This window comes from Halosolutus sp. DAT137 (assembly GCF_059736405.1).
On the sequence record NZ_JCAQID010000004.1, the window covers coordinates 1 to 54273 of the forward strand.

The window sequence follows — 54273 nt, forward strand, 5'->3', positions numbered from 1 at the left end:
GGTTCCTCGTCAACGGGTTCCTCGTCAACGGGTTCCTCGTCAACGGGTTCCTCGTCAACGGGTTCCTCGTCAACGGGTTCCTCGTCAACGGGTTCCTCGTCAACGGGTTCCTCGTCAACGGGTTCCTCGTCAACGGCCTCTTCCTCGATCGTTAGCGTTGCGGTCTGTTCTGCGTCCTCGGTGAAGACGCCGTGCGTGTAGTCGCCGGGTTCGAGGGGGGTCGTGTCGATGTCCTCGAAAGTGACGGTTTCGCTCTCGTTTGCGCCGAGAGTAACCTCTTCGCTCGCCAGCGCCTCACCGTCGACGCGGAACTCGACGGTCTGGTTCGCTTCCTCCTCGCCGGTGTTCGTGACCGTCGCGGAGACGTCGATAATCTCGCCCTGCGGGACGCTCACGTCCATCGGCTCGAGGTCGCTTACGTTGAAGGCTGCCGCTTCGGGTTCCTCTTCGACGGGTTCCTCATCGATCGGCTCTTCGTCAATGGGTTCCTCTTCGACTGGTTCCTCATCGACGGGTTCGTCCTCGATTTCGTCACCGATCACGAGGACAATGACCGTTGCCTCCTCGATGGTGATGTCTAGTGCTTGCTCTTCGTCGACGGGTTCTTCATCGACTGGTTCTTCTTCAACGGGTTCTTCTTCAACGGGTTCTTCGTCGACGGCCTCTTCCTCGATCGTCAGCGTTGCAGTCTGTTCTGCGTCTTCGGTGAACACGCCGTGGGTGTAGTCACCGGGTTCGAGGGGTGACGTGTCGATGTCCTCGAAGGTGACGGTCTCGCTCTCGTTTGCGCCGAGAGTAACCTCTTCGCTCGCCAGCGCCTCACCGTCGACGCGGAACTCGACGGTCTGGTTCGCTTCCTCCTCGCCGGTGTTCGTGACCGTCGCGGAGACGTCGATAATCTCGCCCTGCGGGACGCTCACGTCCGTCGGCTCGAGGTCACTCACGTTGAAGGCTGCCGCTTCGGGTTCCTCATCGATCGGCTCTTCCTCAACGGGTTCTTCTTCGATCGGCTCTTCCTCAACGGGTTCTTCTTCGACCGCTCCGTCGACGGTGACGACGGCATCACCGGTCACCGGTTCGTTGTCGGGCGTGAGGTATGGGGTGTCTTCTTCGCCTTCGGTTTCGACGAAGTCGTACTCCTGGTTATCGTTCGTATCGAGATGTGGCATCGCGATGAGCGTCTCGTCTTCTTCGAGTGTCTCATCGAAGGTCACCTCGACGTTCTCGTGTGTTCCCGCTTCGAGATACTCGGAGACGCCGATGACGCTTCCGATCACGTTGCCGACGAGCAGGCTGCTGTCGTGAATCGTTACGAAGCCGCCCTCTTCCATCGTGACCGATTCGACTACGACGGATTCTCCGTCGGTCGCCTGATCTTCGAAGGTTACGTCGGCTTCTGGAACGTCGGAGTCCGTTTCGTCCGACGCTGTCTCGTTTGTCTCACCTCCTTCGTCGTCTGTCTCTAGTTCGTCCTCACCAACACCGTCGTCCTCCTGAATGGTTGCTGCAGGGGCCGCTCCTGCAACCATTGCCCCGCTCGAGGACAACATCATCAGTGCGGTGAGCAGTACAAGTAGCTGGTTGCGTGCGTTCATGTTGTGCCCTGAAGGCATCCACGAATCGGGGAGTGCGACGTATAAACCGGCACTACCATTTCGCGGAGAAACTGGATAATACGGCCTAGAAAGGTCGTTTACTGGCTCTCTGGGATCACTGGAAACACACGATTGCAGACAAATTTGCGCCCCCTCACTCACCGATTGCCGATCGTCGCTTGCCAGTTGCCTACCGCTTTTCGTACTGCGCTCGTTCCGGCGATTTCGACGCCGTCGGTTCGTGTCCCGACAGGCAGACCAGATTCTCGCGCCCGAGACGGAGTTTCGTCACCTGCCCGTCATCCTCGAGATCCGCAAGGAGACGACTGACTTTTGCCTTCGACCAGTCGACGGCGTCGACGATCTCCGACTGTTTCATTCGACCGCCGTTTTCCCTGATAATCCGTTGGACGCGTTCCTGATCGGTCAGAAACTCGTCGCCGCTTGCTCCGTCGTCGACCGCGCTCAGCGAATTCGACTCTTCGAGTCGATTTCGGATGGCCAATGCACCGCCGAGAACCGCGAGTGCAACGATCCCTGCGAGCGCTGCGAGGTGTGGTCCCCACTGAATCTGGGAAGGAACGAGCGATAGTCCGTTCCCGCTGCTGTCGGTGACGAACCATAGTACAACCGTGACGGCGGCCGTCGGTGTTCTGTCGTGGATTGTCATAGGGGCAACTGGTGGGATGTGTTCTGGCTCACGGCTTTCTTGTCCTGTACCGTCGTGACCGGTCTACAAAATATTTCTTATAAGACATGTTTTCTTACTGGGTTATCTGTATCTCACATCGAGTGGAACCACTGATACGTCGATCAAGTCGATTCTCACTCCGTTCAGAGATTAGCGACACGCTACTGATGTCGCCGACGCCTCGTTCGTGTCAGGGAACCACACTCGTCTCATGGGTGCTGAAACGCAGTTGTCCAAGCGTCCGAATAAACTCGCTCGGACGTTTGCACGCCTTCGCGTCAGTTATTGCTGGATTCAGGGCGTAAGTTATGGTTTCAGTTATTGTTCGTAGTCTCTGAACGACCGGTTGCCATCTCCTCCCAGCATTCTTATTATCGAAAAGAGCCGAGAGTACACTAACGTACCTCGATCGAACCGTACAGAACGGTCCCGATCGATCGGTACCCGATAGCCGACAACGGGTACGAACAATACAGATGACGCCGTTTACAGACACACTCCGGGCCTGGTCCCGCGCCTCGGATCACGTCGCTGCGAGTCTTCGCGAGGCAACCCGTGCGACGATGGCCGCGTTTGGAGCACCGGGAACGGTCCGAACCGGGCGGAAAACCGGGACGACTTCGGCGGCTGCGACGCTGTCCGTCGCCGAGGATGCGCCGTCGGCGGAGTCGGCGATCCCGTCGATCGTCCACGAACAGTGGGAGATGAATCGAACCGTCGACGAACCGTCCGCGATCACCGTCGGTGATACGGTCACGTTCGCGAAATCAATTCACGAAGCAGACGTCGTCGCCTTCGCCCAGGCGACCGGTGACACGAACCGACTCCATCTCGACGATTCGTTCGCTGACAACACGCGGTTTGGCGGTCGGATCGCTCACGGGACGCTCGTTTCGGGGCTGATCAGCGCGGCGCTAGCTCGGATCCCTGGTCTTACCGTCTACCTCTCTCAGGATCTCGAATTCGTCGCCCCGGTTTCGATCGGTGACGAGTTGACGGCTACCGTCGAAGTGCTCGAGGACCTCGGCGGCGATCGGTATCGCCTCGAAACGATCGTGAATGCGAGTGACGGACCCGTCGTCACTGGCGAGGCGGTCGTTCTCATCGATCCACTTCCGGAATCAGCGACCAACTGACGCCGCTCAGACGCCCGGAACGCCGATCGCGTCGAATCCAGTGACGCCGATGATCGCGAGTACGTACAGCACGATCAACACGGAAAGCCAGGCGACGATCGTAATTGCGGCAGCGTCGACCCAGCCGCCGGGATACCGGGCGTTAATTACTGTGAGATACGCGATGAAGACCAGCAACGGTCCGAGCAGCGGTATCCATCCGAAAAAAAATCCGACGACTGCCCACACGATGGCGCCGATGAGGGCGGTAACCACTGCGTACGTGTAGTCTTCCGAATCGACGATCACCTTCGCCCCGAAATAGATGCCCAGCGCGCCGATTAGCAGGCTGACGACGAAGACGATGATGCTTCCCGCCATCTCGGGGACGATCGCTTGACCAATCATATCGGGGATGGTCGCTTGCGATACCGTTAGTTATCGCTCTCCTACACGAACACGTCCGCTCGTAATGCTCTATGAGCGGATCGACCGTCGCTTCAAGCACCGATAACGGGACCGAAATCAACTGCTGTTGATATTTATGATCCACCGATCCTCCGACGGATCGTCGTCCGTGTCGAATCTGTCTCAATCCGAGCGCCGTTTTTTTCGGGCCGTCTTCGACCGATACGGTTTGTTGTGATTCTTTACCGGTGATCGACACACCGGTCGGGCAATCACCGGTAAAACGTCACGGCGATCCGGATGGATCGCTCACACTCGACCGTGGTCGGTGGTTGGCCATCCCGATTGATCACCGCTCAACTGTACGTTTCGTGGTCCGCTTCGGACTCCTTCGGTGTATTCTGATCGACGACTGGATCGATCGTCGTTTCGGACGCAAGCGACGCGAGACCGGTCTCGAGACTTACGCGGGGCTCGAAGCCGAGCTGGCGAGATGCACTGGTAATATCCGCACCGCTGTGTCTGATATCGCCGGCTCGCTGTTCGCGGTGAACGATCGGTGACGAGGACCCCGTTACCGCTCGAATCGTCTCTGCCAGGTCCAGAATTGACGTTCTGGTCCCGGTGCCGACGTTGTATGCGGTCCCGACGTCGTCCGTCGTTGCCGCCCGAAGGTTCGCGCGGACGACATCACTGACGTGGACGAAATCCCGCGTCTGTTTGCCGTCGCCCGCGATCGTTATCGGCTCGTCCGCTCGCGCCTGCTCGAAGAACGTCGAGATAACGCCGCTGTACGGGCCTTGCTGGCGCTGCCCGTAGACGTTGAAATACCGCAAGGCGACGGTCGGGAGATCGTACAGCTCTTGGTAGAGGCGTGCGTACTGGTCGATCGCCAGTTTCTGGACGCCGTAGGGGGAGGTCGGTTCTTTCGGTGCGGTTTCCGGAATCGGCAGTTCAGAAGGGTGGCCGTAGACGGCCGCACTCGAAGCCAGGACCACCCGTGCGTCTTCTTGCCGTGCTTGTTCTAACACGAGGACGGTCCCGTCGAGGTTGGTTTCGTTCGTCTGCCGCGGGTCGTCGACGGTTCGTGAGACGCTGACGACTGCGGCCTGGTGAAAGATCACGTCGACGTCGCGTGCGGCCCGCTGGAGCGCGATCGGATCGGACACGTCGCCTTCGATGACGTCCACGTCATCAGGGAGATACTCCCGGCGTCCCGTCGAAAAATCGTCGAGCACGCGGACCTCATCGGCGGGGTCGAGTGCCTCGACGAGGTGGCTCCCAATAAAGCCCGCCCCACCGGTGACCAGTACCGTGCTGTCACGAAGCAATCGCGCCGTCTCAGGCTCCCGTTCCATTAGGTCGGCAGAGTAGATTCACACTGTTTAGTATCTCATCGCTACTGAGGAATAGGTATCTCCTACCGTCCGGGTAGCAGGTGATTACGGTCGATTTTCAGGGTAACGTACTCGGAACTAATCTATCGACCTCCTCACGCGCCTGAAGACGTGGGAATCACCCCGATCCTTCCAGCTACTGGCCAGCCGTCGCTCTCGCATTCCCATCGCAGATTGCCGGCCAGCCGTCGCCTCCGTCGCGATCGGTTCTCGGTCACTGTCACCCCGGAGTCGCTGTCATCGCCCTGTCGGCCAACAGAAGCTATTTGCGGCCCCCTCCGAAACCCCCCGCCAATGAGCGTCGACCTCGTCGTGCGAAACTGTACCGTCGTCACCCCCACCGGACGGAGTCCGGACACGGGTGTCGCTGTTGCAGACGGCTCGATCGTCGGCGTCGGCCGGAGCAATCGACTCCCCGAGGCCGATCGGGTCATCGACGGCGACGGAGCGGTCCTGGTTCCGGGGATCGTCGACTGTCACATCCACAATCGCGAACCCGGTCTCGAGTACAAAGAAGACTGGAAGTCTGCGACCCGGGCAGCCACAGCGGGCGGCGTGACGACCGTCGTCGGCATGCCCAACACTGACCCCGTGATCGATCGACCGGATCACCTCGAATTGAAATACGAGCGCGGGGAGGAATCCGCACACGTCGATTTCCAGAGCTACGCCGTCATCACGAGCGAGAACCTCGATCAGATCCCCGCTCTCGACGAGGCCGGCGTCCTCGGCTACAAGATTTTTCTCGGGTCGACAGTGGGGGACGTGCCGGCACCGAACGACGGTGAAATTCTCGAGGCGATGGAGCAAATCCGTGAAACGGGCAAACGACTCGGCTTCCACGAAGAAAACGGCGAGATCATCGACCACTACACGGAACAGTTCACAGCCGCGGGAAAGAACGATCCGATCGATCACTCTCACTCCCGACCAGTCATCGCGGAACGGGAAGCCGTCGAGCGGATGATCACCTTCGCCGCGAAAACCGACGCGTCGATCCACATGTTCCACGTCTCGTCTGGATCGGCGGCCGAGGCCGTCGCGGATGGCAAAGCCCGTGGCGTCGATGTGACCGCCGAGACGACCCCTCACTACCTCTGGTTTACCGAGGAGGTTATGCGCGAGAAAGGCAATCCGGCCCGGATTCAGCCGCCGATTCGCAACGCCGCCGAACGCGAGACGCTGTGGGAAGTCGGCATCGACGGCGGTGCGATCGACTGTTTTGCGACCGACCACGCACCCCACACGCCGGCGGAAAAGAACGTCGACGACCCGTTCGGCAACACCTGGGATGCGGTTTCGGGTTTCGTCGGCCTCGAAACGGAGGTGCCGGCGATGCTCACCTTCGTCGATCAGGGCCGGTTCACACTCGAGGAGTGGGTCAGACGCCACTCGATGCGGCCCGCCCAGGTCTGGGGGATGTATCCACAGAAAGGCTCGCTACTGGTCGGGACTGACGCCGACTTCACGATCGTCGACCCCGATCTGGAGTGGACGCTCGAGGATGCAACGACACTCCATTCGAAGAACTGCGTGACGCCGTTCGAGGGCGAGTCGTTCGTCGGGAAACCGATCGCGACCGTGGTCCGCGGCGAGGTCGTTTTCGAGGACGGCGCGGTCGTCGGTGAGTCGGGCTACGGCACGCGCGTCGACGTCGACTGAGCGAGGTACCACCAGGCACCCGCCGCGTTTCCAGCGCGTGAAATTCGTCTGCCAGTTATATCTCAGTGGTGCTCGTGAGCCAGCATCACGGCCACCGATGACAACCAACGATATTTCGTCGGACGAGACGGAACGACTCAAAGCTGTATATCTCTCTGTTACCGGCGATACGGATCCAGTGGTCGAGTCACAGATCGAAGACTCGAACACGCGAGAAATTCGCGACCAACCGGCGAGCAACGCCGTCGGTCCGGCCGAACATCACGGTCTCGACGATGCGATCGACGATCCGGGTCCGGGCTGATTGAGTTTCAGTTTCGCTCAGATCCGGACAGAACTGACGCCGAACTGGCTCCTTTTCGCTTCGAGGACCGAACACCGGGCTGCCCAGCGATTTAGTCCGAGATGTCCGCGCCGACCGCCTCCTCGTTTGAGGCGCCTCCGTCCTGTTCGAGCAGGTCGACCAGCCCGCGATTGATTCGCCTCGCGCTCGAGGGTCCTCCGTAGACGACGGGATTCGTCTACGGAGTGTGCAATTGGACGAGCGACGCGTCAACGCGGATTTTCCGGTCGGCGCTCACCGGCGAGTCGCCGCTGTTGGGGTTCGGAAACACGGTGTCGGACAGGGCGACCTCGAACGACTGGTGAGTGTACTGGTTGGCTCCGACGAAATATTTACGACGGATTGACAGTTACCGACGGAACGTACGTCTCGTAGAACGCGTCGTCGAAGCTGACCAGCGCATCCCCGTCTACGGCCGCGTGCCCGCCGATTATAAAGTCCGCAGCGATGTGTTGATGGGGTGTGAGATCCTCACTGCACGCGTCACAACTGACGGTTCGTTTCGTCCCACACGACGGGCACTGAAGCCCGTTCGGTCGCCGGGCGGTATACTGTTGGAACTGCTCGCCTGCCAGAAACAGTGCCTCCTGCGAGGGTTCGACAAGTTGGATACTGAGGTCCTGGAGGAAACGATCGAGTTCCGCTGCGGTCTCGAAGTGACCGTCCGCCGCGAGTTCGCCGTACACGATCGGCGTAGTGACGACGCGCCCCTCTCGGTAGACCCGCCGAAGTTCAGTTTCGCTCGTGTCCGTGTGTTCGTCGTCGTACAACAGCGCGAGAAGCGCGTTCGTATCGATCGCCGTGATCACGCCTCTGTCCCAGACTCGTCGAGTTTTTTTATCGTCGACGACACGAGGGAACTCGCCGCGGAGCCGACGCATACGATCTGGCATCCCCTCGTCGCTCTCGGCGCTGCCGCGATATTTCTCGAAGGGGTCTTCTCCGCCAGCCGTGGTGGGCGCTTTTTTCCGAAGCTCGTAGCCGGACTCGATCGGTTCGAAAGCGATCTCATCACCGGGTTCGATACCGAGTTCGTCCCGGATGTGTTTCGGGATAATGACCTGCCCCTTGGTGGTAACACGCGGCATAGCAGTACAGAGCGGGTAATACCTATTAGTATTACGCTGGCGCGTTTGCTAGCGTTTTGGAGCGCACCGCCAGAGTACTGACCGACCGTTCTCCTCAGACTTCCTCGAACACCGCTACGATCGCTCCACCTCCGCCAATGCTCATGCCGACCATTCCACGCTGGATGTCCGGATCGTCCCGAAGCTGAGAGGCGAGACTGGCCGCGAGCATCCCACCCGAGGCACCGATCGGATGGCCGAAGGCGATCGCCCCGCCACAGGGGTTCATTTTTTCACGGGGAATACCGACGCGTTCCATGACGGATACCGACTGGGCGGCGAAGGCCTCGTTGATCCAGTAGGCGTCGACGTCCGCCACGTCGAGACCGTTCCGATCGAGCAGTCCCGACACCACGTCGCTGACGGCCTCGTTGAACTCGTCCGGGTCCCGGTAGACGACGTTGTAGTCGACGACCCTGGCCATCGGTTCGAGGTCGCGATCGGCCGCCGTATCGGCGTCTGCCAGCAACACTGCCCCCGCGCCGTCGCTGAGCTTCGAGGCATTGGCTGGCGTGATCGTGCCGTCGTCGCGAAAGGAGGCCGGCAGGTCGGCCAGAGCCGACAGCGACGAGTCCGGGCGCGCCCCCTCGTCTTCCGCAATGGTCTTGCCTCCCGTTTCGACGGGGACGATTTCTTCATCGAACTCGCCGGACTCGATCGCGTTCGCGGCGCGCTGGTGACTCTCGAGGGCGTACTCGTCCTGAGCCTCCCGGGAGATGTCTTCGCGATCGACGAGCCGTTCGGTGATCTCGCCCATGTGCACGTCGAGATTTCGGTCCCACAGCGAGTCGAGGAGCATCGAGTCTTTAATCTCGATATCGCCGTACCGACGGCCTTTGCGGTAGTCCGGCAGAATCCACGGGGCGTTCGTCATCGATTCGAACCCACCCGCGATCGCGAAATCGGCGCGGCCGGCCGCGATCCGATCGACCGCGAGTGCGATCGCGCGCATCCCCGAGCCGGACGCCTCGTTGACCGTGGTTGCCTGGGTCGCATTCGGTAGGGAGGACTCGACGACGACCTGCCGACCCGGAACCTGTCCGATGCCGGCCTGAATCGCGTTGCCGAGACAGACCCAGTCGATGGCTTCGCCGGCGACCGAGACGCGATCGAGCAGGCCGTCGACGGCGACCCGCCCCAGTTCGACCGCCCGTACGTCTGCGAGCGATCCGAGTAGGGTTCCGTGTGGCGTTCGTGCGCCGTCGATCAGCACGATTTCAGCGTCGGACACTGAGGGATCATCGGACCTGGGCATGGGCAACCGGTCCACGCGGAGCCGTATGAACGTTGACGCCGACTGCGGGGCCAGTTTGCGACCCGAAACCGATCGTGGGGGCAGTTTGCGGTCCGACACCGGCGATTTAACCGTTCAATCGAAGTGAAACGTTTCGACGGATCGAACGGCGTATCCCGCCGACAGTATCCCGAGAGGGACCGCAAGGAGTGCCGTTAGCGCCGTTCCGGCGAATCCGACGGTCTCGTTCGACGTTCCAAGCAGTGACGACAACGCATCTCCGCCGATCGAACTGTGTCCGAGCAGTACCGGCAGGGCGACGACACAGATCACGACGGAGTAGACGGTGAACGCGAGTAAACTCGGGACGATCGCCTTTCGGCTCCGGGAGACGCTGACCGCCTCGAACCGGGGAAAGGCAGCACCGATCCCGGTCGCGATCGGTCCGGCGCTGAGGACCAACAGCAGTCCGCCCAGTGTAAGCGACGCGACCGACCCACCGCCCAGTGGGCTTGCCAGTCCGACGACGACGGTTGTCACGACAGCCACCGGCCCGGCGAGGAGGGACGCAGCGACGACGTGGCCGATGACGAGCGTTCGACCCGGCGCTGTACTCAAGAGCGTCGCAGGGAGGACGGCACCCTCGTTCCCGACGACGTTGAGCGTAAACAGCGAACCGGCGATCCACGCGCTACAGAGGACGATCCACAGCGGGAAGGAACTGCCGACGGTCCCGGTCTGGACGACCGTCGCGATCGGATTCACCAGCACGATGAGCGGATAGAGGACGAACGAGAGGGCGATCGGTGCTCTGCGGGCCCGTTTCCAGTCCGTCAGGACGACACCGACGACTGGCTGTGGGAAGATTGTCGAGAGGCGGGTCTCGCTTACACCCGTCGACTGTGCTGGTGTCGTCTCCTGTTCGACGTGGACGCCGTCGGCGTACCAGAGCCACTCGGCCAGCCGTGGGAGGAGTCTTGCGCATACGAGGATAACGACACCACTCGAGACCAGCGCGCCGATACTTCGAGCGATCGATGCCTCGGAAACGGTTCCCAGGAGCACGAGATCGGCGTACCAGCCGATCGGTGTCGGTTCGAGGGTCCAGAACACCGGTTCGAGCACGCTGGCAAAGTTTTGCGTGACGATCAGCCAGAAGTAGGCCGCGCCGAGAACGACGAACGTGACGGTCCGAAGTCGCGTCAGCAGTTTGGATCGGACGCCGGTGTTTCGGACGAGCAGCGCGCCCAGAACGCCGATCGCCAGCGCCGTCGTCATCGTCACGCAGAGAGCGACGAACGCGAGTGGCGCGAGGGGTATCGATCGTGCGCCCGCAGCGAACGCGATTGCTCCGGCACCGCCTGCCAGTCCTGCGAGCGTACCCCAGAGTGTACCCTCGGCAAAGAGGAGTCCGCCGAGAAACTCGCGATGGGAGACGGTCGTCAGGTGCCCGTCGAGTCGGTCCGGCCGAAGCACGGTCGTGTACGCGCGATAGCCGCCGAATACTGCGACGCCGACCCACAGGTAGACAACACCCATCCGAACCCACTCGAGTGGGGTCTCGATATCTCCGGCCGCGATCGCGCTCCCGAAAACGTAGAGACCGGCCAGCATCGCCAGCGAGAACGGAACGAGAAACAGCCCGGCGACTGCGAGTGCGATCACCTGCACCGTGTTCGTCTGTAGAACCCGCCAGCGTCGACGAAGTTCGGTCCGGCCGATCGCTTCGATGTGATTCCAGTGCATCGATGTCACCTTGCCGACGTTCCGTGGTCGGTCGTCACCGTGAGGAACACGTCCTCAAGGGTCGAACCGGTCTCGGTTCCGCGTTCGACCTGTCTGGTCAGTTCCTCGGGCGCGCCTTCGGTGACGATGTGGCCGTCGTACAGCACACCGACTACATCAGCGAGTTCTTCGACGACCGGAAGAATGTGCGTCGAGAGAAAGACCGTGTGGCCGTCGGCGGCGAGCTCCCCGATCGCGTCCATCACGGTTCGTGCGGCCCGCGGGTCGAGTCCGCTCGTGGGCTCGTCGAGGAAGACGACGTCCGGCTCGTGTACCAGCGCCTGAATAAGCCCGATCTTCTGGCGCATCCCCTTCGAGTAGTCTTCGATTCGCTTGCCGCGATCTTCGAACAGATCGAATCGATCGAGCCACGCATCGATTCGTTGCTCTGCCTCTTCGGGAGGAATATCGCGCAACCGCGCGAAGTACTCCAGCTGTTCGCGCCCAGTGAGTTCGTCGAACAGCGGTGGCTCTTCGGGAAGGTATCCGATCGCGGAACGGACGGCATCTCGATCGGTTACCGGTGCCCCCGTGATCCGTGCAGTGCCAGACGTTGGTCGCGTGAGCGTCGTCAGCATTCGCATCGTCGTCGTCTTTCCCGCGCCGTTCGGACCGAGGAATCCGTACACTGTTCCGCGCTCGACGACGAGATCGAGGCCGTCGACGGCCGTCGTGGAACCGAAGCGTTTCGTCAGTCCCTCTGCCTCGATCGCGGGTTGTGTCCCACCCATCGTATCTGCCCTCGATTTGGCTCCTCGATAGATAACTCCGATAGATATTTTTCTCACTCTGAAAGTACCCCTTCGAGTACAACCAGTGTCGTCTCCTCTCGGGCCACGTTGCCGGCCCGTCCGCCCATTTTGGGAGCTAGCCCAATTCGAGCGTAACGCGTCCGGGCGTTCCAGATTCGCCGCTCGAGAGAAACCAAACGTTCTCAACGTTCTGTACCGAAACGAGACGAATCGACACTTACCACCCGAAAAACCCCACTGGAATCCGGAGATTGCCGGCAGATAACGAAATCGTTTTCCTACGGCTACCGCTTGGTCTGACTAACAACCAGAGCTATGAGTAGCCAACGACGGTCACCGGAAGTGATCCACAATGGCGGCTGATCGCGTGCTCGTCCCGCTCTCGGATACGGTTACGGTCCGACAGACGGTGGGCTACGCCGCGCGGTCGGCACTCGAGTCGGCCGACTCGAGCGAATGCCATCTCGTCGTCGTGCTTCCGTACGACGACGACGCCCCGGAGGGCCAGCGACGGATCGACGAGGCGGAGGAACTGCTCTCGCGAGCGACACGCTGGGTCGAAGAGGATGTCGGAACGTCCGGCGTGACGGTCGAAACGGCGGTTCTCGGGACGGAGGAGTACCTCTTCGGTCCCGACGACTACGCGGCGACGCTCTCGGCGTACGCGGACGAACACGGGATCGATCGCGTCGTGCTCGATCCGGAGTACCGCCCCGGCGTCACCGGATCGATTATCCAGCCACTCGAGCGCGAACTCGATCGCTTCGGACTCGACTACGACGAAGCGCCGGTCGAGCGGCCCGCCCGCCACGAGCGACTGATCGGTGAGGGAACGGAGACGTTCGACAGGTACTTTGCGCTGTTTTGGATCTCCTACGGGTTCTATCTCGTCCTCGGTGATCCGACGTACTGGTTCGACCTGATTACCGGCGTGGCGGTCGCCGGTATCGTCTCGCTGTCACTCGCCCAGATTACGTTTAGCTTCCCGCTCGATCGAGTCAAGTCGCCTATTCGGACGGTGCGGTTTGCCTTTTATATCCCGTATCTGCTGTTCGAGATCGTCAAGGCGAACCTCCAGATCTCGCTGGTCATCTTGCGGCCATCGATGCCGATCGAGCCGACGCTAACTCGGGTCAACGCCCGCGTCAGGAGCGGCCTGCCGCTGCTCGCACTCGCAAACAGCATCACGCTCACGCCGGGAACGCTGACGGTTCGAGCAAACGACCAGCGACTGATCGTCCACGCGCTCATCCCGGCCGCCCGCGAGGGGCTCTTCGACGGTGCGCTCGAACGAGCCGTACGGTTCGTCTTTTACGGCCGCGAGTCAGCGCGAATTCCGACACCGCGAGAACGCGGAGACACCGAAATTATCGACGGTGATGACCTGTGATTCCAGAGTTCGCAACGATCGAGGAAATTTTCCTCCTCGCAGCCGTCGGGTTTATTCTGCTCGCAATCTTGATGCTGTACCGGGCGGTCGCCGGCCCGACGACACAGGACCGACTGCTGGCTGTCAACGTCCTCGGGACGAACACGGTCGTGATTCTCGCCTTACTCGCGGCGGGCCTCGACGAGCCGTGGTTCCTCGATATCGCGCTGATCTATGCGCTGTTGAATTTCCTGATGGCTATCGCCATCTCCAAGTTCTCCGTCGAACGAGGTGGCGTACTATGATCGAGACGATTCGCTTCTGGACGATCGTGATCCTGGTCGTGTTCGGCCTGTTTTTCACCTTCGTCTCGGCCGTCGGCGTCATCCGCCTGCCGGATATCTACTCCCGGGCGCACACGGCCTCTCAGACGGACACCCTCGGTGCGGGACTCGCACTCGCCGCGGTCGCGATCGCACTCGGCTGGCAAAACGCCACCGTCTATACCGTGTTGTTGCTGTTTTTCGTGTACATCACGAACCCGACGGCAGCACACGCGATCGCGCGCTCGGCCGCTGAAACCGGCATCGCACCGTGGACCAGTGACGATGCCGACCAGGACCGTGACTCGGAGGTAAACTCCGAATGAGCGCGATCGCCTACACGCTGGCCGTGTTCATCCTCGCGACCGCTATCGCGACGGCGCTGTTCCGGGACGTGCTCTCGTCGATCGTCATCTTTGGTGCCTACAGCCTGGGAATGGCGATCCTCTATACGTATCTGCGCGCACCCGACGTGGCGATGACCGAGGCAGCGATCGGGGCCGGCGTCACGACGATCCTCCTGTTGTTGACGATCGCGCGAACGGCTCGTCCGTCGACCGACGACGTGTTCGAGCGCATCCACGTTCCCGCGGTGATTGCGGTCGGTGCGTTCGTGCTCGTACTCGGCTCGTTGCTCTCGAGTATGTACGCCGTCGGCACTGAGAACGCCCCGATCTGGGGGACGGGCGTAATCGCTGAAACGCCGACGGTCTACTACGTTCAGGAAACGTACGCGGATACCGGCGCCCAGAACGCGGTGAGCGCGGTTCTCGCCTCTTATCGGGGATTCGACACGTTCGGGGAGGCAGTCGTCGTCTTCGCGGCCGCGATCGCCGTTTTACTCGTACTGAAACGGGAGGTGTTCACGTAATGTCTCGATCCGATACGTACGACGATACCTACACCGAGAGTCAAGTGATTTTGACCTCGGTAAAGATCATCGCACCGTTTACGCTGACCTACGGGCTGTTCATGGCCCTCCACGGAACGGACACGCCCGGCGGCAGTTTCCAGGGCGGCGCGATCATCGGCGTGACCGTCCTCATGCTCGCGTTCGCGTTCGGTATCGAACCGACGCGACAGTGGCTCAAAAACGCTGCTGTCGTCGGACTCGTCACCGGCGGCGTGACGATCTTCGTCGCGACCGGTCTCGCGACGATCGCTCTCGGAGGAAATTTCCTCGAGTACGACCAGTTCACCGAAGCGTTCGGCATCGCCCACTACTGGGGGATGGAGGCGATCGAAGTCGGCGGCGTCGCGCTGATCGTCGCCGGCGTCGTCATCACGCTGTTCTTTGCGACGGCGGCGGGCTATACGCCCGCGCGCCACAACGACGAGCGGCCCGACTCGGGGGTAAGAAACGATGATTGAGGGCGCACTCGACGTGCTGGCGACGCGCTATGCCTACGCCCTGTTGTTCGTCTTGCTGGGAATCGGGATCTACATGATGATCGCCAGCGAGAACCTCGTCAAGAAGCTGATCGGCGTCAACCTCTTCCAGACCGCGATCTTCCTGTTTTTCATCTCGGTCGCGTTCGTCGACGGCGGCGCGGCACCGATCGTTCCGTCCGGGGGAGCCGATCCGGGACCGATCGCGAGCCCGCTCCCCCACGTGATCGTGCTGACGGCGATCGTCGTCGGGATCGCGTTGACGGCGGTCGGTCTCGCGCTCATCGTCCGCATCTACGCGGAGTACGGGACCCTCCGCGAGGATACCCTCAGGGAGGTGCGAGCCGATGAGTAGTCTCGCGGAGTTGCTTCCCGCCCTGCTGATCGCCGCCCCGATACTCCTCGCGACCGTGCCGATCGCGCTCGGTCTCAGGTTCGATCGAACCGGCTGGTCGGTGGCCGCGGTGACGACTGTCGGACTGGTCGTCGCGACGGCGTATCTCGCCAGCGCAGTCGCACAACAGGGACAGATCGTTCACGTACTCGGCGGCTGGGGCGAGCCACAGGGGATCGGGATCGAACTCGTGGCCGACGAGTTCTCCGTGCTGATCGCCCTGCTCGTCACGATCACCGCCGCCGGTGTCCTCGCGTACACCCGCGTTGGCGGCCCGCGTGGGAACACGTTCTACGCCGGCTATCTGCTGCTCGTCAGCGGGATGCTCGGTCTCTCCCTGACAGGGGACGTCTTCAACATGTTCGTCTTCCTCGAAATCGTCGGATTAGCGACGTACGCGATGGTGGCCAGCGGAGACGGTCCCGAATCCGCCGTTGCCGCCCTGAAGTACCTCATCCTGGGGACCGTCGGTGCGTCGCTGTACCTCATCGGCGTCGGGTTCCTGTTCATGGCGACCGGCGTGTTGAACATGGAGGTCCTCTCGGAAGCGGTGCCGCTGGTACTGGCCGAGGGTGGGAGCGATCTGACCCTCCTGCATGCGGCGTTTGCCTTCATTTTCGTCGGCTTCGCGTTGAAAGTCGCCCAGTGGCCGCTGCACACCTGGCAGCCCGACGCCTATCAGCGAGCGCCCGACGGCATCACGCCGTTGATCGCGGCGCTCGTCTCGACGACGTACGCCTACGCCCTCGGGCGCGTGATGTACACCGTCTTCGGTCCCGAGTTCCTCACCGCCACGCCGTATCTCACTGAGATCGTCGTGACCGTCGGTTCCGTCAGCGTCCTCGCGGGGAGCACGCTGGCCGTCATCCAGCGCGATATCAAGCGGATGTTCGCCTACTCCTCGGTCGCGCAGTTCGGACTCATCGTCGCCGCCTACGGTCTCGTCACCCAGACGGCGTTCGTCGGCGCGGTTATCCACCTGATCGGTCACGGCGTCATGAAAGCGGGGCTGTTCGTCGCCGCCGCCGTCGTCGCGCTCGGCTACGGTGCCCGAACCGTCGACGAGTACGCCGGTCTCGCCACGAACAGACCGTTTACGGCTGGTTCGATGGTCATCCTGCTGATCGCCCTGATTGGAATTCCGCCATCCGCAGGGTTCATCGGCAAGTGGTACATCGCGGTCGGCGCGGTCGAGGCCGAGGTGTGGCCCGTCGCGGCGGTCATCTTCCTCTCGACCATGCTCACCCTGGCCTACGCCGCGCGTTTGCTCGAAAAAATGTACTTCACACCCGCGAACGTCCTCGAGTCGTCACACCAGTCGGATGCGATCGCGACCGACGGCGGCGACGCGAGCGGCGAATCCGGCCGCGAAGACGGCACACCGATCGATCCCGAGCCCGTTCGCGGCGCGCCAGACGCAGTTTCGATCGGTATGATCGGACTGCTCGTCGCCGCCGCAGTCGTCGCCGTGAGCCTCGGCTTCGCCGGTGGTGCGTTCTTCGAGTGGCTCGATCCCTTCGTCTCGGAGGTGTTCACTGAATGATTGAACCATCCATCCTGCCGCTGGCTGCCGTCCTCGTCTCGGCGGTTGCTGTGGTCTTGATTATCGCTTCGTATCGCTACCCGAACGTCCGCGAGGGCTGGTCCGTGCTGGCCGCGCTCGCGAAGTTCGGCATCGTCGCCAGCATGCTCCCCGGCGTGCTCGAGGGGACCGTCTACTACTGGAGTCTGAGCGAGTCCCTCGGCGTCGAGTTTCTCCACGGAATCGACTTCGTGCTTCGGGCTGACCCCCTCGGAATGCTCTTTGCGATGCTCGCCAGTTTCCTGTGGATCTTCACGTCGTTTTACGCCGCCGGCTACATGCGCGGCCTCGACGAACACGCGCAGACGCGATTTTTCGCCTCCTTCGCGGCCAGCCTCTCGACGGCGATCGGCATCGCCTTCGCCGGCAATCTGGTGACGATCTTCATCTTCTACGAACTGCTGAGCCTGGTCACCTACCCGCTGGTCGCACACAACGAGGACGACGAGGCCCGGATTGCGGGTCGGAAGTACCTCACGTACACGTTCTTCGGCGGTGGGGTCTTCCTGCTCGCCGGGACCGTTCTCGTCTACTGGCTCACCAGCGCCGTCGATCCGGCGGGTGACCCCCACCTCGCGTTCGAATCAGGCGGCATCGAGATGCTGGCCGAAGGCGCACAGGCGGACCCCGCGTTCGCCCAGGCCGCTTTCTTCCTGCTAATTGCCGGCTTCGGGGTGAAAGCCGCCGTGATGCCGCTTCACTCCTGGCTTGCGGATGCGATGGTCGCGCCGACGCCCGTCTCCGGCCTGCTTCACGCGGTCGCGGTCGTCAAATCTGGTGCGTTCGGCGTCGCGCGAGTCATTCTGGAGGTGTTCGGCCCGGAACTCATCCAGGACCTCCCGTTGCAGGTTCCAGCAGTCGGTGCGGTCGGTCTGAACGTTCCGGTGGCGATTCTCGCGGCGTTTACGCTCACCGCCGCGAGTATCATCGCGATGCGAAAGGATCATCTCAAGCGCCGGCTCGCGTTCTCGACGACGGCCCAGCTTTCCTACATCGTGCTGGGGCTTTCGATGCTCCACCCCTACGCGATCCTGGGTGCGCTCTTTCACATTCCCGCCCACGCGTTCGGAAAGCTCACCCTGTTCTTCTGTGCGGGAGCGATTCACGTCGAAACCCACACGGACTACGTCAGCGAGATGGCGGGCATCGGTAAGCGGATGCCGCTGACGATGTCCGCGTTCACGATCGGTGCCGCTGGCATGGCCGGAATACCGCTGATCGCCGGCTTCGTCAGCAAGTTCTACATGCTCATCGGTGCCGGCTCGGTCGGCGGGGAGTACTGGATCTTCGCCGGAGCCCTGCTCCTCTCGGGCGTGCTCAACATCGCGTACTTCTGGCCCGTCGTCTACACGGCCTTCTTCGAGAGCCAGGACCGCTACGACGCCAAACCGTTGCTCGAGTTCCCGGCCGGCGGTCTTCAGCGATCGGCCGGCGACGAGGCCGTCACGGACGGGGGCGATCCGAACCCGGACGAGGAGACATACGCCGTCGACGAGTACCCGAGCGATGCGGACGTACCGGGACGGTCCCACGACGATCGCGCTGATACCGGCCACGACCACGCCGACCACGACGCTCACGGCGATCACGGCGGCCCGCCGATCGGCGGTTGGGAGCGGTACTCACCGACTGAGGAGAGTACCTGGCTCATGCTCGTGCCGATCACCGTCATCGCGACGGGGGCCGTCGTGCTCGGCGTGATTCCGGAGTACGCCGTCTTCCTCGAACTGGCGACGGAAATCGTCGAGGTCGTCTTCGGAACGCCCTTCGCGGAGTTGCGTGAGTATTCAGTTGCGACGATCGCGGGGGTGGGTCGATGATCGAAGCCGACCTCCTGACCGCGATCTATCCGCCGCTCGTGGTCTTTGCGGCGGCGCTGTTGCTGCTCGTTCTCCCCCGGATCGCCGGCTTCGCCGTCGGGGCGCTCAGCCTCGGGGCCGTGCTGGCGATCGCGATCCTCGTTCCCGACGGCGCACACCTGAGCGGCACGTTCCTCGGTCACTTCGAGGTCGTACCGTTCTACGTCGACGACTTCTCCCGGTTCATCGGCATCGGGCTCGGGTTCCTCGGCGTCTGTACCGTTATCTACGCCTACTCGAGCGACGCCAGTCGGACGATGACGGCCTTCGCGCTCGCGTACGTCTCCTCCTCGATCGGAGCCGCCTTCGCGGGCGACTGGCTCGTCCTCGTGTTCATGTGGGAGATCATGGCGGTGACGAGCACCCTGCTCGTCTGGCACTACGGCGGCGACGCGGTCCGCGCTGGCTTCCGCTATGCGATCGCACACGGAACCGGCGGCACACTCGTGTTGTTCGCCGTGATCGCACACTACGCTCAGGTTGGTGAGTTCGTTTACGGCGTCGGCGTCCCCGACGGCGTCGGTATCGCGACCGGCTTTCCGGCGCTGCTCGCGGTGCTCGGGATGGGCGTCAACGTGGCGTTTATCGGCTTCCACACCTGGCTTCCGGACACGTATCCGCGACCTCACTTCGCGGCGTCGGTGTTCCTCGCCGCGTACACGACCAAGACGAGCGCGTTCATCCTCTACCGTGCGTTCCCGGACGGTCACATTTACGTCGCGTACATGGGCGGACTCATGGCCGTCTACGGGGCCACGTTCGCGCTGCTCCAACACGATATGCGCGCGCTGCTCTCGTATCACATTCAGGCCCAGTTAGGGTACATTCTGGCCGGGATCGGGATCGGCTCCGGAATCGCGATCGCCGGTGCCATGGGCCACCTCTTCAACAACGTCCTGTTCAAGAGCCTGCTGTTCATGGCCGTCGGCGTCGTCATCTTCCGGACCGGCGAGGAGGACCTCTACGAACTCGGCGGCCTCTGGCGCGAGATGCCGCTGACCGCCGTCGGCTTCGGACTCGGGGCGCTCTCGATCACCGCGATTCCGGGATTCAACGGCTATATCAGCAAAGGAATGATCTTCGATGCGGCCGATCCCAGCTACTACGGCACTCCCGAATATCAGGCGCTCTACTGGCTCCTGTTTATCGGTGCGATCGGGACGCTCCTCTCGTTCATCAAACTCGGCTACTACGTGTTCTTCCACGGCGAAAGCGACATCGAGGTCGCGGACGCCAGGCCCGGACAGACGATCGCAATGGTGGGACTCGGCGGAGCCTGTCTCGTCCTCGGCGTCTGGTGGCAACTCTTTGCCGATCTCTTGCCGCTGGTCGATGGGTCGACGTTCGCGTTCCAGTATCCCGGCGGCGAGAGCGAACTGCACCCCTACAGCCAGAGCCACCTCGAAACGGCAGCCATTTTGACTGCGATCTCCGCCGTCACCTTCGTCGTCGTCCGCAAGCCCCTTTCGAAACTCGACCTCGGTGATCCGGCGATGATCGTGAACCCGGTCGCGTACGTCCTCGGCCGCTGGTCGATGCTCGCAGTTACGGATCTCTACGCGGCGGTCGATCGCGCGGTCGTCAACGCCGTCACGACCTGTTACTGGATCGGAAACAATCCGGTTCTGGCAGTGGACGCGGCCGCCCGGCGACTTCCGAACTGGATCGTCGACGTCGAGGAACGCCGCCCCGCAGACGGCGGTCGGCCCTCGACGATTCACCTCAGAGCCGGCATCGGGACGACCGTCTTCCTGTTGACGATCGTCCTGACGGTCGTCCTGTGGTTGCTCGCGGTCTGATCGCACTCCACGCCGTTCGATCATCGCCGCTCGATCGCTCTCGGATTCGTCCACCGACGCTCTCGCTCACTCCGTCGACTCGTCTCGCGCGTTCGCGTCGAGGTCGAACACCGACGGTCGTTCTTCGGGCACGGCGATCGATCGCTCGAACTTGGAGGCCCGAAGCGCCGGCTTCGACGACGTCGCTTCCCGGCGATACCGATCTCGGTCGGGGTCGGCACGGACGCCGCGGGGCGTCAGGTAGTTCCCGTCGACGTCGATACCGGCTTCCCTGCAGAGTCGTTTGAGAACCGATCTGGCCCCTTCGGTCGTGATCGCTGGGGGGGCGATCGACCGCTCGCGTGACAGCGTCTGGGCCGTCGATTCAGCGAGCATCGCTTCGATTTCCGCGTCGTCGTAACCGCGCTCGGCGAGGGTCTCTCTGACGCGGCGAGCGACCGACGGCGCGTGACCGGTCGGGAACAGCGGCCAGTCGTTCGTCGGCGGGTCGAGGACCACCCGGTACCGTCGCAGTGGCGTGCGTGCCGGTGCGGACAGGGGAACGTCCTCGAGCCGCTGAGATTTGCCGAGGACGCGAACCGTTCCGGTATAAAAGTCGACATCCTCCCAGGTCGCGCCCGTTCGCCGGTCGTCTTCTGGCACTCGGAACAGCTCCGACCCTCGAACGTCGGAGTGGGCGAGCATGGCGACCATGGCGTACTCCCGCAGGCGCGTCCGGCGTTCGCTGTCACCGATCTCCTCGTCGATCCCATCGAGGGCGCGCTCTCGGACGTACCGTTCCAGTTCGCGTCGCTGCGTCGTCGTCCAGGCTGCTTCAGTCGATCGATCGTCGTCGACCGGCAGGGCGGACTCGGCTGCCGGCGTCGCCGCCGGATTCGTCTCGAGAATGCCCCCGCGGACGCACCACGAGAGAAACGCCCGAACGACGGCGTAGTAGGTGCCGGCGGTCGACGCCGTGTACTCTCCGCGCTGGGTTCGATCGCTCAACTCGGCCGCGTAGGCGCGCATGTGTGCCGATTCGAGCGTAAATAGCGCAGTGACGCCGTACTCGGTATCGAGCCACTTCGCCCAGCGGCGCAGCACCGACTCCGCGTTGGTCGCGTATGTTCCCGCACCGGGTCCGTCGGGATCGCCAACGGCTTTCCGCTGGAGATACGCGTCGACTGCGTCCCCGATCGCTACCGCGGTCACGGATCGATCACTCCACTCGCTGTTTCGCCGTGGAATCGGAGCGACGGCGGTCGGCCGACGCTGTCGCGTCGATCGGGGGCACCTGACTCCGATGCGTTCCGACCTGCGAATGCGACGCCGTGACTCATCTATTCGAAAGCTACCGCTCCACGACCCTAAAGCTGTGTTTTCTGCGCCGAGGGATCGACGCTGATGGGTTCCTCTCGGCCCGTTGCGTTCCCCCGGGCCGAAGTGAAACGGTCGTCCCCGACGCCGGGGCGGGCCTCACTCGTCAGCCGCGACGACTTCGAGTTGGATCCCTGCACCACCCGGCAGTTCGTTGACGCCGGTTGTCGTCCGCGGCGGATACGGATCGTCGAATCGATCGGCGCGATTCGTTTCCGGCGGATACGCGTTCTCGAATCGATCCGCGTATCGCTGATCGACGACAGCTTGCGTCTCGAGGTCGGTCAGAATAACTCTTACACGCATCAGATGCTCGAGTCCGAGCCCGTGGCTTGCGAGGAGTTCTTCGAGGCGATCGAGACAGTAGTCCGTCTGAGCGTCGATCGGCGCGTCGCCACAGATTCCACCGTCGTCGGTCGGCAAAACCCCTTCGAAAAAGAGCAGATCGGACTGGCCGGTTCGCTGGCCAAACGCACCGGTGTTGTCCGATCCTGCCCGCTGTCGACGAACTGCCGAACTCGGACGATCCACTACTGCCCGCTGATCGTCTGCTTTTTCGGTCGATTCCGTGGATTGGTGTGAACTCGATCGGTTCATACCATAATAACTTAGTTTATCGATTATAATACTGTTCGTTGCGCCTATATCTAGCGTCGCTTGCGGGGTCACTATCGTTCGTCGATCGTGGGGGCGCTTGCGGGTTCACTGTGGTTTGTCGTCCGTGGGGGCACTCGTTGGGAGTCGTCCGTGCTCGATCGTTCCAATGGTTGTTCTGGAGATGTACAATACCGTGTCCGAGACCGGTCCTCTGTCCCGGCGGCGTTCCAGTCCCCGATAATCGAGCGTCCGTACACGCCCCGAGAGTCCCCTTTTCGAGTCGCGGTATCATATCTGACGTTCGCGTTCGGGGACCGCGTGGTCCAAACGCAATCGTTTCGGGAAGACCATTCGCCGTCACTGTTTTCGATCGCGATCGGGAACGAGACATCGGAAGTGAGATTCGGTGCTGCTGGGCCTTTGCAACCCGGTTCAACGAATTTGCGCAATATTCACAAAACCCTTTTATTGGTACGGTTCCTACCCTCGGCCAGTACGATGGCAAACTCGATGGCAGAACAACTCCAGCAGGATATGGAGTGTGAAGGATTGCTGGAGTGTATCCACGGCCTCAAACAGCTCGATAAGGAGTGTTTCAGGGTGATGGTCCAGAGCGACGAGGCGCTGACGATCGACGAAATCGCCGAGCAAGTCGACCGCGAACGATCGACGGCGTACCGATCGATCCAGCGACTGCTCCAGAGCGGATTCATCCAGAAAGAGCAGGTCAACTACGACCAGGGCGGCTACTACCACGTCTACTATCCGACCGATCCGTCCCAGATCGCAACCGACATGCAACGGATGCTCAACGATTGGTACGCGAAGATGGGCCAACTCATCCACGAGTTCGAAGACAAATACGATTACATCGACGAGGCGCCGGCCACCGTGGAAGGGTAACGCGGTGTCTCACCCCGTCGACGAACTGGTTTTTCGAGTACCCACTGGTCTCGTTGTCATCGGTTTCACCCGTTCGGCTTCTTCCGCTTCCCGCTTTCCTCTCTTCCTGAAGCCCCGTGTCCGGCAGTCAATAGCGACGGAATCTTTCAGTCGTTTCTCTCAGTTCACCTGCCCACTCATTCGTGTATGGTTATGTATGTATTGGGCAATATTGTGTGCCACAGTCGTCTCCACTGGGGAGATGTCGGGATCAGCGTCCGGCACAACCGCGATCCAAAGGCACGGCTCACGTGGACGGTTCAGGACTGGTCGGCCGGATCCGCCATGAGTATCGCCAACCCGAAACCACGGACGCGAGTGCGACCGACTGACCCGAATATAACGTATTGATAGTATATTGTATTCCGATACGTATCCATCTCATTCGTGGAACACCGTGCGTCGAGTTCGAACTGTAAACTCCTCGAAAACCCTTTTCCGACAGTCTAGCGTCAGCCTACCCGTAACGGTCCTGTGAAGTGATAACCGTGGAAGTCGTACAATCGGATCGTTGAGATGACCACCGATAGTTCGAGGAATGGAGAAACGCTGTTGGTCCCGATCGCCAACGAGGAAACTGCCGATCGTCAGCTAGATACGGCGATCGATCTCGCGGCCGATCGGTCGTTGGAACTCCTCCTCGTGTACGTTCTCGACGTCCCGTCACAACTGTCGCTGCAGGACGGGCGTCGATACCTCTTAGACGAGGACATCGAGCACCTGCTCGATGACGCTGTCGCCCGCGTTGAATCCGAAGGGGTTTCGGCCGATCGAGTAATCCGCATCGCTCGCGGTGTCGCGACCGGGATCGTCGGCGCGGTGGACAAATACGCCGTCGACGCCGTCCTCATGGGCTGGCGCGGTCGACCGCCGCGCCAGCAGACGATTCTCGGAAACCACCTCGACAGGGTGTTGCAAAACGCCGACTGTGACGTGTTCGTCAAACGAATCAAGACGCCGACGCCGGCGACGATCGACTCGATCCTCGTTCCGCGGGCCGGCGGTCCCCACGACCGTCTCGCAGCGGAGACGGCTGCGTCGATCGCCCGGGGTCACGACGCGTCGCTCACCCTGTTACACGTTTTCGATCCGGCCAATCCCGAACTGAGTCGGGAGGAAGCCGCAGCCCTTCTCGGGGAGACCGAAGACTCGATCTCGGGCGTCGACGCGGTCGATCGCGAACTCGTCGACGGCGAAAACGTTCCGGGGACGATCACCGATCGGACGACCGAACACGACGTCACTATCCTCGGAGTCTCTCGCGGCGGGTTGCTCCAGCGAACGGTGCTGGGGTCGACCTCCGAGGCAGTAGGGAGACACGCCGCTGGAACGGTGATGCTGACCAAACACCACGACTCGGTTCCCTCGCGGTTGCGTCGACTGGTGGAGTGATCTCGTAGCGCGGTGAGCGACTACGAGTTGCGTGCCAGAACGACCTCGATAGCGAGTCCCCAGGTTCGCTCGTCTCGCGCGTCGACGAGGCGAAATCCCGCTTCCCGAAGCGTGTCGCGGACGTAGATCGGTCGACAGTCGACGTAGGTTGGTGCTCGACCGTGTACCGACTCGTAGATCGCGGACACTGGCCCGCCGTCGCGACGAGACAGCGCGACGACACAGAGCCGTCCGCCCGGCCGCAGCACGCGACGCCACTCCGCGAGCGCGATCGGAATCTCCGGCGTATCGAACAGTTCGAGGACGAAACTCGCAAACAGCGCGTCGAACGAATCAGACTCGAAGGGGAGTGCTGCGCCGTCACCTGCGACGACACCGCGGTTCAGACCGGCCGCTGCGAGCGCCCGCCGCGACTCGCGACACATCCCGTCCGCCAGATCGATTCCGATTCCGAGGCCGTCGGGTTGCACGGCCCGACCGATCGCAACGAGGGCGGTTCCGGTGCCACAGCCGACGTCGAGGATCCGTTCGCCCGGTGAGGCGTCGAGGAGTTCGATCCCAACGGCTCGGGTCGGTGCCTCGAACGGATCTGCGATCCGGTCGTACCACCCGCTCAGCGCGTCGTACCACGCACGGGCGCTCCGTTTCGATCTGGTAACGCGGGCGATTGGACCGGGCGGTCGGTCGGCTGTACCCTCTTGCTCTCCCCGTGCGAGGTCGCGTGTGATCTCACGCGGTGTGTCTCCCGCTGACTCCTCGCGCCCCGATTTCGATGATCCGGTGTCCGGACTCATCCCGTCCGACTCACTCGGTTTCGACGCCGATAAGTTCGAACAGCGGGTCGAAGTCGTCCGGAAGTTGCGCGTCGACTTTGTCGATGTTCCCCGGCGGAACGACCTCGGCCACCACGGCGAGCAGCTGCTGGGCGTGGTAGTTCGCGTCCGATCGATCGACGCCCTCGCGCTCGGCGACGCGATCGAGGAACTCCTGGTAATCGAAGCGCTGGCCGTGTTCGACCTCGGTCAGGTAGCGATCGATCTCCATCGGGAGCGGGCTTGCGAGATCGGTCGCTTCGCCCGCCTGAATGCGCTCTCCGAGCGTCGTCAGGACGGCTCTGGTCGCTCGAACTGCCTGACCGAACTGTGCGTACTCGAGTCTGTGCTGGACCTGTCCAACGAATTCCTTGTAGTTCATAGTATCGTCGTTCAGTCGTCGTGGTGCGGTTCCGTCCCGAGGCTCGATCCGCGAATGTGGGGATACGTCTCGGGATGTCGGTCGTGAACTGCGACCGCCGACGGGTGCTACGTCGGACGCGTAAAAATAGCTACAGGGGTGCGCTCACGGAGTTCGGTTCGCCAACGCCTCGAGGTACAGTTTGCCGCGTCTCAATCGATACGACTCAGTCGGTACCGTCGAGGATACTCGTCGAGTCGACGACGGTCGCGAATTCGCCGTCGAGGTGGGCTAATGCCGTCCGGTGATTCGTCTTGGCGTCGAACCGCTCGCCGTCGAACGTCCGATCGAACGTCGCGGTCGCGTCCGCGAGGAGCGTCACGTCGAAGCCGCGATTTTCGGCCATTCGAGTCGTCGTCGAAACGCAATGGTCGGTGGTTAACCCGCAGACGACGAGCGCGTCGCACCCTCGCTCTCGGAGCCACGGTTCGAGATCCGTTCCGACGAACGCGCCGTTGACTCGTTTGACGAACTCCATCTCGTCTACGCGGGGTTTCAGTGCGGATTTGTAGGCAAAGCCGGGCCGATCGCGCCGAAGCGGTGAGTCGGGTTCGGTCGAATCGTGGCGGACGTGGACCACTGGGAGGCCGCGATTGCGCCACCTCGACAGCACCGCCGCTGCTCGGTCTTCGGCCTCGGGGTTGTTCCGCTCGCCCCAGCGCGGGTCGTCGAACCCTACCTGAAAGTCGACGAGGAGGAGGACCGGGCCGGTTCGCTCGTCTCCCGTCATTGTGACACGGAGCGCAGGCCGGCGATTCCCGGATCGATCGACGGGTCGACTTTCGGGTGCTCGCGGGTCACGGCGATCGGACATTCGTCGGGGGCCTGCTCGGGGTCCGCCGAGAGCATGTACTGGTGCCACTCGCGGTCGCCGTCGACGCCCCAGTCTCCGAGGTTTTCGTGCGGACAGACACCGTCGTACTCCGACAACCGGTCCTGGATGACGTCTCGGGCCTGTTGGCCGGCTACCGTGTCTCCCGTGACGCCGAGGGACTCGAACAGCGCCCGCGGCTGGAACGTGATCTCGAGACCGATCGGGCAGTACCGACTCATACGCTTCTCGTAAAACGGCGCGCGACAGGTCGGAAAGATCGGCTCGCCGGCGAACGAAAACTCCCAGTGCGGTTCGTCCGGGTCGGTCGGAATCTCCTCGGGCCAGGGTTCGGGGTCGTGTACGTGGAGGAACTGCAAGATGTGCCACAACGCCTCGTGGTACTCAGCCTCCGAGAGCGGGTCGGCCGGTGGTTTGAAAAAGGTCACGAGCGAGGCGCGATCGCTGTGTCGCTGGTAGCACTCGAGGTACTCATAGAGCGTGTCTCGGAGGGCGAGCAGGGCGTCTTTTTCGGAGAGCGACGGGGCGGTCGTGTACAGCGGATCGCCGTTCTGTACCGATTCGACGCCGAAAAAGCACGGAAACGGCGACCCGTTTCGCTCGCCGAGTACCCCCTCGGTGAACGATCGCCAGTGCGTAGCGACCCACTCGGGAACGTCGCCACGTTCGACCCGCGATGCGAGCGTTTCGTGAGTCATGAGTGTTTGGACGCCGGGTTCGTTCATACCTGACCGTTTGCCTGATCCCATATTGGTGTGTCGGATCCCCTTGCGCACTTCTTGTAGCTTGTTACCGGCGATCGCCCATAGCGGGTCAGCGATCGCCGGTAATTGATTACAATAACCCCTATCAGTGTCCGGTTCACTCCGGCACCGCTCGCGGCCGTCGATGGCGACCTGCTCGGGATCGCACTCGACTGTTGGTCGCTCCCACTCGGTGGGAACTGGGACGACGATACAGGCCCTCCCGTCTTCACGTGTCACCTACGAAGTGAGATATGTCCGAGACAGAACCCGACCACAGGCCGACCGGCAACCGACGGACTGGCGATAGCGCGAGCTGGCCCCCGGAGACGGACGCGCTCGTCTCATACGAGATCGATCAGGGGGTGTTGGTTTGCGATCGACGAAATCCGAACGCCTGGCTCCTCGTCGATGAGGACGTTTCGCTCGACGATATGCGCTGACCGACTGCACGTTCTCGTGACCACGGTAAACCTTTGAGCCTCCGTGCGGTACGAGTAGTCGATGTCCCGCCACCTACTCGTTCCTGTCGACGGGTCGCCGCTGTCCGAACGGGCACTCGAGTACGCCTTCGACGCACACGACGACGTTTCCGTCGTCGCTCTTCACGTCCTCGATCCGGCCGATCCGGGATACAGTTCCATAATCGACGTCGACGTCAGAACGGAACCGCCACACGGTTCCGACGAGTGGTACGAACGTGCCGAACAAGAAGAAGAACGCATCTTCGAGACCGCACGCGAACTGGCGGCGAGACACGACGCGGAACTCTCCACCGATTCCGTCACGGGGGAGCCGGCACGCGAGATCGTCGACTACGCCGAAGATAACGAGATCGACGCGATCGTCATGGGCAGTCACGGCCGACGGGGTGACACGCGCCTGATGCTCGGAAGTACCGCCGAACTCGTCGTCGCGCGAGCGCCGGTAACCGTCACCGTCGTTCGAGACGAGGAACAGTACTGATCGAACCGGGCGCGTGACACCGTTTGCAACCGGGGACGGACGCTCCTGGAGCGATCGATCGCGATTGCGTACTCGCGGCTCCCATCCGGCTACCGGACGACCGTCACCGGAACGTTGGCGCGCCTGACGACGAGTTCGGCCGTACTCCCCAGTCGCATGTCCCTGGCATCGCTCCGCCCGCGACTACCCAAGACGATCGCGTCGACGTCGTTGTCCTCGGCGTACGCCACGATCGCCTGGGCCGGCGACCCGACCGTGGTGTCGGTTTCGATCGATACGCCTCCCGCTTCGACGTCCTCGCGCGCCTCCTCGAAGCGGTCCGCGACGTCGGCTCGCCGTTCGTCGAGCCACTCGCGGGTCAACGACGGCAACCGGTCTTCCCCGTCGGGCGTCACCTCGAACGGATCGATCGCGTGAAAGAGAACGATCCGTGCGTCGGGACTCGTCTCGATGGCGTACTCGAGGGCAGTCTGTGCGTGGGAGGACCCGTCGTGTGGGACGAGAATCGATCGAGACATCGGCTACGTCGTCGTTCGTCGTCGCGGATCGTAAATCCACGCGACGGACTCCGGTGGGGCCATTCGGCGGGGTTGTCGGGGCGGCTCTCTCATCGTGGGCGTCGATCACCGAACGACGATCACGGGCGTCGGCGCGCGACGGACGACCTCCTCTGCGACGCTACCGAGCAGGATTCGGGAGATCCCCTCCCGTCCGTGACTGCCGATGACGATCGTCTCGTACTCACCCTCTTGTGCGCGCTCGACGATCTCGCGCGCCGGTTTTCCCGTGATCACCGCTGTGTCGATCTCGCGGTCGCGTTCTGCGGCGAGGTCCGCCGCCTCGTCGAGGATGGTCCGACCGTGATCTTCCGCTTCCTCGGCGGCGGGAATCCTGTTTTCCGGCTCCTCGAACGCGGCCCAGTATCCCTCCGGAACCGGGATGACGTACATGGCGGTAACGGCGGCGTCCGGGAACGTCTCGAACGCGTACTCGAGCGCTTTCTCCGCGGGCGGCGATCCGTCGTACGGGACGAGTAAGTGCTCGGTCATACGATTTTCTACGGATGCGTTCGATATAATACACCCACCCCCGCCGACGGAGTGTCCACGACCCGCGTCACAGGCTGGTCCGAACCCGGTCTGTCCCGGGTTTCCCTCCACGTCCCGAGTTTCGCCTCACGGCCCGAGTTTTCCCCTACGTCAACGACTCACGCTGTCGGGTTATAGTACTCTTGAAACGGTTTACACACCGATCGCAACGCTGTCCAGCGATCGGATGTGTATCGACTTTCAAGAGCTACTACAGGGTCGGTGTCCAGGCGCTCGGGGAGGATTCGATTTTATATCGACCGGCGTGAAACGATCGAACGGGCGTCGCGATCGCGCCGCTCACGAGACAATGTCACGACACGTTCTCATCCCGATCGACGGCACCGAGCACGCGTTCGGCGGTCTCGAGTACTGTTTCGCGTCGTTTCCAGACGCGAGGCTGACCGCGCTCTACGTAGTCGATCCCCACCGCGATCACCACGCGAGCGTTGGCGAGTCCGACTCACCGGAGCGACGCGGCGAGGCGCGCGGTGAACGCGTTCTCGAGCGTGCGGTCGAACTGGCCGACGACCGCGGTCACGAGATACGGACGGACATCCGCACCGGAACGCCACACTCGGAGATCCTGGCGGTCGCCGTCGAGGCTGGCGTCGACCACATCGTGATGGGGAGTCACGGCGAGTCACCCGCCAGCCACCCGTTTCTCGGCCACGTCAGCGAGACCGTCGTGCGTCGCTCACCGGTCTCGACGACGATCGTCTCCGAACCCCCGGCCGCGGTTCGCGAGCGCGACCTCCCCGGTCGAGTGCTCGTTCCGGTCGACGGCTCCGAACAGGCCGAGGGCGCACTCACATACGCTCTGGAAGCGTTTTCGGAAGGAACGATCACCCCGTTCCACGCGATCGATCTTCCGTTCGATCGTGACCGCGTCGACCTCGAGGGAACGTACTTCGCCAAAATTCTCACGGCACACGAACGGGCTGCCGAAGAGATTCTCGAGTCCGCGGCGGCGATCGCCGAGGGGCGTACTATCGCCGTCGAAACCGCGACCGCCTACGGAGCGCCCGCGACGGCGATCGTCGATTTCGCCGAGGCGAACGAGTACGACCAGATCGTCATGGGTAGTCACGGCCGATCGCTCGTGGCCCGACTGTTCACCGGATCCGTCGCGGAACGGGTCTCCAGACGCTCGCGTCTGCCGGTCACGCTCGTTCGCGGCGCGACGGAGTAACGTCACTCCGTCTCTTTCCGTCCCGTGATCGTCTCCGGAACCAGTCGAAAGTCGGAAAACGGGATCTCCTCACGCGGTCGATCGAACACGTCGACGGTCGGGATCGTGACTGCCCACATTCGCTGTACTGCAGCGGAGTCGGACGGGAGTTCGGTCAGTTCTTCGAGGACGCCCGAGGCGACGACGCTTTTCCAGCGCCCGCCTTCCTCGCCGTGGACGACGAACGACACCGGGTTGTCGATGACGGTCGACTTGGAACTCCCCGGCGGAAAGGAGAGTCTGAAGTAGAAGTGTCCAGGAACTTCTGCGTATCCGTACGAGACCGGGACCGAGAACGGTGACTCGCCGTCGTCCGTCCCAAACGAGAGGACGCCGACACCGCCGTCGTCCAGGAAGTCGGCACGTTCGTCGTCGGTCAGTTGCACCCAGCGAAGTCCCGTCATGGGGACGACTACGACGTCGACGACAAAAAAGCCGGGTCCGTTTCCCTCGCACGGCTTCGAAGGCACGACTTCGATCGGTACTCGCTCGAATACTGTCATCTTATACGGACCGATCCCAATGTGTTCGTATGGACATCGGACTCACCGTCGGCGACTCGCTCGATCGTCTGACGCGAACGATCGACGGCTTCGATCTGGCGGAGTTGTCGATCGGGGACGGGAACGACCCCGAAGCGATCGACACGAGCCGCCTCGAACGGATCCTCGACGACGCGGGAGCAGATCTCTGCGTTCACCTTCCGTACACGCAGGTCGTGGTGACGCCGGTTCCCGAACTCAACGCCGCGATCGTCGACTATCTGGGGCGGCTCCTCGAGTGGACCGGTGCCGTCGGCGCGAAAAAGGCCGTGCTTCACGCGACGGCGCAGAACCCGCACGATACCGATCTGCGCCCCCTCTTTGCCGAGCAACTGGAGGCGATCGGTGACGCCGCCGACGCGGCGAGCGTGGAACTCGTCGTCGAGAACGTCGGCCATCAAAAACGCGGGTTTCCGTTATCGGTGGTAGGGGATCTGGCACGCGAGACGGAGACGGCAGTCTGTTTTGACGTCGGCCACGCCTACATGGAAGACGGCAACGACGGCGTCGATCGATTCCTCTCGGGGTACGACGACCTCGTCTCGCACCTCCACGTACACGACGTTCGGAGCCGGGGAGATACGCATCTTCCGGTTGGGGCGGGTGAGATCGACTACGGGGTCGTCGCGTCCCGTTTGAAGGGATTCGACGGCACCGTCGCGATCGAAGTATTCACCGACGACCTCGTCTTGTTGCGTGATTCGGCACGACGAGCGACGGACACGCTCGAGTGACCGTTACGACGGACGGTTTCCACGTTACGTATAAAACCGTCCACGAACGGTCTCTCGTCCGCGGAAGGTCTCTTTGATCACCGTCACTCGTGCCATGGGTCCCTGATTGTCGTCGTTCACCGCCCGCCGCGTCGGACCGCGAGACGAAACCGTCCGAACGTATATACGCCACTCTCTCGTGGATTGCCACGCGATGTACGACACGATACTCGTCGCGACAGACGGAAGCGAGGCGGCAACTCGCGCGGTCGATCGCGCAATCGATCTCGCGTCGACGTTCGACGCTGACCTGTATGTGGTGTACGTCGTGGACACGCGCCGCTACGGCGGATCGATGATGACCGACTCGGCAAATATTGTCGCGGATCTGGAGACACGCGGTCGAGATATTCTCGCGGGTGTCGAGTCGCGAACCGACGTTTCGGTAACGACGGCAGTTCGAAGCGGCCAACCACACCAGCAGATCGGCGAGTACGCGACCGAGATCGATGCTGATCTGGTCGTCCTGGGGAGTCGCGGGGTGGGCGCTGCCAGCGAAATCGGCAGTAACGCCGAACGGGTCGTCCGGTACGTCGATCGCCCGGTTCTGACGACCTGATAGGGACGTGTAATTGATTACAAGAATCCGTATGCGGCTTGCGACACGACCGCGACCGATGGAACCGGTACCTACTGATCGCGAGTGGCGATCGCCTCGCCGTGTGGGTGTACGCGAAAACGTATCAACTGTTCCGGCATGACCTATTTGAGAACGGTTGCTGTGGAGTACCCTGCCCAATGTACGAGACGATCCTCGTTCCCACGGACGGGAGTGAATCAGCGAACCGCGCGGTCGAACACGCACTGGTGCTTGCGGACGGCTACGGTGCGAAACTGCACGCGATGTACTGCGTCGAAACCCACCGGTACGGCGAACCCGCCTTGAGCAGTGTCGAACTCCTCCTCGACAACATCGAGGATCGAGCCGGAACGATGCTCGAAGACCTCTCCACTCGGGCGGACGCTGTCGGTGTCGAGTGCTCCAGTTCCGTCTGTCACGGGCGACCGTGGGAGGAAGTCCGCACCAAAGCCGAGGAGATCGACGCCGACGTAATCGTCATCGGGTATCAGGGACAGGGTCATACCCGTACGAACAGGATTGGAAGCGTCGCAGAGCGGATCGTGCGATCGTCGGATCGACCGGTGTTGACCGCCTGATACCGGATCTGCAAACCAGTAACCGAGATCCGAAACCGGTTCTCGATCGCCCAAAACGTGCCTGTGCTGGGCCAGACGCAGCAGTTTTGACGGCCAAACGTTTCACTCGCGACTCACACCTACTCGGTCGTACCTCTCCAATCCGACCGGATGCCTTCGTACTTCTTCGGTAAGTCTCTCTTATCCGATCGTTTTCCTCGCTATTCTATCCCATCTCTCGATCCTGTACTTGTTCGGTGCTATTTTAACAGTTTTACACAGGTACGAGCGTCACAGTCTCTTCGTAACTGGTGATTTATACCGCCAGAGCTGACAGCAGTTTTTCACAGTCTCGTCGTCGCCCGCTGGTTCGAATCGCTTCCGGCCAGGGGACCGATCGCCCCGGCCCCGACCGGCGCCGTCCGGACGCGACTCGACGGTCGACCCCTCCCGTCTCCCGGAGCGGTCGCCTCGACAGACCGTTGCTTGAAGATGGCACCCGATCTTGGTGGGAGACACCCACGAAGTTATTGCAGAGGTCGTAGAGCGTCCACTCATGAGCTTCGTCGTGCCGTTCGACGGGTCGGAACTCGCGGAAGCGGCACTCGTCAGGGCGGTCGAATACGCCAGTGCGCTGGACGAGAGCGTGGTGGCCGTCTCGGTCGTTCCGGAACGAACGCGATACGCGCGTGAGAAGGGGTGGATCGAAGCGGACGACCCATACGACGTCGACGCCGTCGTCGGGAGCCTGCGTGAACGGGTTCAGACGCTCACACCGGCGGCCGCGTTCGAGTACGAGGTCATCCGCGAATTCCCTCCCGAGCGGGAACTCGCAGACCACATCGAACGACTGGCACTGGCCCACGATCCGAGCGTCATCTTCCTCGGAAGCGACAACGTCGGACGGATCGTCACGCCGCTGACGAGCGTCGGCGTTCACATCGCAGCCGAGGATTCCTACGACGTGTTCGTCGTTCGCCAGCCGAACACGCCGCCCAGGATCGACGCGATCGAACCGCACGAGGAGTTTTACGACTCGGACGAGTCTTCCTAGCGCGCCGTCTCACCGCGTCGTCTCGGTGTCTTCTCTCACCGGGTCGCGGGATCCTGGTGTGCGACGTTCCGGGCCGGAGCTCAGGGATCGCGAGGTCCCAGTGCGGCGAAAACCTCGAGACAGTCGGTGAGCTGTCTCGGGAGTAAGAACGACTCGCGGACGTGTTCTCGGGCGTTTCGTCCGAACTCGACCCGCCGCTGATCGTCCTCGAGTAGGTGCTCGATCCGATCTGCGAATCCGTCGACGTCTTTCGGGTCGACGAGATAGCCGTTTCGGCCGTCCTCGATCTGTAGCGGGATGCCACCAGCCGTCGAACCGATGACTGGGGTCCGCTTCCACAGCGCCTCCGACACGACGAGGCCGAACCCTTCGCGGAACGATTTCTGCACGACCACGTCCGATCGACGCTGCAGGACGTTGACGGTCGTATCCGGGACACCGGTCAGAAGGTAGACGTTCGGATCGTCGCCCACGGCGGACACCAGCTCATCGTACACTGCCTTCGCTTCCGGATCGTCACCGGCCATGCTGCCGACCAGCGCCAACTGGACGTCGGGAACGGTGGCTGTTATCTGTCGGTAGGCCTCGATCGTCCCGGGCTGGTCTTTCCACGGATCGAATCGCGAGACGTGTGTCACGAGTGGCGCGTCGAACGACAGCGGTGCGAGGCGGTCGCGTTCGGTCTCGACGATCGTCTCGTCCAGGTCGCGATTCTTCTCGGTCAACGGATCGATCGAGGGGTGGACCGTCGTCGACGGACCGTCGATCGCGTCGCTGAAAACACTGCGGCTGACGATCGCGTGATCGATCCCCTCGGCGTACTCGTTGAGGAATCCGAGATACTCCGACATCGGATCGCTTAAATCCACGTGACAGCGCCAGATCACGGCCGCATTCGGCATCGTTTCGGCAAGCGTTTCGATCATCCCGAGGGGCTGGGGATCGTGACAGACGACGATATCGTACTCGTCGTCGATCGCGGTCGCATTTCGTTCGGTTACTGCCCGATAGGTCGCTTTCATTTCGTCGGTCAGCGGCGGCCCCGATCCCTGAAGACCGTTGTGTATCGCTTTCGTCACATCGAAGAAGTCGTCGTCGGCCTCCATGACGAGCCAGTCGGTTTCGACGCCGAGGGCGTTGCTCAGCGGGACGATCGACTGCAGAAGCTCCGCCACGCCGCCGCCGGACGCCGTCGAATTGAGGTGCAGTATTCGGCATTCGCTCAGTTCCTCTCCGAGCGCGTACAGCCGGTCGAGTTGACCGTCGGACGCAACGTCCCTGTACGCTTCGATCGATCGATCCGGCAGCGATGGCTGGTGCATTGTCCGCACTCCTCCGAGGACGAGGAAACGTATAGCAGTTGGAGCTGTAAGATGCCGTTACCGTCCGCCGAGGAACGTGCGTTACTCGCGGTCTGGTTCGAGCGCCGGCGGGAGGCCCTGGTGTTTGATCCCGGTTCGATCGTCGATTCGGAACTCGTAAACGGCGACCTCACCCGACAGGGTGGCCGACTCGAACAGGTCCGGCCGCCACGCACTATCCAGGTGGCTGCCGATGTCGTCCCACTCGGATTCGGGAACGGCGGCGATCGTACCAGCAAGCAGGACGCTCTCCCAGTTGTACATGGTATCGACCTTGTAGACGAGAAAGCGGGCGGTCTCTGCCGCATCGCTCAGCGTCGCTTTTTCGCTAGTGCTGCCGAGAAGGTACGTAAAGTAGAGTCGACGATCGCCGTCGTACCCGTAGGAAAGGGGCAGGAGATACGGCGCGTCCGCTCCTGGGAGGCCGAGAACACCCACGTTCTGTCCCGTAAGGAAATTCCGAATCTCGGTTTCGCTCATCTTGACGAGTCCGTACTCCTGCAATTCGTCGACTGACATGGGTCGTCTGTCTCCGTGCGGTGGGAAAAAGGCTTGCACCTCCCACGGGCGGTACGTCGACGGTTGTCGTTAGCCACCCACGACGGTCACAGAGCGGCGATCCGAAGATTTACGGGTCCGGGAGCTGGCTACGGTCGCCACGGACAGCGATGCACACTCGGCCGCACCACGGGTGTGCGATCAGATATCTATTGGTGTCAGTGATCCATTAATTACGTATCGTGTTCATCGAACGCTTCCCCGGCGTCTTTGGCCATTTCCCTGGCTTCGATGTGCGAATAGGACTGGCGAACGATCGCCTCGCTGTTGTCGAGCAGGCGGGCCGCAGCGGTAAACCCGCGTTGGCGGACCATCACTTCCCCAGCGCCGCGGCGGCCACCGTGGGGTGTGAGGTAGCCGTGTCCGTCATCGAGTTGGAGATTCGCTTCCGCACAGAGTTCTCGCATGATCCGCCTCGCGCCGTCGGTGTTGATCGACGGGGGTGAGAGTTCGTACTTCCGGAGGGCCTCGAATACTTCGACAGACCCGGTGACGTCGTCGGTAACCGTCTCGATCGCTTCGCCAGACATCCCATGTTTCTCCCGTAATCCCGATCGGAGGGCCCCGTACAGTGAGGGGAGGTGAGAGGTCGGGAACACTGGCCAGTCGTCTCCGGCCGGTTCGAGGACTTTTCTGTATCGCAACATAGGATTTATTACTTGTTCCGGGAGCGATCGGTCCGACCAGTCCTGTTTTTTCGCGAGCACAGTCATTTTGCGATCGGTGGGCGAGACGTCACGCCACCGGATTCCGTTGCGTCGATCGTCTTTGGGATCGGCAAAAATCTCGCCACCGCGTACGCCCGTATAGCAAAGGACGTAGACGAGCGTCCGGTCACGGAACGCTTTAATCGCGTCGTGTCCCTTCTTGTCAACGACGTCGTGGGCCTGTTCGTCGACGTGACGGGTGATTCGTACTCGATCCTCGTCGGTCCAGGCCTGTTGGTCGCCCGATCGGCGGCCGTCGGTCGACGGTAGTGGTTCCGTCGCGACGTCTCGCTGTGCGTAATTCACCTCGAGGTAGCCTTCTCGGACGCACCATCCGATATAGGCGCTTACCTGGGCGTAGTAGGTTCGGACTGTCCCCGCTGCGAGATCGCGGCTCGCGAGTTCTCGAGCGTAGCGTCGGAAGACTCGGGCGTTCAGCCCCTCGAAGGTTCCGTCGGCGTGGGGGTCCGTTTCGAGCCATTCGAAGAACTCCCCGAGACACCGTTCGAGATTCCGCCGGTAGTTTCCGCTTTCGGTGCTTCCCTTGGATTTCGATCGGAGGAACTCTGTCATCGGTGCCGAGAGTTGTTTCCTTGTGCGATTCACGATCGATCACCGTTGAGAGTCGGGTTCGTCTCCGAATGCATCGTTCGTGATTCCCAGAGGGAGTCGATCCTCATAAAACCACACTTGATTATTGAAGTAATCAAGTGTGTCTTCCGTATCGTCTTATCTACTGTATTCCGTTCGCAGAACGGGTGTGCGTGGCAGATGGGCAGGTATAAATTGTATGATGCGATATCGAAATACTTTGCTGGGGGATTACAAGTTCGGGATGTGAATTTCTACAAACTAATATATTTCTGACAGCTTTGAGATCAGTAACTCGTTGGGAATGCGTGTCAGTCCGAACTCATCTGCTAGCTCGGATACTCAGCCAGATTACGGCAGCTCTAGCCCATGATCTCTCTGTAGTGGGAATCAGATCACGTGGTGAAGCACCCTCTTGAAGTTCGAGGAAATCCGATCATTATTAGAGTTAATGGAGAATTACGCCGACGAGTTCCTCGACGATCGGCTCTGAGTTCCAAGCGTCGTTCCCTTAGAGAGTCTCGAGAGTGTACAATGAACTCGAGTAGTGGTATCGTAGATTGATGTAGTTACATTAATATACACAACATGATATTAAGCGCACGTCAAAATCACCCTCGTAGATTGTGGAGATTGAGTTTGACATGTAAATAGGGAGAGATACCGCTTTACCGATCCGTCCGGTTGATGGCACGCTTCAAAAGGGGTGGTGTCGAAAGAACGGAGACGAGTACAAGTGCGAGCACCGCCGAAAACAGTTGTTGATCGATAATCCCCGTAGCGAGCGCCCCAGTTACCACGACCAGTTCGACACCGGCACGAGGAAGCATTCCGACCCCGACGATAAGCGCTTCATCGCTCGGATGGCCGACGATCCGCGCACCGAGGTAACTTCCACCAATTTTCATGATCGTACCGGCTGCGACGACGGTGATGAGGAGCGGATCAAACTGAAAGAGTACAGTTGGGTCCATCTGTGCACCGACATTGACGAAGAACAACGGGATGAACACCCCATAGGCGATCCCACTGATTCCCTCGCGGATTTCCACGTCGCGGAATCGACGTTCGCTCCCAACGATTAGTCCGGCGATCAAGCCGCCGACGATCACGTCTAACCCCACAGCGTCGGTGGCGTATCCGAACAGAAACAAGAGTCCCATGATACCGAGCAGATCCGCGCTCGGTTGTTGAAAGCGGGCGAGAACGCGAGCCACTCGCTCAATCAGAAACCGTTGAACGACGATTACTCCGAGAAAGAACAGGCCGATGATGCCGATAATGCGTACGTACTGACCGCCCGAAGCTCCGGATTGCTGTGTTGTGAGTAACAACGAAAAGGCCATGAGACCGATTATTTCGGCGGAAACGGCTGCACCTACCACGTGAAGGCCGTAGCGCGTGTCGAGACGATCGAGATCGAGGAATACTCGCGCAGTAATTCCAATCGACGTAACACCCATGGCTATCGCCAGGATTCCGCTCGCGGCGAGTGAGTAGCCGAAGGCGAGTCCGGTCGCGACGCCGATCATCGCCGGGAGTCCCGCTCCACATAGTGCAATGATGGCAACAGGAACGCCGCCACGCTCGAGTTTGCCGAGATCGATCTCTTCGTAGCCTGCGTCGAACAACAATAGCATCGAACCGATCGCAGCTAGTAGCGCGAACGTTCCGGATGGATCGACGATGCCGAGGACATGTACACCGAGGACGACCCCGACGAGAATCTCTCCTAATATGATCGGCTCGCCTGCTCGTTCGACGAGTTCGCCAAAAACGAGCGCCCCGGCGAGTGCGATCCCCACCGCGAGGAAGACGTGAACGTCCGTCACAGTCCACTTCTCTACGCGAAGCGTGAAAAATCAACGAGCGTAGCCTACGACGAACGCTATTTCCGTGATCAAATTGAGCGGTACCCACCTTTTCGGGTGGCTGAAAGGGGACTCCTCTCACCTCATACCTTGGGAAATTGGACGAAATCAAATGAACACAAGCGGGAGCATGATCGCGACCCCGATCGTAATCCCAACCACGAGTTCTCGTAACCCTCGTCCAGGTAACTCCTTACCAGTGTCCAGCGCTTCGGGGATGAACTCCGATAACACGAGGTAGATCATCGCACCAGCGGCAAATCCGAACCCGAAGGGAAGGAGATCCCGAGATATGCGGACAAAGGTAAAGGCGATGACCGCACCGATCGGCTGTGGCAGACTCGAGAAAATCGCCCACCAGACCATCTTCCAGTTGGAGACACCCATCGATTTCAAGGGAATCGAGATCGCGGTTCCTTCGGGAATATTGTGAATCGAAATCGCGATTGTCATAAAAATCGCCAGCAACGGAATGGCAACGCCGAACAGTTGGGCGTCACCTTCGAGTCCGAGGTCGGCGAACGAGACACCGATGGCGATTCCTTCGGGGAAGCTGTGGACAGTCAGAATTCCGAGAATGAGCACGAGCTTCTTGAAGTCCGCTTCCTCGTACGTACGCGGGTCGATGTCACTGTCCAGCAACACGTCACGGGCAACGAGAACGAGCAGGACACCTGCGCCCATCCCTGTGAGAATTTCTAATGGTGTTCCAACAGCCAATCCCTCCCCGATGAGACCGAACACCGACGCAGAGAGCATAATGCCCGACGCAAGGCCCCAGAGAAGGACGTTTCTGCTGTCGCTGATTGATTCGAAGAAGAAAAACGGCAGTGCGCCCAACCCGGTCGCAAGCGCCGTGATGAACCCCGCGGTGAACACTATCGCGAGCGTTTCGAGTGAAGGCATTACCTCAGACTATAGGGAAGCGATGTGAAATAACGACTTCAGCAGATCGTTGACCTACCTATTCGTGTGAACGATGTCTGTGAGATGCGCGTGTCAAACTCCCCGGTCGGGTACTGTCGCAGCTCAGCAGTAAGACCGAGCACGATCCAGTCCGGCAAAGTGAATTTCACCAAGTCGTGTGATGAGGTTATAATCTGTTGTGGAATACGAACTGCAATGGCATCATCGCTCAGACGATTTCTGTCATGCTCGGAGGATCGGTCGTTGCCGCTGCCGTCATGACGATACTCCTCGCACCCCCGAACGCAACTGCGGCCGTACTAACGTTCGGTGTGGTGATGGTAGCAGGGATCACTCTCTCGTACGCGATCGGTTACCTGGGTCTGTCCTGGGAGGATACCGCCTATCCAATGCCGGAACCGACGAGCAACCCGACTGGAGAGGCGACTGATGCATCTCGAGCCGACGTAGAGGACTTGAAATGGACGATTCGCGAGGGCATCGGCGTCGCGATAGCTTCTCTGTTCGGGCTGATGCTGCTCGTATTGTTCCTGCTCGAGGAAACTGAACTCGTCGCATCTCAAAACCTAACTGTCGGTGAGATTGGTGAGTGGGCGCTACTATTTGTATTCGCTATCACGCTTCTTGTTCTCGGTCTCTGGAGTTGGCGAGGGCGATAACGTATTCGCTTCAACCCTCGGTTCCTCTACCTGTATATCCCGTTTGGAAATAGCACACAATCACGCATAGAACGAAAGCGATTGTCACCGTACGTAGCCCCGGAACGTTTTGGCTTCTGTTCGTGGTTCAGATGAGTATGACCGACGCCGGGATTCGAAGAACGACAGTTCTAATCGGATTTACTGTCGCCAGCGGTCTGTTAGTGCTGCTGCTCTCCGTTTTCGGCGTTCGAGAGACGATCGCCGCGATCACAACTGCGAACCGAGAGCATCTGGGACGTTTCCGATCCGGAGGAGCCGGTCGAACTCGAGCGCATCACCCGAGACGATGGACTGTCAGCCCCGCCAATTACGAGCGAGGTGGACCCCGCCGGCGAGGCGACCTACCTCCTCACACCCGCCATCGACGCCGTTACCGTAATCGACCTCGAGGAACGGGTCGTCGATCGCGAACTCGACATCGGTGGGAGCGCGATATCTGGCGCCTGGGACTCCGCTCGAGAGAAGCTGTACGTACCGGTCCAGACGGCGAACCACGTCGCGGTGATCGATTGCGAACAGCGGGACGTGCTCACGACCATCGAGACCGGAGAGTCACCGACGGGCGCCGTCGGCGGGATGATTCGACCCGAAACGACCGCCGGTCGACAACTGCGGGGATCGTTGTCGGCGCTCGGGTTCCCCGTCGGTGATCGAGAATCGACGTTCTGTCCGGACGATAACTGCTACTGTGGGTGACTGCGACGCGTCACTGTCGTAGCGGCGACCGCCGCTGGAGACGACGCGTCTGATCGTCCCCACGCTCACTCGAGTGGCCGCTCGTCGGCGTCGTCTGTGATTCGATCGTCGACAGCCCCGATCGAACGTGACGAGAACTTCGTAGTAACCGGGTTACGAATCGGTTACGTGATAGTATTTACTGCTGGCCCGACGACGGACTGTACGAGATGAGAGCCGAATGATCCGAACGAAACCCGAACCGCCAAGACTAACTGAACATACGGTAACGGCTCCGATAGTGTCCAGTAAGCGACCTGGAACGGTAGACGTGGATCGACCCAACTCACTCGCCCGCCATCACTATGTCTGACATACTTCACATCCAGCGGGGAGACCTCAGCTCCACAGAGATCCTAGACAAAGTCGACACGGGAAGTCGGGTAGTCATCGAAATCGACGTTCTCGGGAAACCGGTTCGAATGGCGATTCGCAAGCGGGGCGAGACGTACTACTGCGATACGCCCGTCAAACTGCTCACGTACCGGACCGCGGAGGAGATGCGATCCTGTCTCGAGCGATACAAACTCGCGACGCCGAAGCAGGAACCCGCGGTCGAAGGTGAACTCGAGGTGTCGTAACGTGAGTGCTCGGACGTCGACCTGAAGTGGTGGCACCACCGATCGAAAATGCACGGCTGAGCGATACCGTCGCTCGCCCCTCTCTTCGCAGTGATAGCCACGCAGACTTCAGCACTCGAAGCGCTATTGCCTGCAGTCAGAGCCTTCTCGAGAAGCGCTGGAAACCAGCAATTTCTGGCGATACTCACGCGGATCGAACGGTGTCCCACCGAGGCCGTGGTGTGGGAAAACTCAGACGAACGTGAGCGGCACCATGATCGCAATACCAAGAGCGATTCCACCCGCGAGTTCCCGTCGTCCGCCGTATGGCAACTCGTCACCGACGTTCAACGCTTCCGGAATGAACTCGGTGAGTACGAGGTAAATCATCGCGCCGGCCGCGAACCCGAACCCGAAGGGAAGAAACTCCCTCGCAACGCGAACGAACGAAAACGCGATGACGGCACCGATCGGTTGGGGCAGACTCGAAAAGATCGCCCACCAGACCATCTTCCACCGGGAGACGCCCATCGATTTTAGCGGGATCGAAATCGCGGTCCCCTCCGGGACGTTGTGGATCGAGATCGCGATCGTCATGAAGACTGCCAGCAGTGGAACCGTAAAGCCGAGTATTTCGGTCCCGCCCTCGAGTCCGAGGTCGGCAAACGAGACGCCGACGGCGATCCCCTCGGGGAAGCTGTGGACGGTCAGGATGCCGAGGATGAGGACGAGTTTCTTGAAGTCAGCCGCCTCGTATTCGCGCGGGTCGATGTCGGCGTCCATCAGGATGTCGTGTGCGACGATGACGAGCAAAACCCCGACAGCCATTCCCGCGAGGAGTTCCAGCGGGGTGCCCTCCGCGAGCCCTTCGTCGACGAGACCGAAGACGGACGCCGAGAGCATGATACCCGAGGAAAACCCCCAGAGAACGACGTTCCCGCGGTCGCTAATAGCGTCGAAGAAGAAAAACGGCAACGCGCCGATGCCAGTCGCGAGGGCCGTGATGAGTCCGGCGACGAACACGAACGCAACGTTCTCGAGAAACGCCATCCCTACGGTGGGTATCGGACTGACGATATAAATCGACGGCGAATGGACCCGCCCGTCGTTCGACGGTAGATGACCGTGTTTTCAGTGATCGACCCACGGCTGGAGTGATTCTGGCTCACGGGAGAACTATCCGTCCGTTCGTCGTTGGATCGCTCCATGCGGTATCTCGAAATCACTATTCCGGAGGGGCGGCGACGGGCGGTCGTAGACGTCCTCGAGAGCGAAGGGATCGAGTACGTCGTCAGCAACGAAACCGGTCCGAGTGGTGCAGCCGTCGTCGTTCGCTTCCCGCTCCCAGTCCGGGCCGTCGAATCAGTACTCGATCGACTGGCGGCGGTCGGCCTCGACGACGCTCAGGTCGTCGTGATTAACGCTGAAACGGTTATTTCCCGCGAGTTCGACGAACTGGTCGACCAGTACAGCCGTGGCGGCGCGAGGGGGCAACGAACTTCGAGACAGGTGCTCCGGACAAAAGCCGACGAGTTCACGCCAGCATTCTCGATTTACGTCGTAATGTTGTTGATCAGCGCAGTCGTTGCGACTGCCGGTTTGCTGTCGGACTCGCCCGCCGTGGTCGTCGGGTCGATGGTTATCGCGCCCTTGCTCGGCCCCGCACTGGCCGCGAGCGTCGGTATCGTTACCGGCGATGACGACCTCCGATCGACCGGCTTTCGGTATCAGATCGTCGGCGTCGCCGTCGTGATTGTGGCGTCGATCGGTCTCGCCTCGCTGGCTCGACTTGCCGGTCTCGAGCCCGGTGGCGTCGACATCGTGATCGTTGCCGAACTCGAGGAGCGTGTCTCCCCGAACCTCTTTTCGATTGCGGTCGCGCTGGGGGCCGGTGTCGCCGGCATCCTGAGTCTCACTCGGGGATTCTCCGAGGCGATCGTCGGCGTCATGATCGCGGCGGCGCTTATCCCGCCCGCGGCGGCCGTCGGGATCACGACCGCCTGGGGAATGTACGGCGCGGCGGTGGGCGCGTTCGTCCTCGTCGTCGTGAATGTGCTGTCGATCAACGTCGCCGCGCTGGTCACCCTGTGGGTTGCGGGCTACCGTCCGCAGGGGCTGTTTGAGGTGTCTCCGACTCGCGAATCAACGATCAGGTACACGGCGATCTTCGCGGTCGCGTTGCTGGTACTCGCCGCCCCGCTTGCGGGTATTACGTTACTCGAGTTCCAGACCACACAGCTAAAATCGACGGCCGAGGCGGACGTTGACGCTGTGCTTGCTGCGGACGAGTACGCTGCGTACGAGGCGGAGTCGGTCGAGGTCATGTTACATGACGACTACCCGATTCGATCGCTCGATCGCGTCGTCGTCACCATCAGGGCGGACGAACCGGGGGCGAACCCCGAACTCAGCGACAGGATTTACGCACGAATTGCGTCGGACACAGACGAGTCGATCGTCGTCGAGGTACGATACTCGATCGCCAACGTCCGGGGAATCGACGCTGACGATGGAGAGTGGTCGTCCGTCCGTGCTGACGGCGACGGTTCGTGAGGCTCACTCCGCCGATTGTCGGCCCGTCACGGACTCCATTTCCAGTTCGTAGATCTCGAGTTCCATCTCCGCTACGTCCTGGTCGAAGACGTACAGTCGGTGGAAGGAATCGTTGATCGCCGCCGCGTCGAAGCGATCGCGTTCGGTACCCGTGAGTCGCCGCAACGGCCCTCGAACGAGCACGCTCCAGCTATCCGCCGCCGACCCGTCGCTGTACAGACAGAGGCAGGCATCGGTCGTCGATTCGACGTACCGCATCTTCGTACTCGATCCGTCGCGACCAAGCCGGACGTACAGCGACTCGCCGTCGTAATAATACCCCACCGGAATCGCGTACGCCGAGGACCCGTCAGCGAGCGATAGCACCCCGACCTCGCCGTCGCGAAGCCGCCGCTCGATCGCGTCAGCGTCCATCCCGAACGTGTACACGTACTCGATTTTCTCCATTGATACTCCTACGGCTACGAGTATGATGAACCTGCCCCGGTCTCGATCGAGCCCACCACGAACCCGTACTCTAGACGAACGATTCGGTTTCGAGTTGCGGTTGGTCGTTCCGCAGCGACCGATCTTCGAGCCACTGATCTGCGTCGAGTGCGGCCATGCTCCCGGTTCCGGCCGCCGTAATCGCCTGTCGGTAGTCGGGGTCCATCACGTCTCCAGCGCCGAAGACGCCGTCGATCGCGGTTTCGGTCGTCATGCCGGGTTCGGTCAGGAGGTTCCCGTCGTCGTCGAGGTCGACGGCCGTTTCCTCGAGAAACGCGGTGTTCGGAACGTGACCGACCCCGTAAAAGATGCCGCCGACGTCGACGCGTTCCCGATCGACGTGCGGACTGTCTCGCGGCAGCGTTTCACTGTCTCTCAGTTTCGCTTTCGGACGGCCGTCGTGGTGATGGACAAGCGTCGCACCGGTGACGCCGGTCTCCCGCGAGCCGTGGATCTCGAGCAGTTCGGTGTTCCAGCGGAACTCGATCGCGTCGTGATCGCAGGCTCGCCGGGCCATGATATCCGATGCTCGAAGCTCGTCGCGTCGGTGGACGACCGTGACGCTGTCAGCGAACTTCGCGAGGAAGAGCGCCTCTTCCATCGCGGAATCGCCGCCACCGATGACGAGCACGTCGTCACCGCGGTGGAACGCGCCGTCGCAGGTGGCACACGTCGAGAGGCCGTACCCCATCAGTTCGTCCTCGCCGTCGGCACCGACCCAGCGGGCGCTCGCGCCGGTCGCGACGATCAACGATCGCGTCCGCACGGAGTCGCCGGTCGACAGTTCGAGTTCGAACGGGCGGTCGTCGAGTATCGCACGCTCGACGGTCCCGTGAACGAACGTCGCGCCGAATCGTTCGGCCTGGTCTTTGCCGCGCTGGATCAGCTCCATCCCGCCGACGCCGTCGGGGAAGCCGAGGTAGTTTTCGACGTCGGTGGTCAGCGTCAACTGGCCGCCGGGTTCGTGGCCTTCGAGTACGAGCGGATCGAGGTCGGCACGGGCGGCGTATATCGCCGCCGAGAGGCCGGCGACGCCGGAGCCGACGATCACGAGGTCCTGTCGCTCTGTCGTCTCAGTCTTCGTCCTCATTCGGTGTAGCTCTCGATGAGGGTTCGAAGTTGGTCAGCCGGCAAGGCGCCGGTGTGCTGTTCGACCTGTTCGCCGTCGGCGTAGAGTACCAGCGTCGGGACGCCGCGGACGCCGTATGCGCCGGCGAGTTGCTGGTGCTGGTCGACGTCGACCTTGGCGATGGTCGCGTTCGTCTCCGCCGCCAGTCCGTCGAGGACCGGTTCGAGCATCTGGCAGGGGCCACACCACTCGGCAAAGAAGTCCACGAGGACGACATCGTGGTCGGTGAGTACGTCTTCGAGGTGTGCCTCGCCCTCGATGTACAGTGGGTCGGTGGGCGAACGGTTCGTCGGTCCGCTGTCGACATCAGTTGTCATCACGACTCCCTACGAACTGAGAGCGTTTAAAGGTTGTGTGTGTATTGCACAATACAAGTGTACGAGAGAAGCTCAGTTGGATCTGTGTCGGTGGTGACAGTGTGGATAATTCATCCGTACGGGATCTCTGGATCCCGAAATACGGGGTCCGTTTCGTCGCCAAATCGTCTAGAACAACATATCCATGCAGTGACCGCACAATAACTCGACTCCAACGCGCCACGCTGGGGCAATCGATCGATCGCCAGTACCGAATTCCAACGGTCCCTATCGGCCGTCGCTCTCTGGCGTCGCCTGTGCGCTCGATTCATCCGCGCTGACCGATCGGACGACCCGATAGAGGATAATCGACGCGACGGCGAACGACGACCCGACGAGCAGGAGGACGCTCACCAGATCGAGTGCCCCCGTTCCGAGCCAATTTGCGAGCTCGCTGAGTGCGATTCCGGCGCTGGCGAGCACCATCATGAGTCCGAAGTAGACGATCACCTCGTCCTCGTCGACGATCGTGGTCGCCGCCGAGCCGATTCGCGCACCGAGTGCGCTTCCGACCAGTAGCAGGGAAACGACGGGAAGGTCGACGCTGCCGGACATCCCGTACGTGAACGTCCCGAACGCCCCCGAGAACAGTCCCGCGAAGAGGCTGGTTCCGACGGCGGCGGTTAACGGCGTCCCGATTACGTAGTAGATCGTCGGCATGCGGATGAAGCCGCCCCCGACGCCGATCAATCCAGAGACGAGACCGACGCCCCCACCCGCCCCCGTGATCGTCCATATCGAGGCTCGCCCACCCGTGGTCAACGAGATCATCGGCGGAACGGTGTACGACTGGATTCTCCGGGCGACCGGCGGAATTTCGTCGTCGCCAACGTCGCCGCTCTCGCCGTCACCGGCCGCGCTCTCACCGTCTCCGAGGGTGGACGCGCGACGCAAAAATAGCGCACCGATCCCGGCGAGGAGGACGACGTACGCGAGGCCAGTCACGAAGTCGGCCACTCCGAGGGCCTCCAGACCGAAAACCAGCCGACTCCCGACTTCGATCCCGATCGAGAGAACGACGAACAGGATCGCGCCGAGTTTGTAGTCGACCTGGCCCACATCGTAGTGTTTCAGGACGGCGATGACCGAGGTTCCGAAATAAAACGCCAGCCCGCTCCCGATCGCGACCGAGGCGGGGTAATCGAGGAGCAACAGCGTTGGTGTGATCAGGAACGATCCCCCCATCCCAAAAAACCCGAAGAGGACCCCGACCATGAAGCCGAAGCTCACGAACAGCACCAGCAACGCGATGCTAAGCCCCAGCACTTCCATCAGTTATTCCCGGCCGTCATCAGTTGTGCGTCCGTGATCGTCTCGATCAGTGACAGTGCGACCCGCTCGAGTGCGCCGTAGCCGACGTAGAGGATGAGGGCCTGAACGAAGACGGTCCCGACGAGGACCGTCGCCTGTACAGGGTCCGGAAGCGCTACGGTGTCGATCACGCGTTTCGACCTCCGGTATCGTACGGTAGTGTGCAAATCATGGATTTCTGGTTACGACTCCGTACCCGGAGCGACCGTATAACGCTTTTGGGTTAAGGACACAATATTACTGTGGGATATGGCACAGCGATCCAACAGAAATATCTGGAGAGGTTATCGAAATACGGGACCACGGACGGCAACCCGATTAGTGGCGCGACACCGTGCCGCCCGCGGTCGCTATCTTCGCGCGATAGGGCTTCCACTCGGTCAGTTTCGATCTGTACCAGTCGAATCTGGGCGTCATCCGACGGGGACAATTATCACGCCGTTATCAGCCAGAACGCATTACCGGCCAGAACGCTGTCGGTATAGCCAGGGCGAATCGGAGTGGTATCCCTCGATAGCAGATCACGCGGGCCGATCACACCGACTTCTGTTTGGGGGAGTACAAGCAATATCGTCTCGTCGGTTCCTACGGCTGATACGAAAGCGGTCCTCGCGGCTGCCTTCTCTGCGAACGCCGAACACGCGTTCGATGCGTTTTCCCATCTGGGTCGTGAAACGCGGGAGGCAACGATTGTCCACGTCGAGAGGCCGAAGGATCCGGGGTTCGAGCAAACGGGAACGTGATGCTCGTTCCGCCGGCCTGGCGCTTGGCGTGATCGACCCAACGTCACCCGTGGAAGGACGGGGACCGATCGTCGCCGCCCGATCGGAACAGGTTGGTGAATACACGGACGAATACGACGACGGTTACCCCGACTGGATTTCGATATCTCCGACCTGCGTCGCTTCGTGGTACATACAAATGTACACGGCCATCTCCTCGGAGGCAACGACGCCTTCGAGGGTCGTCTCTTCGCCTTCGTCCCCGACGTCGTCGCTCTGGTAATCGTCGATCACCTCGTCGTTTTCGTCCCGTATTTCGAGATTGTGCGTGACGCCGTCGCCGTTGATCCACCTGAAATCGTATTCGTTCCCTTCGATCAGCGTGATTGTCGGGTTTTCTTCGCCGTCGATACGTTGCGGCTCGATGCCGGTCCACGCCTGAACGCGTCCCTCGAAATAAAACTCCTCGACGTCCGCCCAATCGCCGGCCCCGTCTTCGTTTACTGATTCGTCGGTTTCGTCACCGTTTTCTGACTCATCTCCGTTCTCAGTCTCTTCGCCCGGTCCACCACACCCGGCGAGTGGGAGGACGCCAGTGGCTCCGGCGAGACGGAGTGTTCGACGGCGCGACAAGCGATCGGTCATCGCTCAACCGCACGTCCACGACGGATATAAATGGCTATTCACTGAATCGGAGAGTATCCGAGAATCGAGTGCGTTCGGGTCTCTACCGGGTGGGCTGGTATCAGTCGATACCGACCCACACCGAACCGTCTCATTCCCAGAACGAGGCCGCCCCCAGGCAGTACAGCAATGCCACCCAGCCGAAAACGAGGCCCGCGATGACGACCAGGAAATCCGCCAGGCAGGTTCCAACGACGACGCAGTACCCGATACCGATCGTCAAAAGCACCAGCGAAAGGCCGAACAGGAGATGACAGCGCCGTGCGATCACCGGATTCATAACTGGTCGTCACACGAGCCAGGATAAATAAGCATGACAGCGAAACTATGATTGTCACGTCTGCGATACTGGCCCGTCCTTCGAACGTCGACACCGCGTTCGTTCTGAGCGGTGCATCCAGTACGGATCGCTACAACGAGGGACCGACTCGATGACCACCGCAACGGCCCAGTAACGGATGAAACGATTTACACACTGACCAACTACCCGTCGTGCGGTCAGGTGCGCATTGATTTTCAGCGACTGGCGACGATGGCGAGCGTTTCCGGCCGATCGTGGATGCGCTCGACGGTAAAGCCGGCGTCCGTGAGGTGGCTCGCGACCTCGTCTGGACCGAACCGTTCGTCGAGCGGCGGGCCGTCCTCGCCGGGTCCCGTCGCGGACCAATCGACGGTGACGAGTCGACCGCCCGATCGGATCACGCGGGCGAGTTCACTCATCGTCTCGGGGTCGGCGTACTCGTGGTGAGTCATCGTCGAGAACCCTGCGTCCAGTTCGCCGTCGTCGAAGGGGAGTGACCCGACACCGGTCGTGACCAGTTCGACGTTCTCTGCGACGCCCGCCTCGCGGTGGTACTCGTGCATTTCCGGCTGTACGTCGACGGCGTACAGCGTCTCGGCGAACGGCGCGACGTCTCGCGAATAAAAGCCAGTTCCCGACCCCAGGTCAGCGACGACGCACTCGGTTTCGATGGCGAGCATCTCGACTAACTCCTCTCGCGAACAGAAGCGGTACCGAGACGGATCCTCGAGCGCGTCGGCGCGATCGATCGGGAACGTGTGAAATCCCATACCAGCAGTTCGGACGGTGGCCATAAGAGTGCAGCCGTTATGAGTGCGCTCGTCGTGAACGGTTTCGGGCGTCTCACTATGAAGTGAGAACGCGCCTCATACGGATTAGTGTCATCAATTACCGCCGATCGGAGAACCGTCGTGGCCGATCGACGGTAACTACGGATACGAATCCGTATCAGTCAGCGCCGGTGGGTGTCGTCCCGGAAGCGGCGCGCTGGCTACGCCAGTAGCCCTGAACGTACGCGCCGACGAACATTCCGGCAAGCGCCCACAGGATCGTGACGTTGCCGATCCCGAGGCTGGCGTAGGCCGCGCCGGGGCAGATCCCGGAAAGCCCCCAGCCCACGCCGAAGATCGATCCGCCGATCAGGACGTTCCGATCGAAGGGTTTCAGCCGCCGACCGTACGTATCGCCGGTCAGCGGCGCGCGATCGAACAGTCGGGGCACCAGCGCGAAGGCGATACCGGTGACGATCGCCGCACCGCCCATGACGAACAGCAGTCCGAAGTCCTCGAACTGCAGGAAGTTGAGAACGACCTCGGGTCGGGCCATGTGGCTAAAGCCGAGGCCAAACCCGAAGGTCAGACCGCCGGCGAAAATCAACGGCATGAACAGCGGATGGCGCCGGGTCGATTCGCCGTCCGGGTGGGTCTCACTCATGGACTCACCCCCAGTGCCATCACGACCTGAGCCGTCCCGATCGCTACCGCGAGGAACGTGAGTACGCCGACGATCGACGTTTTCGAGGCCGAGCCGACGCCACAGACCCCGTGGCCGGAGGTACAGCCCTTCCCGATCCTGGTACCGATTCCCACCAGAATGCCGCCGATGAACAGCCGCCAGGGGTGGACGTCGGTTAGCCAGACCGTGACCCCGCCGATGTCTCGTAATTCTCCAGTCGTGGCGGGTTGGTAGAGTCCGCTCGAGACCAGCCCGGACTGGAAGCTGAGTCCGTACACTGCCGCGCCCGCGACGATTCCGAGTGTAAAGACGACGCGCCAGTCTCGCGAGCCACGGTAGCGCTGGAACCGAGACTGGTCGGAGACGTACGAGAGCGTCGATTCGAGGAACGTACTCGCGCCGGCGGAAATGCCGGTTCCGAGGTAGACGACGGCGGCACCGAGGCCGACGAGCAGCCCGCCGACGGCGTACCGACTAATGCCCTCGGGAAACAGACTCTCGAACAGCGCGGGTTCGATGAATTCAGGTCCCATTCGAGTGGTCGGTGGTGGAGTTAGTCACCGGCCAGGGAACCCTGGCTGGCGGCGCAGTTGTTCGGCCCGAGTTCGAGTTCGAAGGCGTCCTCGTCGCCGGTCTCCTGCTGACCGAGGTTGGTTGCGATAATTTCCTCGAAGTTGGCCGGCCGGGGCGGCATATCTGACAGGATCAATTCGACGAACTCGTCGTTAGCCATCGTCAGCGCCTCCATCTCGTCGACGAGTTGGCCGATCGGGGCGGTGTAGGTTCCGTCGGCGGCCGGTTCGGCGGCGTCGCTGAAGTGTGCCCCGCCGACGAGCGTCTCCGCGGGCAGCGAGAGGACGCGCTCTTGAAGCGACTCGTAGAGCTGGGCTGCGGCCTCTGGTGCGCCGTCGTCGCCCTCTTCCAAGTCGGGACGAGCGACGCTCTCGACGAACAGACCGTCGCCGGTCGCGAGCAGTTCGCCGTCGATCAGGTACGAGGTCATTCCGGAGGTGTGTCCCGGCGTGGCGACGGTCTCGATCGTCGCGTTGCCGACCCGGAACTCGTCGCCGTCCGCAGCCAGCGTCATCTCGTCGGCGTAGGTGACGCCGCGATCGACTGACGCCTCGGGGATGACGCCCTCGACCCCTTCCTGGATCAGCGCGCGGACGCCCGAGATGTGGTCCGCGTGAATGTGCGTGTCGATCGCGTACGTTAGCTCGACGCCCAATTCTGTCGCGTCCCCGAGGTATCGGTCCGTGAACGCGCGCAGAGGATCGATCACGGCTGCCTCGTCGCCGTTGGAGATCATGTACCCGAGACAGCCCGAGGAGGGGCGCTGGTACTGTACCAGGGTTCCCGCGCCGTCGTATCGATCGACTTCGACGGCCTCGTAGATGCGCGCCCAGCCGTTCATTCCGTCTTCGAGGTGATTCACGTCGTAGCCGCGTTCACGGAGCGTGCCCGCGACGAATTCGCTGGCACCGCCTTTCGCACAGAGGACGGTGATCTCGCGGTCGTCCGGGAGCTGTGCGAGCAGTTCGGGGTCAATCTCCTCATCGAGGAAGTGAAAGTACGGAATGTTGATCGATGCGACGCTCTCGCCATCGATGTGCCACTCCTCGTACTCAGACTTCATTCGAGCGTCGAGCAGCGTGACGTTCTCTCTAGCGTCGATACGTCCTTTCAATTCGCCCGGCGTCGTCGCCGCTATTTCGACGTCTGGCGTTGGAAAGTCCATCTGGTCCATCTCGTTCGAGTCAGAGTACCGGCTGGGTGCACTTAAGGTTTTGCAAGGTATTTCCTTATTTGCACAATACAATAGCTGGGTGCATTTTATAATATTGCTATGGAGTGGCTGCAAAGCCACTCTGGACCGAAGACGGTTTTCTAATCGGATTGCAGATGTTTTCATATCATGCAATAACCGATATCCTTTTATAGATGCGGATGGTATTGTGTAATAGCTCCAATATAGAGCACAAGGACCACCGATGAGCTCGAAATACGACACCACGGAGACGCTCGACGTGAAAGGACTGTCTTGCCCGATGCCCATCGTCAAGACAAAGCAAGCGATCGACGACCTCGCGGCCGGCGACGTGCTGGAGGTCGTGGCAACCGACTCGGGGAGTATGAGCGACATTCAGGGGTGGGCGGACGGCACCCGAGGGGTCGAACTCCTCGATCAGGTCGAGGACGGTGATCGCTACACCCACTACGTCAAGAAAACGGACTAAGATGAGTACTGATAACGCGACGACGACGGCCGACGACAACGGTCCCGATCCCGAGGTCAACCCCGCGGAGATGCAGGCACTGCGCGATCGTATCGAGGAACTCGAATCATCGGTGGCCGAGCTGGACGACAGCGATGATCAAAAGAAGTTGACGATCGTTGCCACCCAGGGGAGTTTCGACATGGCGTACCCGCCGCTGATACTCGCCAGCACGGCGGCTGCATTCGGCTGGGATGTCATCGTCTTCCACACGTTCTGGGGACTCGACATTCTCCACGAGGAGAAATCGAAGCGCCTCAAGCTGAGCGCGGTCGGCAA

The 54273-nt window shown here is 61.5% G+C and carries 61 protein-coding genes and 2 pseudogenes (1 of these 63 only partly in view); 27 read left to right on the forward strand and 36 right to left on the reverse strand.

The features are described from left to right. Positions 1-1595 (reverse strand): DUF7282 domain-containing protein (locus tag AC6I6L_RS08555; protein WP_497917408.1); only part of this gene is annotated, 1595 nt, incomplete at its 3' end. Positions 1596-1785: 190 nt separating this feature from the next. Continuing rightward, positions 1786-2265 carry a helix-turn-helix transcriptional regulator gene (locus AC6I6L_RS08560; protein WP_497917332.1) on the reverse strand — a complete coding sequence of 160 codons (480 nt, stop codon included), beginning with the start codon at positions 2263-2265 and terminating at the stop codon, positions 1786-1788. Between the two features lie 497 nt (positions 2266-2762). Between AC6I6L_RS08560 and AC6I6L_RS08565 the strand changes: the two genes are divergently transcribed. Beyond that, a complete protein-coding gene (locus AC6I6L_RS08565; RefSeq protein WP_497917333.1) occupies positions 2763-3422 on the forward strand; it encodes a MaoC family dehydratase in 660 nt (219 codons plus the stop codon). Positions 3423-3428: 6 nt separating this feature from the next. Here the strand turns inward: AC6I6L_RS08565 and AC6I6L_RS08570 are convergent, their stop codons facing one another. Together AC6I6L_RS08570 and AC6I6L_RS08575 are read right to left on the reverse strand one after the other, a co-directional pair. Continuing rightward, positions 3429-3782, reverse strand: a complete 354-nt coding sequence (locus AC6I6L_RS08570) for a hypothetical protein (protein WP_497917409.1) — start codon at positions 3780-3782, stop codon at positions 3429-3431. 383 nt (positions 3783-4165) lie between these two features. After that, on the reverse strand, positions 4166-5167 hold the full coding sequence (locus tag AC6I6L_RS08575; protein WP_497917334.1) for an NAD-dependent epimerase/dehydratase family protein: 1002 nt from the start codon (positions 5165-5167) through the stop codon (positions 4166-4168). A gap of 333 nt (positions 5168-5500) precedes the next feature. On the opposite strand from AC6I6L_RS08575, the gene AC6I6L_RS08580 reads away from it, so the two are divergent. Next, the gene (locus AC6I6L_RS08580) at positions 5501-6868 is read left to right on the forward strand and encodes a dihydroorotase (RefSeq protein ID WP_497917335.1); all 1368 of its coding nucleotides are present in this window, start codon (positions 5501-5503) and stop codon (positions 6866-6868) included. A gap of 97 nt (positions 6869-6965) precedes the next feature. Beyond that, entirely contained in the window at positions 6966-7172 is a 207-nt protein-coding gene (locus AC6I6L_RS08585) for a hypothetical protein (protein ID WP_497917336.1), read from the forward strand. 91 nt (positions 7173-7263) lie between these two features. Here the strand turns inward: AC6I6L_RS08585 and AC6I6L_RS08590 are convergent. From AC6I6L_RS08590 to AC6I6L_RS08615, 6 genes and pseudogenes are all read right to left on the reverse strand, one after another. Further along, a pseudogene (locus tag AC6I6L_RS08590) lies at positions 7264-7458 on the reverse strand (quinone-dependent dihydroorotate dehydrogenase); the annotation flags it as partial. 85 nt (positions 7459-7543) lie between these two features. After that, complete coding sequence (locus AC6I6L_RS08595) at positions 7544-8020, reverse strand: PIN domain-containing protein (RefSeq protein WP_497917410.1); 477 nt, start codon at positions 8018-8020, stop codon at positions 7544-7546. Positions 8021-8047: 27 nt separating this feature from the next. After that, positions 8048-8299 (reverse strand): annotated as a pseudogene (locus tag AC6I6L_RS08600) (AbrB/MazE/SpoVT family DNA-binding domain-containing protein); the annotation flags it as partial. Between the two features lie 94 nt (positions 8300-8393). Continuing rightward, on the reverse strand, positions 8394-9593 hold the full coding sequence (locus AC6I6L_RS08605; protein ID WP_497917337.1) for a thiolase family protein: 1200 nt from the start codon (positions 9591-9593) through the stop codon (positions 8394-8396). Positions 9594-9707: 114 nt separating this feature from the next. After that, positions 9708-11318, reverse strand: coding sequence for a hypothetical protein (locus AC6I6L_RS08610; RefSeq protein ID WP_497917338.1), 1611 nt, complete (start codon positions 11316-11318; stop codon positions 9708-9710). A gap of 5 nt (positions 11319-11323) precedes the next feature. After that, positions 11324-12088 (reverse strand): ABC transporter ATP-binding protein, encoded by a 765-nt coding sequence (locus AC6I6L_RS08615; protein WP_497917339.1) that lies wholly within the window; start codon positions 12086-12088, stop codon positions 11324-11326. Between the two features lie 373 nt (positions 12089-12461). On the opposite strand from AC6I6L_RS08615, the gene AC6I6L_RS08620 reads away from it, so the two are divergent. From AC6I6L_RS08620 to AC6I6L_RS08660, 9 genes are read left to right on the forward strand one after another with little or no spacing between them, the layout of a single operon-like run. Continuing rightward, positions 12462-13499 (forward strand): monovalent cation/H+ antiporter subunit E, encoded by a 1038-nt coding sequence (locus tag AC6I6L_RS08620; RefSeq protein ID WP_497917340.1) that lies wholly within the window; start codon positions 12462-12464, stop codon positions 13497-13499. Further along, positions 13496-13783 carry a cation:proton antiporter gene (locus AC6I6L_RS08625; RefSeq protein ID WP_497917341.1) on the forward strand — a complete coding sequence of 96 codons (288 nt, stop codon included), beginning with the start codon at positions 13496-13498 and terminating at the stop codon, positions 13781-13783. The genes AC6I6L_RS08620 and AC6I6L_RS08625 overlap by 4 nt, the downstream gene beginning before the upstream one ends. Continuing rightward, complete coding sequence (gene mnhG / locus AC6I6L_RS08630) at positions 13780-14127, forward strand: monovalent cation/H(+) antiporter subunit G (RefSeq protein ID WP_497917342.1); 348 nt, start codon at positions 13780-13782, stop codon at positions 14125-14127. Before AC6I6L_RS08625 ends, mnhG begins: the two co-directional genes overlap by 4 nt. Beyond that, on the forward strand, positions 14124-14672 hold the full coding sequence (locus AC6I6L_RS08635; RefSeq protein ID WP_497917343.1) for a DUF4040 domain-containing protein: 549 nt from the start codon (positions 14124-14126) through the stop codon (positions 14670-14672). The genes mnhG and AC6I6L_RS08635 overlap by 4 nt, the downstream gene beginning before the upstream one ends. Continuing rightward, positions 14672-15172, forward strand: coding sequence for an MnhB domain-containing protein (locus tag AC6I6L_RS08640; RefSeq protein WP_497917344.1), 501 nt, complete (start codon positions 14672-14674; stop codon positions 15170-15172). The genes AC6I6L_RS08635 and AC6I6L_RS08640 overlap by 1 nt, the downstream gene beginning before the upstream one ends. After that, on the forward strand, positions 15165-15545 hold the full coding sequence (locus tag AC6I6L_RS08645) for a cation:proton antiporter subunit C (RefSeq protein ID WP_497917345.1): 381 nt from the start codon (positions 15165-15167) through the stop codon (positions 15543-15545). The genes AC6I6L_RS08640 and AC6I6L_RS08645 overlap by 8 nt, the downstream gene beginning before the upstream one ends. Beyond that, positions 15538-17127: a monovalent cation/H+ antiporter subunit D family protein gene (locus AC6I6L_RS08650; RefSeq protein ID WP_497917346.1), complete on the forward strand. Its 1590-nt coding sequence runs from the start codon at positions 15538-15540 to the stop codon at positions 17125-17127. The genes AC6I6L_RS08645 and AC6I6L_RS08650 overlap by 8 nt, the downstream gene beginning before the upstream one ends. Next, positions 17124-18986: a proton-conducting transporter transmembrane domain-containing protein gene (locus AC6I6L_RS08655; RefSeq protein ID WP_497917347.1), complete on the forward strand. Its 1863-nt coding sequence runs from the start codon at positions 17124-17126 to the stop codon at positions 18984-18986. The genes AC6I6L_RS08650 and AC6I6L_RS08655 overlap by 4 nt, the downstream gene beginning before the upstream one ends. Continuing rightward, positions 18983-20824: a Na(+)/H(+) antiporter subunit D gene (locus tag AC6I6L_RS08660; RefSeq protein WP_497917348.1), complete on the forward strand. Its 1842-nt coding sequence runs from the start codon at positions 18983-18985 to the stop codon at positions 20822-20824. The genes AC6I6L_RS08655 and AC6I6L_RS08660 overlap by 4 nt, the downstream gene beginning before the upstream one ends. Positions 20825-20890: 66 nt before the next feature. Here the strand turns inward: AC6I6L_RS08660 and AC6I6L_RS08665 are convergent, their stop codons facing one another. Both AC6I6L_RS08665 and AC6I6L_RS08670 read right to left on the reverse strand, forming a co-directional pair. Then, positions 20891-22015 (reverse strand): tyrosine-type recombinase/integrase, encoded by a 1125-nt coding sequence (locus tag AC6I6L_RS08665; RefSeq protein ID WP_497917349.1) that lies wholly within the window; start codon positions 22013-22015, stop codon positions 20891-20893. Positions 22016-22279: 264 nt separating this feature from the next. Beyond that, positions 22280-22777: a RidA family protein gene (locus AC6I6L_RS08670; RefSeq protein ID WP_497917350.1), complete on the reverse strand. Its 498-nt coding sequence runs from the start codon at positions 22775-22777 to the stop codon at positions 22280-22282. 498 nt (positions 22778-23275) lie between these two features. Here AC6I6L_RS08670 and AC6I6L_RS08675 point away from each other — a divergent pair, with 498 nt between their 5' ends. Further along, positions 23276-23680 (forward strand): helix-turn-helix domain-containing protein, encoded by a 405-nt coding sequence (locus AC6I6L_RS08675; protein WP_497917351.1) that lies wholly within the window; start codon positions 23276-23278, stop codon positions 23678-23680. A 555-nt stretch (positions 23681-24235) separates the two neighbouring features. After that, positions 24236-25111 carry a universal stress protein gene (locus AC6I6L_RS08680; RefSeq protein WP_497917352.1) on the forward strand — a complete coding sequence of 292 codons (876 nt, stop codon included), beginning with the start codon at positions 24236-24238 and terminating at the stop codon, positions 25109-25111. A 20-nt stretch (positions 25112-25131) separates the two neighbouring features. Here AC6I6L_RS08680 and AC6I6L_RS08685 read toward each other — a convergent pair whose 3' ends face one another. The 4 genes from AC6I6L_RS08685 to AC6I6L_RS08700 all read right to left on the reverse strand — a co-directional run bounded on the left by AC6I6L_RS08685 (position 25132) and on the right by AC6I6L_RS08700 (position 27901). Next, positions 25132-25905, reverse strand: a complete 774-nt coding sequence (locus AC6I6L_RS08685; protein ID WP_497917353.1) for a class I SAM-dependent methyltransferase — start codon at positions 25903-25905, stop codon at positions 25132-25134. 10 nt (positions 25906-25915) lie between these two features. Continuing rightward, entirely contained in the window at positions 25916-26305 is a 390-nt protein-coding gene (locus AC6I6L_RS08690) for a DUF2267 domain-containing protein (protein WP_497917354.1), read from the reverse strand. A gap of 205 nt (positions 26306-26510) precedes the next feature. Continuing rightward, complete coding sequence (locus AC6I6L_RS08695) at positions 26511-27074, reverse strand: cysteine hydrolase family protein (RefSeq protein ID WP_497917355.1); 564 nt, start codon at positions 27072-27074, stop codon at positions 26511-26513. Then, positions 27071-27901, reverse strand: coding sequence for a YqcI/YcgG family protein (locus AC6I6L_RS08700; protein ID WP_497917356.1), 831 nt, complete (start codon positions 27899-27901; stop codon positions 27071-27073). The genes AC6I6L_RS08695 and AC6I6L_RS08700 overlap by 4 nt, the downstream gene beginning before the upstream one ends. 272 nt (positions 27902-28173) lie before the next feature. Here AC6I6L_RS08700 and AC6I6L_RS08705 point away from each other — a divergent pair, with 272 nt between their 5' ends. Continuing rightward, positions 28174-28362: a DUF7331 family protein gene (locus AC6I6L_RS08705; protein ID WP_497917357.1), complete on the forward strand. Its 189-nt coding sequence runs from the start codon at positions 28174-28176 to the stop codon at positions 28360-28362. Positions 28363-28423: 61 nt separating this feature from the next. Next, complete coding sequence (locus AC6I6L_RS08710) at positions 28424-28885, forward strand: universal stress protein (RefSeq protein ID WP_497917358.1); 462 nt, start codon at positions 28424-28426, stop codon at positions 28883-28885. Positions 28886-28974: 89 nt separating this feature from the next. Here AC6I6L_RS08710 and AC6I6L_RS08715 read toward each other — a convergent pair whose 3' ends face one another. Continuing rightward, a complete protein-coding gene (locus AC6I6L_RS08715; RefSeq protein WP_497917359.1) occupies positions 28975-29403 on the reverse strand; it encodes a universal stress protein in 429 nt (142 codons plus the stop codon). 105 nt (positions 29404-29508) lie between these two features. After that, positions 29509-29934 carry a universal stress protein gene (locus AC6I6L_RS08720; protein WP_497917360.1) on the reverse strand — a complete coding sequence of 142 codons (426 nt, stop codon included), beginning with the start codon at positions 29932-29934 and terminating at the stop codon, positions 29509-29511. 349 nt (positions 29935-30283) lie between these two features. On the opposite strand from AC6I6L_RS08720, the gene AC6I6L_RS08725 reads away from it, so the two are divergent. Then, a complete protein-coding gene (locus AC6I6L_RS08725) occupies positions 30284-31165 on the forward strand; it encodes a universal stress protein (protein WP_497917361.1) in 882 nt (293 codons plus the stop codon). Positions 31166-31167: 2 nt separating this feature from the next. On the opposite strand, the gene AC6I6L_RS08730 is transcribed toward AC6I6L_RS08725, so the two are convergent. Further along, entirely contained in the window at positions 31168-31608 is a 441-nt protein-coding gene (locus AC6I6L_RS08730) for a pyridoxamine 5'-phosphate oxidase family protein (RefSeq protein ID WP_497917362.1), read from the reverse strand. 128 nt (positions 31609-31736) lie between these two features. Between AC6I6L_RS08730 and AC6I6L_RS08735 the strand changes: the two genes are divergently transcribed. The 4 genes from AC6I6L_RS08735 to AC6I6L_RS08750 all read left to right on the forward strand — a co-directional run bounded on the left by AC6I6L_RS08735 (position 31737) and on the right by AC6I6L_RS08750 (position 34710). Next, positions 31737-32480, forward strand: coding sequence for a sugar phosphate isomerase/epimerase family protein (locus AC6I6L_RS08735; RefSeq protein WP_497917363.1), 744 nt, complete (start codon positions 31737-31739; stop codon positions 32478-32480). 193 nt (positions 32481-32673) lie between these two features. Continuing rightward, positions 32674-33078: a universal stress protein gene (locus tag AC6I6L_RS08740; RefSeq protein ID WP_497917364.1), complete on the forward strand. Its 405-nt coding sequence runs from the start codon at positions 32674-32676 to the stop codon at positions 33076-33078. Between the two features lie 179 nt (positions 33079-33257). Next, positions 33258-33677, forward strand: a complete 420-nt coding sequence (locus tag AC6I6L_RS08745) for a universal stress protein (RefSeq protein ID WP_497917365.1) — start codon at positions 33258-33260, stop codon at positions 33675-33677. 535 nt (positions 33678-34212) lie between these two features. After that, complete coding sequence (locus tag AC6I6L_RS08750; protein WP_497917366.1) at positions 34213-34710, forward strand: universal stress protein; 498 nt, start codon at positions 34213-34215, stop codon at positions 34708-34710. Between the two features lie 80 nt (positions 34711-34790). Here AC6I6L_RS08750 and AC6I6L_RS08755 read toward each other — a convergent pair whose 3' ends face one another. From AC6I6L_RS08755 to AC6I6L_RS08775, 5 genes are all read right to left on the reverse strand, one after another. Next, positions 34791-36032, reverse strand: coding sequence for a glycosyltransferase (locus AC6I6L_RS08755; protein WP_497917367.1), 1242 nt, complete (start codon positions 36030-36032; stop codon positions 34791-34793). Between the two features lie 81 nt (positions 36033-36113). Further along, complete coding sequence (locus tag AC6I6L_RS08760) at positions 36114-36590, reverse strand: pyridoxamine 5'-phosphate oxidase family protein (protein WP_497917368.1); 477 nt, start codon at positions 36588-36590, stop codon at positions 36114-36116. 212 nt (positions 36591-36802) lie between these two features. Then, the gene (locus AC6I6L_RS08765; protein ID WP_497917369.1) at positions 36803-37909 is read right to left on the reverse strand and encodes a tyrosine-type recombinase/integrase; all 1107 of its coding nucleotides are present in this window, start codon (positions 37907-37909) and stop codon (positions 36803-36805) included. 686 nt (positions 37910-38595) lie between these two features. Then, complete coding sequence (locus AC6I6L_RS08770) at positions 38596-39759, reverse strand: cation:proton antiporter (protein ID WP_497917370.1); 1164 nt, start codon at positions 39757-39759, stop codon at positions 38596-38598. 147 nt (positions 39760-39906) lie between these two features. Beyond that, on the reverse strand, positions 39907-40704 hold the full coding sequence (locus AC6I6L_RS08775; RefSeq protein ID WP_497917371.1) for a ZIP family metal transporter: 798 nt from the start codon (positions 40702-40704) through the stop codon (positions 39907-39909). A gap of 245 nt (positions 40705-40949) precedes the next feature. Here AC6I6L_RS08775 and AC6I6L_RS08780 point away from each other — a divergent pair, with 245 nt between their 5' ends. The 3 genes from AC6I6L_RS08780 to AC6I6L_RS08790 all read left to right on the forward strand — a co-directional run bounded on the left by AC6I6L_RS08780 (position 40950) and on the right by AC6I6L_RS08790 (position 42742). Further along, positions 40950-41384, forward strand: coding sequence for a hypothetical protein (locus AC6I6L_RS08780; RefSeq protein ID WP_497917372.1), 435 nt, complete (start codon positions 40950-40952; stop codon positions 41382-41384). Between the two features lie 360 nt (positions 41385-41744). Next, complete coding sequence (locus tag AC6I6L_RS08785) at positions 41745-42122, forward strand: YncE family protein (protein ID WP_497917373.1); 378 nt, start codon at positions 41745-41747, stop codon at positions 42120-42122. 344 nt (positions 42123-42466) lie between these two features. Further along, positions 42467-42742, forward strand: coding sequence for a DUF8001 family protein (locus AC6I6L_RS08790; protein WP_497917374.1), 276 nt, complete (start codon positions 42467-42469; stop codon positions 42740-42742). 231 nt (positions 42743-42973) lie between these two features. Here AC6I6L_RS08790 and AC6I6L_RS08795 read toward each other — a convergent pair whose 3' ends face one another. Then, the gene (locus AC6I6L_RS08795) at positions 42974-43771 is read right to left on the reverse strand and encodes a ZIP family metal transporter (RefSeq protein ID WP_497917375.1); all 798 of its coding nucleotides are present in this window, start codon (positions 43769-43771) and stop codon (positions 42974-42976) included. 156 nt (positions 43772-43927) lie between these two features. Between AC6I6L_RS08795 and AC6I6L_RS08800 the strand changes: the two genes are divergently transcribed. Beyond that, a complete protein-coding gene (locus AC6I6L_RS08800) occupies positions 43928-45274 on the forward strand; it encodes a TIGR00341 family protein (RefSeq protein WP_497917376.1) in 1347 nt (448 codons plus the stop codon). A gap of 3 nt (positions 45275-45277) precedes the next feature. Here the strand turns inward: AC6I6L_RS08800 and AC6I6L_RS08805 are convergent, their stop codons facing one another. From AC6I6L_RS08805 to AC6I6L_RS08855, 11 genes are all read right to left on the reverse strand, one after another. Then, entirely contained in the window at positions 45278-45721 is a 444-nt protein-coding gene (locus tag AC6I6L_RS08805; protein ID WP_497917377.1) for a pyridoxamine 5'-phosphate oxidase family protein, read from the reverse strand. Between the two features lie 70 nt (positions 45722-45791). Continuing rightward, on the reverse strand, positions 45792-46850 hold the full coding sequence (locus AC6I6L_RS08810) for an NAD(P)/FAD-dependent oxidoreductase (RefSeq protein ID WP_497917378.1): 1059 nt from the start codon (positions 46848-46850) through the stop codon (positions 45792-45794). After that, entirely contained in the window at positions 46847-47206 is a 360-nt protein-coding gene (trxA, locus tag AC6I6L_RS08815) for a thioredoxin (protein ID WP_497917379.1), read from the reverse strand. Before trxA ends, AC6I6L_RS08810 begins: the two co-directional genes overlap by 4 nt. 267 nt (positions 47207-47473) lie before the next feature. Continuing rightward, positions 47474-48517 (reverse strand): sulfite exporter TauE/SafE family protein, encoded by a 1044-nt coding sequence (locus tag AC6I6L_RS08820; protein ID WP_497917380.1) that lies wholly within the window; start codon positions 48515-48517, stop codon positions 47474-47476. Beyond that, the gene (locus tag AC6I6L_RS08825) at positions 48517-48687 is read right to left on the reverse strand and encodes a DUF7512 family protein (protein WP_497917381.1); all 171 of its coding nucleotides are present in this window, start codon (positions 48685-48687) and stop codon (positions 48517-48519) included. Before AC6I6L_RS08825 ends, AC6I6L_RS08820 begins: the two co-directional genes overlap by 1 nt. Positions 48688-49422: 735 nt before the next feature. Further along, a complete protein-coding gene (locus AC6I6L_RS08830) occupies positions 49423-49923 on the reverse strand; it encodes a PKD domain-containing protein (RefSeq protein ID WP_497917382.1) in 501 nt (166 codons plus the stop codon). A 130-nt stretch (positions 49924-50053) separates the two neighbouring features. Then, the gene (locus tag AC6I6L_RS08835; protein ID WP_497917383.1) at positions 50054-50242 is read right to left on the reverse strand and encodes a hypothetical protein; all 189 of its coding nucleotides are present in this window, start codon (positions 50240-50242) and stop codon (positions 50054-50056) included. A 236-nt stretch (positions 50243-50478) separates the two neighbouring features. Beyond that, entirely contained in the window at positions 50479-51033 is a 555-nt protein-coding gene (locus tag AC6I6L_RS08840; protein WP_497917384.1) for a class I SAM-dependent methyltransferase, read from the reverse strand. A gap of 178 nt (positions 51034-51211) precedes the next feature. Next, positions 51212-51646: a YeeE/YedE family protein gene (locus tag AC6I6L_RS08845; RefSeq protein WP_497917411.1), complete on the reverse strand. Its 435-nt coding sequence runs from the start codon at positions 51644-51646 to the stop codon at positions 51212-51214. Between the two features lie 47 nt (positions 51647-51693). Then, positions 51694-52251 carry a YeeE/YedE family protein gene (locus AC6I6L_RS08850; RefSeq protein WP_497917385.1) on the reverse strand — a complete coding sequence of 186 codons (558 nt, stop codon included), beginning with the start codon at positions 52249-52251 and terminating at the stop codon, positions 51694-51696. A gap of 20 nt (positions 52252-52271) precedes the next feature. Then, the gene (locus tag AC6I6L_RS08855; protein WP_497917386.1) at positions 52272-53465 is read right to left on the reverse strand and encodes an MBL fold metallo-hydrolase; all 1194 of its coding nucleotides are present in this window, start codon (positions 53463-53465) and stop codon (positions 52272-52274) included. 244 nt (positions 53466-53709) lie between these two features. Here AC6I6L_RS08855 and AC6I6L_RS08860 point away from each other — a divergent pair, with 244 nt between their 5' ends. Continuing rightward, entirely contained in the window at positions 53710-53955 is a 246-nt protein-coding gene (locus AC6I6L_RS08860) for a sulfurtransferase TusA family protein (protein ID WP_497917387.1), read from the forward strand. 1 nt (position 53956) lies between these two features. After that, positions 53957-54273 carry the 5' portion of a DsrE/DsrF/DrsH-like family protein gene (locus AC6I6L_RS08865; RefSeq protein WP_497917388.1) on the forward strand. The gene runs 280 nt beyond the window's last position, so the window shows 317 of its 597 coding nt (coding positions 1-317); the start codon lies at positions 53957-53959; the stop codon falls past the right edge of the window.

Coding starts and splice junctions, on each gene's coding strand:
- AC6I6L_RS08560 (WP_497917332.1), bottom strand. CDS start 2,265: ATGACAATCCACGACAGAACACCGACGGCCGCCGTCACGGTTGTACTA.
- AC6I6L_RS08565 (WP_497917333.1), top strand. CDS start 2,763: ATGACGCCGTTTACAGACACACTCCGGGCCTGGTCCCGCGCCTCGGAT.
- AC6I6L_RS08570 (WP_497917409.1), bottom strand. CDS start 3,782: ATGGCGGGAAGCATCATCGTCTTCGTCGTCAGCCTGCTAATCGGCGCG.
- AC6I6L_RS08575 (WP_497917334.1), bottom strand. CDS start 5,167: ATGGAACGGGAGCCTGAGACGGCGCGATTGCTTCGTGACAGCACGGTA.
- AC6I6L_RS08580 (WP_497917335.1), top strand. CDS start 5,501: ATGAGCGTCGACCTCGTCGTGCGAAACTGTACCGTCGTCACCCCCACC.
- AC6I6L_RS08585 (WP_497917336.1), top strand. CDS start 6,966: ATGACAACCAACGATATTTCGTCGGACGAGACGGAACGACTCAAAGCT.
- AC6I6L_RS08605 (WP_497917337.1), bottom strand. CDS start 9,593: ATGCCCAGGTCCGATGATCCCTCAGTGTCCGACGCTGAAATCGTGCTG.
- AC6I6L_RS08610 (WP_497917338.1), bottom strand. CDS start 11,318: ATGCACTGGAATCACATCGAAGCGATCGGCCGGACCGAACTTCGTCGA.
- AC6I6L_RS08615 (WP_497917339.1), bottom strand. CDS start 12,088: ATGGGTGGGACACAACCCGCGATCGAGGCAGAGGGACTGACGAAACGC.
- AC6I6L_RS08620 (WP_497917340.1), top strand. CDS start 12,462: ATGGCGGCTGATCGCGTGCTCGTCCCGCTCTCGGATACGGTTACGGTC.
- mnhG (WP_497917342.1), top strand. CDS start 13,780: ATGATCGAGACGATTCGCTTCTGGACGATCGTGATCCTGGTCGTGTTC.
- AC6I6L_RS08635 (WP_497917343.1), top strand. CDS start 14,124: ATGAGCGCGATCGCCTACACGCTGGCCGTGTTCATCCTCGCGACCGCT.
- AC6I6L_RS08640 (WP_497917344.1), top strand. CDS start 14,672: ATGTCTCGATCCGATACGTACGACGATACCTACACCGAGAGTCAAGTG.
- AC6I6L_RS08645 (WP_497917345.1), top strand. CDS start 15,165: ATGATTGAGGGCGCACTCGACGTGCTGGCGACGCGCTATGCCTACGCC.
- AC6I6L_RS08650 (WP_497917346.1), top strand. CDS start 15,538: ATGAGTAGTCTCGCGGAGTTGCTTCCCGCCCTGCTGATCGCCGCCCCG.
- AC6I6L_RS08655 (WP_497917347.1), top strand. CDS start 17,124: ATGATTGAACCATCCATCCTGCCGCTGGCTGCCGTCCTCGTCTCGGCG.
- AC6I6L_RS08660 (WP_497917348.1), top strand. CDS start 18,983: ATGATCGAAGCCGACCTCCTGACCGCGATCTATCCGCCGCTCGTGGTC.
- AC6I6L_RS08670 (WP_497917350.1), bottom strand. CDS start 22,777: ATGAACCGATCGAGTTCACACCAATCCACGGAATCGACCGAAAAAGCA.
- AC6I6L_RS08675 (WP_497917351.1), top strand. CDS start 23,276: ATGGCAAACTCGATGGCAGAACAACTCCAGCAGGATATGGAGTGTGAA.
- AC6I6L_RS08680 (WP_497917352.1), top strand. CDS start 24,236: ATGACCACCGATAGTTCGAGGAATGGAGAAACGCTGTTGGTCCCGATC.
- AC6I6L_RS08685 (WP_497917353.1), bottom strand. CDS start 25,905: ATGAGTCCGGACACCGGATCATCGAAATCGGGGCGCGAGGAGTCAGCG.
- AC6I6L_RS08690 (WP_497917354.1), bottom strand. CDS start 26,305: ATGAACTACAAGGAATTCGTTGGACAGGTCCAGCACAGACTCGAGTAC.
- AC6I6L_RS08695 (WP_497917355.1), bottom strand. CDS start 27,074: ATGACGGGAGACGAGCGAACCGGCCCGGTCCTCCTCCTCGTCGACTTT.
- AC6I6L_RS08700 (WP_497917356.1), bottom strand. CDS start 27,901: ATGAACGAACCCGGCGTCCAAACACTCATGACTCACGAAACGCTCGCA.
- AC6I6L_RS08705 (WP_497917357.1), top strand. CDS start 28,174: ATGTCCGAGACAGAACCCGACCACAGGCCGACCGGCAACCGACGGACT.
- AC6I6L_RS08710 (WP_497917358.1), top strand. CDS start 28,424: ATGTCCCGCCACCTACTCGTTCCTGTCGACGGGTCGCCGCTGTCCGAA.
- AC6I6L_RS08715 (WP_497917359.1), bottom strand. CDS start 29,403: ATGTCTCGATCGATTCTCGTCCCACACGACGGGTCCTCCCACGCACAG.
- AC6I6L_RS08720 (WP_497917360.1), bottom strand. CDS start 29,934: ATGACCGAGCACTTACTCGTCCCGTACGACGGATCGCCGCCCGCGGAG.
- AC6I6L_RS08725 (WP_497917361.1), top strand. CDS start 30,284: ATGTCACGACACGTTCTCATCCCGATCGACGGCACCGAGCACGCGTTC.
- AC6I6L_RS08730 (WP_497917362.1), bottom strand. CDS start 31,608: ATGACGGGACTTCGCTGGGTGCAACTGACCGACGACGAACGTGCCGAC.
- AC6I6L_RS08735 (WP_497917363.1), top strand. CDS start 31,737: ATGGACATCGGACTCACCGTCGGCGACTCGCTCGATCGTCTGACGCGA.
- AC6I6L_RS08740 (WP_497917364.1), top strand. CDS start 32,674: ATGTACGACACGATACTCGTCGCGACAGACGGAAGCGAGGCGGCAACT.
- AC6I6L_RS08745 (WP_497917365.1), top strand. CDS start 33,258: ATGTACGAGACGATCCTCGTTCCCACGGACGGGAGTGAATCAGCGAAC.
- AC6I6L_RS08750 (WP_497917366.1), top strand. CDS start 34,213: ATGAGCTTCGTCGTGCCGTTCGACGGGTCGGAACTCGCGGAAGCGGCA.
- AC6I6L_RS08755 (WP_497917367.1), bottom strand. CDS start 36,032: ATGCACCAGCCATCGCTGCCGGATCGATCGATCGAAGCGTACAGGGAC.
- AC6I6L_RS08760 (WP_497917368.1), bottom strand. CDS start 36,590: ATGTCAGTCGACGAATTGCAGGAGTACGGACTCGTCAAGATGAGCGAA.
- AC6I6L_RS08765 (WP_497917369.1), bottom strand. CDS start 37,909: ATGACAGAGTTCCTCCGATCGAAATCCAAGGGAAGCACCGAAAGCGGA.
- AC6I6L_RS08775 (WP_497917371.1), bottom strand. CDS start 40,704: ATGCCTTCACTCGAAACGCTCGCGATAGTGTTCACCGCGGGGTTCATC.
- AC6I6L_RS08780 (WP_497917372.1), top strand. CDS start 40,950: ATGCTCGGAGGATCGGTCGTTGCCGCTGCCGTCATGACGATACTCCTC.
- AC6I6L_RS08790 (WP_497917374.1), top strand. CDS start 42,467: ATGTCTGACATACTTCACATCCAGCGGGGAGACCTCAGCTCCACAGAG.
- AC6I6L_RS08795 (WP_497917375.1), bottom strand. CDS start 43,771: ATGGCGTTTCTCGAGAACGTTGCGTTCGTGTTCGTCGCCGGACTCATC.
- AC6I6L_RS08800 (WP_497917376.1), top strand. CDS start 43,928: ATGCGGTATCTCGAAATCACTATTCCGGAGGGGCGGCGACGGGCGGTC.
- AC6I6L_RS08805 (WP_497917377.1), bottom strand. CDS start 45,721: ATGGAGAAAATCGAGTACGTGTACACGTTCGGGATGGACGCTGACGCG.
- AC6I6L_RS08810 (WP_497917378.1), bottom strand. CDS start 46,850: ATGAGGACGAAGACTGAGACGACAGAGCGACAGGACCTCGTGATCGTC.
- trxA (WP_497917379.1), bottom strand. CDS start 47,206: ATGACAACTGATGTCGACAGCGGACCGACGAACCGTTCGCCCACCGAC.
- AC6I6L_RS08820 (WP_497917380.1), bottom strand. CDS start 48,517: ATGGAAGTGCTGGGGCTTAGCATCGCGTTGCTGGTGCTGTTCGTGAGC.
- AC6I6L_RS08830 (WP_497917382.1), bottom strand. CDS start 49,923: ATGACCGATCGCTTGTCGCGCCGTCGAACACTCCGTCTCGCCGGAGCC.
- AC6I6L_RS08835 (WP_497917383.1), bottom strand. CDS start 50,242: ATGAATCCGGTGATCGCACGGCGCTGTCATCTCCTGTTCGGCCTTTCG.
- AC6I6L_RS08840 (WP_497917384.1), bottom strand. CDS start 51,033: ATGGGATTTCACACGTTCCCGATCGATCGCGCCGACGCGCTCGAGGAT.
- AC6I6L_RS08845 (WP_497917411.1), bottom strand. CDS start 51,646: ATGCCGTTGATTTTCGCCGGCGGTCTGACCTTCGGGTTTGGCCTCGGC.
- AC6I6L_RS08850 (WP_497917385.1), bottom strand. CDS start 52,251: ATGGGACCTGAATTCATCGAACCCGCGCTGTTCGAGAGTCTGTTTCCC.
- AC6I6L_RS08855 (WP_497917386.1), bottom strand. CDS start 53,465: ATGGACCAGATGGACTTTCCAACGCCAGACGTCGAAATAGCGGCGACG.
- AC6I6L_RS08860 (WP_497917387.1), top strand. CDS start 53,710: ATGAGCTCGAAATACGACACCACGGAGACGCTCGACGTGAAAGGACTG.